Annotated in this window: 48 protein-coding genes and 4 pseudogenes (1 of these 52 only partly in view); 44 read left to right on the forward strand and 8 right to left on the reverse strand. The window is 50.8% G+C overall.

Annotation, left to right across the window (positions count from 1 at the left end; all coding sequences use genetic code 11):
* From PVOR_RS04265 to PVOR_RS04315, 12 genes and pseudogenes are all read left to right on the forward strand, one after another.
* Positions 1 to 340: the 3' portion of a DinB family protein gene (locus PVOR_RS04265; RefSeq protein ID WP_006207851.1), read on the forward strand. Its footprint begins 131 nt before the window's first position; 340 of the gene's 471 nt are visible here — the last part of the coding sequence; its start codon lies off the left edge, out of view; its stop codon occupies positions 338 to 340.
* Between the two features lie 560 nt (positions 341 to 900).
* Complete coding sequence (locus tag PVOR_RS04270) at positions 901 to 4,770, forward strand: discoidin domain-containing protein (protein ID WP_006207852.1); 3,870 nt, start codon at positions 901 to 903, stop codon at positions 4,768 to 4,770.
* Positions 4,771 to 5,332: 562 nt separating this feature from the next.
* Positions 5,333 to 5,887, forward strand: a complete 555-nt coding sequence (locus PVOR_RS04275; RefSeq protein ID WP_006207853.1) for a glycerol-3-phosphate responsive antiterminator — start codon at positions 5,333 to 5,335, stop codon at positions 5,885 to 5,887.
* Between the two features lie 299 nt (positions 5,888 to 6,186).
* Positions 6,187 to 6,606, forward strand: coding sequence for an extracellular solute-binding protein (locus PVOR_RS33145; protein WP_006207854.1), 420 nt, complete (start codon positions 6,187 to 6,189; stop codon positions 6,604 to 6,606).
* Positions 6,566 to 7,525 carry an ABC transporter substrate-binding protein gene (locus PVOR_RS04280; RefSeq protein WP_442952210.1) on the forward strand — a complete coding sequence of 320 codons (960 nt, stop codon included), beginning with the start codon at positions 6,566 to 6,568 and terminating at the stop codon, positions 7,523 to 7,525. Before PVOR_RS33145 ends, PVOR_RS04280 begins: the two co-directional genes overlap by 41 nt.
* On the forward strand, positions 7,525 to 8,481 hold the full coding sequence (locus PVOR_RS04285; protein ID WP_040680186.1) for a carbohydrate ABC transporter permease: 957 nt from the start codon (positions 7,525 to 7,527) through the stop codon (positions 8,479 to 8,481). The genes PVOR_RS04280 and PVOR_RS04285 overlap by 1 nt, the downstream gene beginning before the upstream one ends.
* Positions 8,471 to 9,331, forward strand: a complete 861-nt coding sequence (locus PVOR_RS04290; RefSeq protein ID WP_006207857.1) for a carbohydrate ABC transporter permease — start codon at positions 8,471 to 8,473, stop codon at positions 9,329 to 9,331. The genes PVOR_RS04285 and PVOR_RS04290 overlap by 11 nt, the downstream gene beginning before the upstream one ends.
* Before the next feature lie 84 nt (positions 9,332 to 9,415).
* Positions 9,416 to 10,261, forward strand: coding sequence for an HAD family hydrolase (locus PVOR_RS04295; RefSeq protein ID WP_006207858.1), 846 nt, complete (start codon positions 9,416 to 9,418; stop codon positions 10,259 to 10,261).
* Positions 10,222 to 10,941: a glycerophosphodiester phosphodiesterase gene (locus PVOR_RS04300; RefSeq protein ID WP_036643981.1), complete on the forward strand. Its 720-nt coding sequence runs from the start codon at positions 10,222 to 10,224 to the stop codon at positions 10,939 to 10,941. The genes PVOR_RS04295 and PVOR_RS04300 overlap by 40 nt, the downstream gene beginning before the upstream one ends.
* 406 nt (positions 10,942 to 11,347) lie before the next feature.
* Positions 11,348 to 12,797 (forward strand): annotated as a pseudogene (locus tag PVOR_RS04305) (MDR family MFS transporter).
* A 35-nt stretch (positions 12,798 to 12,832) separates the two neighbouring features.
* Positions 12,833 to 13,432 (forward strand): TetR/AcrR family transcriptional regulator, encoded by a 600-nt coding sequence (locus PVOR_RS04310; RefSeq protein ID WP_006207860.1) that lies wholly within the window; start codon positions 12,833 to 12,835, stop codon positions 13,430 to 13,432.
* 166 nt (positions 13,433 to 13,598) lie between these two features.
* A complete protein-coding gene (locus PVOR_RS04315) occupies positions 13,599 to 14,633 on the forward strand; it encodes a copper amine oxidase N-terminal domain-containing protein (protein WP_006207861.1) in 1,035 nt (344 codons plus the stop codon).
* A gap of 49 nt (positions 14,634 to 14,682) precedes the next feature.
* On the opposite strand, the gene PVOR_RS04320 is transcribed toward PVOR_RS04315, so the two are convergent.
* Positions 14,683 to 15,399, reverse strand: coding sequence for a DUF421 domain-containing protein (locus PVOR_RS04320; RefSeq protein ID WP_006207862.1), 717 nt, complete (start codon positions 15,397 to 15,399; stop codon positions 14,683 to 14,685).
* 216 nt (positions 15,400 to 15,615) lie between these two features.
* On the opposite strand from PVOR_RS04320, the gene PVOR_RS04325 reads away from it, so the two are divergent.
* Both PVOR_RS04325 and PVOR_RS04330 read left to right on the forward strand, forming a co-directional pair.
* Entirely contained in the window at positions 15,616 to 16,938 is a 1,323-nt protein-coding gene (locus PVOR_RS04325) for an MFS transporter (RefSeq protein ID WP_006207863.1), read from the forward strand.
* Positions 16,904 to 17,824, forward strand: a complete 921-nt coding sequence (locus PVOR_RS04330; protein ID WP_040680188.1) for a polysaccharide deacetylase family protein — start codon at positions 16,904 to 16,906, stop codon at positions 17,822 to 17,824. Before PVOR_RS04325 ends, PVOR_RS04330 begins: the two co-directional genes overlap by 35 nt.
* Before the next feature lie 115 nt (positions 17,825 to 17,939).
* On the opposite strand, the gene PVOR_RS04335 is transcribed toward PVOR_RS04330, so the two are convergent.
* Positions 17,940 to 18,659, reverse strand: coding sequence for a hypothetical protein (locus PVOR_RS04335; RefSeq protein WP_006207865.1), 720 nt, complete (start codon positions 18,657 to 18,659; stop codon positions 17,940 to 17,942).
* 158 nt (positions 18,660 to 18,817) lie between these two features.
* On the opposite strand from PVOR_RS04335, the pseudogene PVOR_RS04340 reads away from it, so the two are divergent.
* The 22 genes and pseudogenes from PVOR_RS04340 to PVOR_RS04435 all read left to right on the forward strand — a co-directional run bounded on the left by PVOR_RS04340 (position 18,818) and on the right by PVOR_RS04435 (position 45,981).
* Positions 18,818 to 19,539 (forward strand): annotated as a pseudogene (locus PVOR_RS04340) (response regulator transcription factor).
* Entirely contained in the window at positions 19,488 to 20,903 is a 1,416-nt protein-coding gene (locus PVOR_RS04345; protein ID WP_234972774.1) for a sensor histidine kinase, read from the forward strand. The pseudogene PVOR_RS04340 and the gene PVOR_RS04345 overlap by 52 nt, the downstream one beginning before the upstream one ends.
* A 252-nt stretch (positions 20,904 to 21,155) precedes the next feature.
* Positions 21,156 to 22,588, forward strand: a pseudogene (locus tag PVOR_RS04350) (aspartate ammonia-lyase).
* Between the two features lie 242 nt (positions 22,589 to 22,830).
* On the forward strand, positions 22,831 to 24,444 hold the full coding sequence (locus tag PVOR_RS04355) for an ATP-binding protein (protein WP_100086467.1): 1,614 nt from the start codon (positions 22,831 to 22,833) through the stop codon (positions 24,442 to 24,444).
* A gap of 107 nt (positions 24,445 to 24,551) precedes the next feature.
* Positions 24,552 to 26,174, forward strand: a complete 1,623-nt coding sequence (locus tag PVOR_RS04360; protein WP_006207868.1) for a Na/Pi cotransporter family protein — start codon at positions 24,552 to 24,554, stop codon at positions 26,172 to 26,174.
* A gap of 254 nt (positions 26,175 to 26,428) precedes the next feature.
* The gene (locus tag PVOR_RS04365) at positions 26,429 to 27,760 is read left to right on the forward strand and encodes a hypothetical protein (protein ID WP_006207869.1); all 1,332 of its coding nucleotides are present in this window, start codon (positions 26,429 to 26,431) and stop codon (positions 27,758 to 27,760) included.
* A 41-nt stretch (positions 27,761 to 27,801) separates the two neighbouring features.
* Positions 27,802 to 27,942 (forward strand): hypothetical protein, encoded by a 141-nt coding sequence (locus PVOR_RS30925; protein ID WP_006207870.1) that lies wholly within the window; start codon positions 27,802 to 27,804, stop codon positions 27,940 to 27,942.
* 205 nt (positions 27,943 to 28,147) lie between these two features.
* On the forward strand, positions 28,148 to 29,164 hold the full coding sequence (locus tag PVOR_RS04370) for an NAD-dependent epimerase/dehydratase family protein (RefSeq protein WP_006207871.1): 1,017 nt from the start codon (positions 28,148 to 28,150) through the stop codon (positions 29,162 to 29,164).
* Positions 29,164 to 30,246 carry a dihydrodipicolinate synthase family protein gene (locus PVOR_RS04375; RefSeq protein ID WP_006207872.1) on the forward strand — a complete coding sequence of 361 codons (1,083 nt, stop codon included), beginning with the start codon at positions 29,164 to 29,166 and terminating at the stop codon, positions 30,244 to 30,246. Before PVOR_RS04370 ends, PVOR_RS04375 begins: the two co-directional genes overlap by 1 nt.
* Before the next feature lie 39 nt (positions 30,247 to 30,285).
* Positions 30,286 to 30,969 carry an L-serine ammonia-lyase, iron-sulfur-dependent subunit beta gene (gene sdaAB, locus PVOR_RS04380; RefSeq protein ID WP_006207873.1) on the forward strand — a complete coding sequence of 228 codons (684 nt, stop codon included), beginning with the start codon at positions 30,286 to 30,288 and terminating at the stop codon, positions 30,967 to 30,969.
* Positions 30,966 to 31,895 (forward strand): L-serine ammonia-lyase, iron-sulfur-dependent, subunit alpha, encoded by a 930-nt coding sequence (gene sdaAA / locus PVOR_RS04385; protein ID WP_006207874.1) that lies wholly within the window; start codon positions 30,966 to 30,968, stop codon positions 31,893 to 31,895. The genes sdaAB and sdaAA overlap by 4 nt, the downstream gene beginning before the upstream one ends.
* 112 nt (positions 31,896 to 32,007) lie before the next feature.
* Positions 32,008 to 32,223 carry a hypothetical protein gene (locus PVOR_RS30535; protein WP_006207875.1) on the forward strand — a complete coding sequence of 72 codons (216 nt, stop codon included), beginning with the start codon at positions 32,008 to 32,010 and terminating at the stop codon, positions 32,221 to 32,223.
* A 204-nt stretch (positions 32,224 to 32,427) separates the two neighbouring features.
* Positions 32,428 to 33,408: an extracellular solute-binding protein gene (locus PVOR_RS31345; protein ID WP_006207876.1), complete on the forward strand. Its 981-nt coding sequence runs from the start codon at positions 32,428 to 32,430 to the stop codon at positions 33,406 to 33,408.
* Complete coding sequence (locus PVOR_RS31350) at positions 33,365 to 34,045, forward strand: hypothetical protein (RefSeq protein WP_006207877.1); 681 nt, start codon at positions 33,365 to 33,367, stop codon at positions 34,043 to 34,045. The genes PVOR_RS31345 and PVOR_RS31350 overlap by 44 nt, the downstream gene beginning before the upstream one ends.
* An 80-nt stretch (positions 34,046 to 34,125) precedes the next feature.
* The gene (locus PVOR_RS04400) at positions 34,126 to 35,091 is read left to right on the forward strand and encodes an ABC transporter permease (protein WP_006207878.1); all 966 of its coding nucleotides are present in this window, start codon (positions 34,126 to 34,128) and stop codon (positions 35,089 to 35,091) included.
* On the forward strand, positions 35,085 to 35,963 hold the full coding sequence (locus tag PVOR_RS04405) for a carbohydrate ABC transporter permease (RefSeq protein ID WP_006207879.1): 879 nt from the start codon (positions 35,085 to 35,087) through the stop codon (positions 35,961 to 35,963). Before PVOR_RS04400 ends, PVOR_RS04405 begins: the two co-directional genes overlap by 7 nt.
* Positions 35,964 to 36,028: 65 nt before the next feature.
* Entirely contained in the window at positions 36,029 to 38,269 is a 2,241-nt protein-coding gene (locus PVOR_RS04410) for a helix-turn-helix domain-containing protein (RefSeq protein WP_006207880.1), read from the forward strand.
* 20 nt (positions 38,270 to 38,289) lie between these two features.
* Complete coding sequence (locus PVOR_RS04415) at positions 38,290 to 39,312, forward strand: zinc-dependent alcohol dehydrogenase (protein WP_006207881.1); 1,023 nt, start codon at positions 38,290 to 38,292, stop codon at positions 39,310 to 39,312.
* Between the two features lie 340 nt (positions 39,313 to 39,652).
* Positions 39,653 to 40,876 carry a glycosyl hydrolase family 8 gene (locus tag PVOR_RS04420; protein WP_006207882.1) on the forward strand — a complete coding sequence of 408 codons (1,224 nt, stop codon included), beginning with the start codon at positions 39,653 to 39,655 and terminating at the stop codon, positions 40,874 to 40,876.
* Between the two features lie 272 nt (positions 40,877 to 41,148).
* Positions 41,149 to 43,548, forward strand: a complete 2,400-nt coding sequence (locus PVOR_RS04425) for a LamG-like jellyroll fold domain-containing protein (RefSeq protein WP_006207883.1) — start codon at positions 41,149 to 41,151, stop codon at positions 43,546 to 43,548.
* Between the two features lie 523 nt (positions 43,549 to 44,071).
* Positions 44,072 to 44,698, forward strand: coding sequence for a nitroreductase family protein (locus PVOR_RS04430; protein ID WP_006207884.1), 627 nt, complete (start codon positions 44,072 to 44,074; stop codon positions 44,696 to 44,698).
* A 170-nt stretch (positions 44,699 to 44,868) separates the two neighbouring features.
* The gene (locus tag PVOR_RS04435; protein ID WP_414153033.1) at positions 44,869 to 45,981 is read left to right on the forward strand and encodes a hypothetical protein; all 1,113 of its coding nucleotides are present in this window, start codon (positions 44,869 to 44,871) and stop codon (positions 45,979 to 45,981) included.
* Positions 45,982 to 46,067: 86 nt separating this feature from the next.
* Here PVOR_RS04435 and PVOR_RS04440 read toward each other — a convergent pair whose 3' ends face one another.
* From PVOR_RS04440 to PVOR_RS04465, 6 genes are all read right to left on the reverse strand, one after another.
* A complete protein-coding gene (locus PVOR_RS04440; RefSeq protein ID WP_006207886.1) occupies positions 46,068 to 46,502 on the reverse strand; it encodes a DUF6376 family protein in 435 nt (144 codons plus the stop codon).
* Positions 46,503 to 46,657: 155 nt separating this feature from the next.
* Positions 46,658 to 47,155 (reverse strand): hypothetical protein, encoded by a 498-nt coding sequence (locus tag PVOR_RS04445; protein ID WP_006207887.1) that lies wholly within the window; start codon positions 47,153 to 47,155, stop codon positions 46,658 to 46,660.
* A gap of 213 nt (positions 47,156 to 47,368) precedes the next feature.
* A complete protein-coding gene (locus PVOR_RS04450; protein WP_006207889.1) occupies positions 47,369 to 48,019 on the reverse strand; it encodes an amino acid ABC transporter permease in 651 nt (216 codons plus the stop codon).
* Positions 48,020 to 48,061: 42 nt separating this feature from the next.
* Positions 48,062 to 48,721: an amino acid ABC transporter permease gene (locus PVOR_RS04455; protein ID WP_006207890.1), complete on the reverse strand. Its 660-nt coding sequence runs from the start codon at positions 48,719 to 48,721 to the stop codon at positions 48,062 to 48,064.
* A 128-nt stretch (positions 48,722 to 48,849) separates the two neighbouring features.
* Positions 48,850 to 49,659 carry a glutamate ABC transporter substrate-binding protein gene (locus tag PVOR_RS04460; protein ID WP_006207891.1) on the reverse strand — a complete coding sequence of 270 codons (810 nt, stop codon included), beginning with the start codon at positions 49,657 to 49,659 and terminating at the stop codon, positions 48,850 to 48,852.
* Between the two features lie 100 nt (positions 49,660 to 49,759).
* The gene (locus PVOR_RS04465; protein WP_006207892.1) at positions 49,760 to 50,509 is read right to left on the reverse strand and encodes an amino acid ABC transporter ATP-binding protein; all 750 of its coding nucleotides are present in this window, start codon (positions 50,507 to 50,509) and stop codon (positions 49,760 to 49,762) included.
* A gap of 170 nt (positions 50,510 to 50,679) precedes the next feature.
* On the opposite strand from PVOR_RS04465, the gene PVOR_RS04470 reads away from it, so the two are divergent.
* The 8 genes and pseudogenes from PVOR_RS04470 (at position 50,680) to PVOR_RS04500 (ending at position 57,596) form a co-directional block, all read left to right on the forward strand.
* Entirely contained in the window at positions 50,680 to 51,861 is a 1,182-nt protein-coding gene (locus PVOR_RS04470; protein WP_006207893.1) for an acyltransferase, read from the forward strand.
* A gap of 196 nt (positions 51,862 to 52,057) precedes the next feature.
* Positions 52,058 to 53,698 carry a cellulase family glycosylhydrolase gene (locus PVOR_RS04475; protein ID WP_006207894.1) on the forward strand — a complete coding sequence of 547 codons (1,641 nt, stop codon included), beginning with the start codon at positions 52,058 to 52,060 and terminating at the stop codon, positions 53,696 to 53,698.
* A 28-nt stretch (positions 53,699 to 53,726) separates the two neighbouring features.
* The gene (locus tag PVOR_RS04480) at positions 53,727 to 54,191 is read left to right on the forward strand and encodes a hypothetical protein (RefSeq protein WP_006207895.1); all 465 of its coding nucleotides are present in this window, start codon (positions 53,727 to 53,729) and stop codon (positions 54,189 to 54,191) included.
* Between the two features lie 303 nt (positions 54,192 to 54,494).
* Entirely contained in the window at positions 54,495 to 54,695 is a 201-nt protein-coding gene (cspD, locus tag PVOR_RS04485; RefSeq protein ID WP_006207896.1) for a cold-shock protein CspD, read from the forward strand.
* A 96-nt stretch (positions 54,696 to 54,791) separates the two neighbouring features.
* Positions 54,792 to 55,028: a cold-shock protein gene (locus tag PVOR_RS04490; protein WP_006207897.1), complete on the forward strand. Its 237-nt coding sequence runs from the start codon at positions 54,792 to 54,794 to the stop codon at positions 55,026 to 55,028.
* Positions 55,029 to 55,218: 190 nt separating this feature from the next.
* Positions 55,219 to 55,392 carry a hypothetical protein gene (locus tag PVOR_RS30930; RefSeq protein WP_006207898.1) on the forward strand — a complete coding sequence of 58 codons (174 nt, stop codon included), beginning with the start codon at positions 55,219 to 55,221 and terminating at the stop codon, positions 55,390 to 55,392.
* Between the two features lie 303 nt (positions 55,393 to 55,695).
* Positions 55,696 to 56,692, forward strand: a pseudogene (locus PVOR_RS04495) (ABC transporter permease).
* A 22-nt stretch (positions 56,693 to 56,714) separates the two neighbouring features.
* Entirely contained in the window at positions 56,715 to 57,596 is an 882-nt protein-coding gene (locus tag PVOR_RS04500; RefSeq protein ID WP_006207899.1) for a carbohydrate ABC transporter permease, read from the forward strand.
* The last annotated feature ends 75 nt before the right edge of the window (positions 57,597 to 57,671 follow it).

Genomic DNA, 57,671 nt, shown 5'->3' on the forward strand with positions numbered 1-57,671 from the left:
ATTGCTCAAGCATATCGCCGTCATCTGCCGGGCCGATTTCCACATATCACAAGGAGCTGCGCAGGAGGAGATGAGCGCCTATTATGCAGGTGTATCGATTCATAACCTGAAGGATATACAGGCTGAATTGTTAAGCAACTATTCGTATCTGGAACAGGCGTTCAGAGAGATGACGGAAGAAGAGCTTCATCAGGAGATGACGTCCTACTGGGGCGTCACCTATTCGAGGTACGAATGGCTGCTTGAAATACTGGGTCATGTGTACCACCACCGGGGACAGCTGCATGCGATGCTGGTTCACTGTAACGGAAAGGACCCGAAGGTCCCGTTATTCGAATAGCAATGGGATGGAGGAGATCCATCCGGGCCGGATAAGGGGGCGTTCTTGTCCGGCCTTTTTTCTGACCTGACCATATTAAAACTCCTTTCCTTCCTCGCATAGAAATCCACCTAAAAAACATACGATCGCGCATCGTCAATCGATCTGGAAATCCTTTATAGTAATGACACAGCATGGAATATGTTTGCCACCCATCGTTAAGCTCCCCGCAGATTTACGCACGGCGTCATGATGTTTCTGTTTTTGCAGCAGCACCTGAACCAGCATACCCTCTCATTATGTTTATTGCATTCTTCCTTATAAACTGCCAGTGCGCGAGATTTTGCCTATGTTCGGGTGATCCTAACAGGGTTATTCGTGCTGGGGGCGTGATGGGGAGGATAGCGGCGGCGGTTGACCAACACAGGGCACATAGGAACATAGGAGTTCAAGGGAGGTGATCGGCACGAACGGAACATAGTTGTAAGCGCATACTTATTTCTTCCGGCATGCGGCCGGGAAGACGAGACTAACGTATGCAACGTACACAAGGAAAACATTTGATATCAGGAGGTTGGATCATGAAATCCAGAAGGTTGATGAATAGAATCAAACCTGCTGTCATGAGTTTACTCGTATTGATGCTGATATGGACACAGCTGATCATGGTGCCTGACCCGGGCTTTGCTGAGGGATCCCATACCGATTCGCATCCAGCCGTTCAGATTGGAGATGGGCAGCAATGGGATGGCGATCCGGCGGCGGGGGAACCCGCTATGGATCAACCGGGCGGAGGCCGGCCCGGCTCCGGTCATGAGGAGGTGCTAGGAGATGGCTCAGGCGATGAAGGCACTCCGGGCGGCGGGTCCGAAGGAGGTAAAGCACCTGCATCCGGCGAAGACGCCAAAGCGCCAGCAGCCGAGGATGCCGTAATCGCAGTGGAGCCAGGCAATCTGGCGGCTGGCAAGAATATGACGGCCAGCTCCTATAACCAGACCTATGCTGCCGGGAATGCCAATGATTCTAACCAGGCTACCTACTGGGAGAGCAGCAACAACGCCTTTCCTCAGTGGCTTCAGGTGGATCTGGGCAGCTCCTACAGTGTCAACAAAGTGATATTGAAGCTGCCTGCGAACGGGTGGGAGACGAGATCTCAGACGTTGACCGTACAAGGCAGCAGCAACGGCTCAGCGTTCAACAACCTGTCTTCTTCCGCTGCCTATACATTTAATCCGGCAGACGGCAATAAGGTTACGATCAATCTGACCGCGCAATCGGCGCGATATGTACGGCTGCTTTTCACCGCCAATACCGCATGGCCAGCCGGTCAGATTTCCGAGTTCGAAGTGTACGGCCAGGCACCGGCCGGGGATACAGAGGCACCGACTGCCCCGGGCAACCTCGCTTATACTGAGCCAGCTTCAGGCCAAATTAAGCTGACCTGGTCGGCATCAGCGGACAATGTCGGCGTAACGGGGTACGATATATACGCCAATCAGGCAGTGCGGGCAAGCGTAGCCGGCAATGTGCTGACGTATACGGATAATCAGCCTGCTGCCGCCACGGTCAGTTACTATGTGAAGGCCAAAGACGCAGCCGGTAATGTATCTGCCGCCAGCAACACGGTGACCCGCACAGGCAGCGGCGGCGGAGGCAACGGAACCAATCTGGCGCTGAACAAGCCGATCACGGCTTCCTCGAACGAGTACATTTATGCTGCTTCCAATGCCAATGATGGCAGCTTGAGCACGTATTGGGAAGGCAGTGCCAACCGTTATCCGCATACGCTGACCGTTGATTTAGGCTCCAACGCGGACATTTCGTCGGTTGTGCTGAAGCTGAATCCGGATAGCCAATGGGGAACGCGGGCGCAGACAATTCAGGTGCTGGGCCATGATCAGAACAGTAACGCCTTCACAAATCTGGTATCCGCTGCGCAGTATACCTTTAACCCGGCCACGGGCAATACGGTGACCATTCCGGTTACTGCCAAAGTGAATGCCGTGCAGTTGAGGATCACGGCCAATACGGGTTCATCGGGAGGACAGATTGCCGAGTTTCAAGTTATCGGCACGCCTGCTTCCAATCCGGACTTGACCATTACGGGAATGTCCTGGACACCGGTGAACCCGGTGGAAACCGACAGCATTGTATTAACGGCTGTAGTGAAGAACATCGGGACCCTCTCTTCCGGGGCAACAACCGTCAATTTCTACCATGGCAATACCAAGCTCGGTACTTCGAATGTGGCGGGACTCGCAGCCGGTGCTTCGGCTAACGTGACCTTGAATCTCGTTGCCAAGGAGGCGGGAACATATCAACTCACGGCCAAGGTGGATGAGAACAATGCCGTCATGGAGCAGAACGAAGCCAATAACAGCTATACGCATCCGACATCCATGGTCATCAGCCCTGTTCAAAGCTCCGACCTGGTGGCAGCGACCAGTTGGTCACCGGGCAATCCGGCTGCCGGAAACAGTGTGAATTTCACCGTTACGGTGAAGAACCAGGGTACGGCCGCGTCCGCTGGAGGTGCCCACGGCATTAAGGTGACCCTGAGCGATGCGAATACAAACAACGTCATTCAGACCTTTACAGGCACGGTGAATGGCGTCATCGCCAGCGGGGCTTCGGCTCAGCCGGTGAACGTAGGCAGTTGGACGGCGGCCAACGGCAAGTACAACGTGAAGACCGAGGTGGCCGTGGATGCCAATGAGCTGCCGGTGAAGCAAGCTAACAACATCGCAACAAGTCCGCTCTTTATCGGACGGGGGGCGAATATGCCTTATGACATGTATGAGGCCGAGGATGCCGTCGTTGGCGGCGGAGCGGCTGTGGTCGGGCCGAACCGCAACATCGGGGATATTGCCGGTGAAGCATCCGGCCGGAAGGCGGTCACACTCCATTCAACAGGCAGCTTCGTAGAGTTCACGACGAAAGCCAGCACGAATAGTCTGGTTACGCGCTTCTCGATTCCGGATGCGCCTGGCGGCGGAGGGATCGATGCCACCCTGAACGTCTATGTGGATGGTGTCTTTACCAAGACCATCAATCTCACTTCCAAATATGCATGGCTCTATGGCGATGAGGCCAATCCAAGCAACAGCCCATCTGCAGGAGCACCGCGTCACATATACGACGAGGCCAACATCATGTTTGATACCACCATCCCAAAGGGAAGCAAAATCCGCCTGCAGAAGGATGCAGCCAACACAAGCCAGTACGCCATTGATTTTATCAACCTGGAGCAGGTGACATTAATCCCGAATCCGGACCCGGCTAAATATGTCGTTCCCGCAGGTTTTACGCATCAGGACGTGCAGAATGCTTTGGATAAATTCCGCATGGATACAACGGGGAATCTGGTCGGCGTCTATCTCCCTGCCGGAACCTATCAGACATCGAATAAGTTCCAGGTTTACGGCAAACCGGTGAAAATCGTCGGTGCGGGCCCATGGTTTACCCGCTTTACCAGTCCATCGTCACAGAACAATACCGATATCGGATTTTCCATCAATGCAACGGCGAACGGCTCCACCTTCGCGAACTTTGCATACTTTGGCAATTACACCTCCCGGATCGACGGACCGGGTAAAGTGTTCGATTTCTCGAACGTTGCGAACATGACGATCGATAACATCTGGGTGGAGCACCAAGTGTGCATGTATTGGGGCGCCAATACGGATTACATGAAAATTACCAACTCCCGGATCCGCAACGTGTTTGCTGATGGGATCAACATGACCAACGGCAGCACGAACAATCTCGTGAGCAACATTGAAGCACGGGCAACAGGGGATGACAGCTTTGCTCTGTTCTCCGCGATTGATGCGGGAGGGGCAGACGAGAAGGATAACGTCTACGAGAATCTGACTTCGCTGCTGACCTGGCGTGCGGCGGGCCTTGCGGTATATGGAGGATACGGCAATACGTTTCGTAATATCTACATTGCGGATACGCTCTGTTATTCCGGCGTCACGATCAGCTCGCTGGATTTCGGATACCCGATGAACGGCTTCGGCGCATCGCCGCCGACCCAATTCGAGAATATCTCGATTGTCCGTGCGGGCGGCCATTTCTGGAACCAGCAGACCTTCCCGGCAATGTGGCTGTTCTCAGCCTCAAAGGTGTTCCAGGGCATTCGGGTAACGGACGTGGACATTATCGATCCGACTTACCACGGCATCATGTTCCAGACCAATTATGTTGGCGGGCAGCCGCAGAACCCGGTCAAGGATACGATCTTTACGAACATTACGATCTCCGGTGCGAAAAAGAGCGGCGACGCATTTGACGTGAAGTCCGGCGTAGGAATCTGGGCTAACGAAATGCCGGAGCCGAACCAAGGTCCGGCCGTGGGCAGTGTGATCTTTAATAACCTGAAGATCACCGATACCGTAACGCCGATCAAGAATAACACCTCGACGTTTACGATTCAGGTGAATCCGTAATCCCCAAGGTGTAGAGCAGTCAGAGCATTTTGCAGACCAAACGGTTAAGCGCCTGAAACAGGTGCATGGAAGCATGGTTTGGCAGGTCGTCCGATACCCTCGGGCGGCCTGTTTCCATCCTGTGCGATCTCCGTGGCACGATCTGCCCTTCTATATGCCCCATAACCAGGGACGATTGCAAACGGAGTTGACGTTCTTTTTACAAAGCGTCATGATATTTATTACATTCAGCTCACATTCTTTTAAATTCGACAAATTAATACAATATTCGCTATAGACTCTAGCTAAATCATTCCACTATGATAGATATTAAATAGCTGATAGAGCTATTCTGAAAGCGTTCTCCCCATGTTCGCTGAACCGAAAATGATCCTAAGTCTAGGAGGGAACCTACCAAACCAGGCATATAGTAAAATCTGTTATCAGCTAAATGGAAAGCGCATTCATGACGTGTGGATTGTGTGCAGCGAGCGTCGTTAACACATATTTTACACATCGTTAATACTCACATGATCCTATCGCTTTATCATAGTGAGTGTTCGGTAAAGGGGGACACGCACTTATGACAGATCAGAAGAGAAGCCGTCTTCCCGTGATCGCTTCGATTACCAAGCTTGAACAGATCGATGCGGCTGTGAGCAGCGCGGTGGAACGGGTGAACCTGATGACAGGTGACATCATGAAACTAAGGGATATCGTAAGTCGGCTGCACTCCTCAGGCAAAAAAGTGTTTGTTCATTTGGAAATGGTAAGCGGGATTGGTCGTGACAATTCGGCTGTGCAGTATTTGGCGGATTCGTATCGGATCGATGGGATCATTACCACGAAGACCAATACGGTGGCAGCAGCGCGGCAAGCAGGCATCAGCTCGATACAGCGTGTGTTTGCCATTGATACAACAGCTTTAAGAACCGCCGTGAAGATGATCGGACAAGCGCGTCCGGACGAGGTGGAGCTGATGCCGGGACTTATGCCCCGCGTGATCCGCGACCTGAAGAAGGAAATTCACTGTCCGCTAATCGTGGGAGGTTTTTTACGAAGCGAAGAAGAAATCGATGAGGCACTGGCTAACGGTGCAGATCTCGTATCTACGGGTGATGCGCGCTTTTGGAAATAAAGCGTCCTGTAGGATTAATGGATTTACTACAATTACATATTTGCTAGGGGTGGAGACGATGAGATAACCCGAGTAGCAGCTACTTTAGCTTTTATAGGAGGTGGTGGCTCTTAGGTTGCGCTCTTTTGACGTCTCTATTTTTGTGCGCTTTTTAAGGGATAGAAGGGTTGATTGGATGAGGAGCTTTCCTCATTCCTGAGGGTCCATATGCCGCCAGGGCTGGCATTGGGATGGATGAAGTGTGGATAGACAAGCCATTATTCAGAAGAAGTTGATTCGAAAGGGGCTAGAGATCATCAATGAAAAAGAAATCATGGTTGTTGACGTTACTGACCATATTTATGGTCATCACCACGGCATGCGGAGGCGGCGGTGGAAGTGAAAGTGCTGGAGGCGAGGTTTCGCTGGATGATGTGGAAGCCGCTTCAATGGATATGAAGAACGATACAACACCTGTCAAAATCCAATACTGGCATGCCCACGCGGATGCCCAGCTTGAAGGCTTGAATTACATGATTGCAGAGTTTCAGAAGAAGTATCCTCATATTACGGTAGAACCGGTGTTCCAAGGCGGTTATCCTGACCTTCACAAGAAACTGTCGGCTGCCGTAGCTGCGAATAATGTACCGGCCGTGACCAATGTGGAGGTATCGTCCCTCGCGAACTTTGCGGACAGCGGTGTATTTCGCCGACCTGGGTCCATGGATCAAGCGCGATGAAGTGAAGATGGACGATTTTGCTCAAGGGATGCTGAACGCCTATGCCTACAACGGCAAGCAATTCGGATTCCCGCTGATTGTCAGCACCAGCGTGTTTGTCTACAACAAAACGATGCTGGACGAGCTGGGCGTGGAGCCTCCTGCGAAATGGGATGAGATTGAGGATTTCAATGCAAAGGTAACAAAAAAGGAAGGCGACAAAACGACTCGCTATGCCTTCTCGGTTCCAGGCTGGGATACGTGGTACTATGACCCTTGGAACATTAACGGCGGCGGACAAATCCTGACGGAGGACCTGAGTGCTTCCGCTGTCGAGAACGAGGATTCCCTCCGCTACCTTCAGAATTTCTACAAATGGCAAAATGACGGCAGTATGCATATGGGCTTCGGTAAAGGAGCTTCCGACAATATGCGGCAAATGTTCCTGAACGGTGAAATCGCCATGGTACAGCACACTTCCGCGATGTTGAAGATGTACCGCGAGAATGCAGACTTCGAAGTCGGCGTATCCTTCATTCCTGGTGATAAAGTCCGTACCTCCAACATTGGCGGCGCAGGTATCGTCATGATGGAAGGTGCCAAGGATCTGGAGAAAGAAGCAGCATGGAAATTCATCGAGTTCATGACTTCAGCTGAGCAGAACATTAAATGGGCCGAATCCGTTGGATACCTGCCTACAAGAAAATCCGCGATCGAGTCGGAGGAAGGCGATCAATATTTCGAAAGATGGCCGCAATACCGATCGGTTTACGAGCATTTTGATGAAGTGACACCGCGTATGCAGCACCCGGCTTATCCTGAATTCAGTGAAGTGTACAAAGAAGTTGTAGGGGAAATGGTGCTGAACAAAAAAGATCCGACACCACTTATGCAGGATGCGGCCAAGAAGATCAACGATATTCTGGCTGACTATGAGTGATGCCTATGGAGACCAATAAACAAGTGACTAAGGCGGCGTCCAATCGGGCGACCGCTTCGGTCTCTAAACGGATGTCTCATACGTTAATGGAGAAGTGGAAGGACTTTTCATTCGCGGTCCCGGCGCTGCTGTTCATGGGCGTGTTCCTGTATTATCCGCTGGGCTATTCCGTCTACATCAGCTTCACGAATTGGAATATGACTCGTCCGGTGAAAAAGTTCGTAGGCGTTGATAACTATACGCGTCTTCTGGGCAGCGCGGATTTCTATCAGTCCCTGAAGGTCACGTTCCTGTACACCTTGATGGACGTTGTATTCACGCTTGTGATCGGGCTGCTGCTGGCGCTGCTCCTCAATGTGTCCTCGTCACGTCTGTTCGGCTTCATGCGCGGTGTCATCTTCATGCCATATTACGTGTCGATGGTGGTTGCAGCCATGGTATTCACCTGGATATACAACGGACAATACGGGCTTCTGAATTCCGTTGTATCCTGGTTTGGCATGGACCCTGTCCAATGGCTGACCAATCCCTCCACGGCATTACCGGCATTGGTTGCCGTTTCGGTATGGAAGGGCGTGGGCTTCGCGATGATCCTCTTTATTGCAGGCATGCGGGGGATTCCGGCGGAGTATTACGAGGCGGCTTCGATTGATGGGGCCAGCAAGCTTCGGCAGTTCCGCAATATTACACTGCCACTCTTGTCGCCGATGACCCTGTTTCTTGTCATTACCAGTTTTATTTCCTCCATGCAGGTGTTCCAGTCAATTGACGTAATGACAGACGGCGGTCCGCTCAAGGCCACAAACGCTATTGTGTACTGGATCTATACGATGGCTTTCGATGAATTCAAGACAGGAAGAGCCTCTGCGCTTGTCATGATTCTGTTCGTTATCATACTGCTGTTAACATTGGTTCAATGGGTGGTCAGCAGGAAGAAGGTGCACTATGAAGGATAATTATATGGCCGGGTCAGCCAAGAACCGCAAGACCATGATGACGCTTCGCATCATCGGAGCCGTCATGGTAACGCTTGTCATGTTCTTTCCGGTGTATTGGCTGCTGATCAGTGCGCTCAAGACGCAGTCTGAGATGCGGATGGCCGTTCCTACATTCTGGCCGGAAACCTTTGCCTGGCAGAACTTTGCCGAGGCCTTCCGGGTGATCCCTTATGCGCGGTTCTTCAGTAATACGCTGCTGATGGCGGTAGGAACGATTATTTTGCAGCTGAATGTGGCGCTGATGGCGGCATATGCTTTTGCGAAGGGGCAATTCTGGGGACGGGACGCTCTGTTCTTACTGGTTCTGGCTGCACTGATCGTGCCGGAGCAGGTCATTTTCGTTCCGGTGTACGTCATGATGTCCAAGCTGGATTGGCTGGACACCTTCTGGGCGCTCATCGTGCCTCATGGAGCTTCTGCTTACGCGATATTCCTGCTTAGGCAGGCCTTCAAATCCATCAACAATGACGTGCTGGAAGCAGCGCGCGTGGATGGAGCCGGAAGGTTCTCGATTCTGTATAAGCTGTTGTTTCGGATGGCATTGCCAACGATTGTCACCATGGGCGTCTTAATCTTCATCTCGTCCTGGAACTCGTATTTCTGGCCGCTCATCATGACCAACGACAACGATATGCGCGTGCTTACGGTAGGTATTGCCATGCTGCGGGATTCCATTGCCGGCAATGAAGCGATGTTCTTCAATGTTATTATGGCGTCCAGCGTCATGGCCATTATCCCGATCGTGCTGGTGTTTACGGTCATGCAGAAGCATATTGTAGCCGCCATGGCGAATTCGACATTTAAATAACCTCATTTTATTCGTTAAGAGATTAGGCGGAGTTGACGGAGAAAGCCTGCATCCCTTGGCACCGTTACCGAGGAGGACATATTCTTGAGAGACATTCGCCTGATCGTAAGCGATTTAGACGGTACGTTATTGTCACCCGATCATTCGTTAAGTGAACATGTAGCAGGGACTATCCGGCAATATGTGAAGGAAGGCGGCCTGTTCACGGTAGCAACGGGACGACCGTATCGGACTGCGATGCCTGTGATTCAGGAACTGGGAATCGATATCCCCGTCATTCTGAGCAATGGAGCCGTGCTCGCAGAAGGCGGGCGCGTCCTGGAACGATACTGTTTGTCCGTAAAGAACATCGCTGATATGCTGCTGGACTTCCACCTGATGGGACTGAGCGTGTTGTTATTCCGCGAGCACGAAATCCAGACCTTTGCACGCACCGAAGAGATCGAAGCCTATGAGCATAAGGAGCGCGTATCCTGCTCCGTGATATCTGCCCGATCTTCCCGCTGGACGGCGGGGGAGCTGGAGAAAGTGATATTAATCGGGAATCTGCTCGCATTCAACACGGTGTGGGACCGGTGGGAAAGCGTCCACCGCCATGCCGTTTCTCCGTTTCAGTCCGAGGCTGACTACGTGGAGCTTGTCTCGGGACAAGTTAGCAAAGGATTTATGCTGCAGCGTCTATCCCGCACGCTTGGGATCGAAGCGGGGCGGATCATGGCGATAGGCAATCAGATGAATGATCTGTCCATGCTGCAGCTGGCAGGGATTGGAGTATCGGTAGCGAACAGTCCTATAGAGCTTCAAATGGCATCCGATTACGTAAGTCAGGCATCTTATGGCGAAGGCGTGATCGAAGCCATCAATCGATTTGTACATGGAGGGAAGGGAATATGGAAGTACGGGGACTGGCCCATAGAGGATATCCGCTAAAATATCCGGAGAATACGATGCTCGGTTTTCAAAAAGCGCTGGAGCTTGGCTTCTCGCATCTGGAGCTGGATGTCCAGCTGACGAAGGACGGCGTGCCCGTTGTGATACACGACCCGACGGTAAACCGGACAACCAACGGTACAGGAGCGATCAACGCCTTCACGCTAGAGGAAATACGCAAGCTGGACGCAGGCCAGGGAGAGGTCATTCCAACGCTGGAGGAGGCGCTGCGTTTTGCCAAGGATCGGATGATCGTGGACATTGAGCTGAAGCAGATGGGCGATACCTATCCGGGGCTGGAGGAGAAGGTCATCAACGTGATCAAGGAAACGGGTATGGAGAAGCAGGTCTTCCTGACCTCCTTCGATCATTATTCCGTTGAACGGGCGCGTGCGCTTGATCCGGACATTGAGCTGGGCCTGGTTATATATGGGGCGACCCCTTCCGTTTTTCCGTATCTGGAAGCGATCGGGGCCCGGTATGTATCCGTAAAATACGTTTATGTGACCCCGAAGTTCATGGAGGAAGCACGCAAGCGGAACATCCAGCTCATTGTCTGGACACCGGATGATGAAGCAGCTCTGGAGACGCTTGCCCAATATCCGGAATTGTTGATCGTGACGAACAATTTGGAGGGCTGGGCCAAGGTATACCAAGAGAAGATTGCCCAGAACGCGTGAAACTCAAAAGAGGCAACGGCAGTTGGAGTGACGGATAACAGGCACTCGCATCATTCGAGTTCAGTACATCAGTGTAATTCTATCCTTCCGATGATGTCCGGCTTGCGGGTTGATGGAGATCGGCATGAACATAGAATGAAAAGGATCTGTCCCGGCATTTCATAATGGGGCAGATCCTTTTTCTAGTTATTTCGATAACCCATAAGGGTCTTGAAAATCCTAACTCTTGAGCGTCCTAATTACTGATGTGTATTCGCATAATCCCAGGAATTCCAGCATGGCTGCAATTCCTGAAAATTCAATGAAAATTTTCAGTTGACCTACGGACAATTGTCCGTTAGAATTTAAAAAGCATAATCGGACAATTGTCCGCAGACATCATTTTAAGGAGGATAAGGTCTTGGATATGGGAGTGGGGCCAAGTACGGCCAAGATTGATTTAAGCAAGTTAAAGAGAGGGCCGATTGTAGCCGCACTGATTATTGGCGCGTTCGTTTCCATCTTGAATGAGACGCTGCTCAACATCGCTTTCCCAAGCTTGATGGAGCAGTTTAGTATTGGGGAGTCCACGGTTCAGTGGCTGTCCACTTCGTATATGCTGGTTGTCGGTATTCTGGTGCCGGTAACCGCGCTGCTTCAAATGTGGTTTACCACCAGGCAGATGTTTATCGGTGCTATGACGCTGTTCTTAATCGGTACCGTGATCAGCGGTATTTCGCCGACCTTTGGCGTGCTGTTGTCCGGACGGATTTTGCAGGCAATAGGAACGGGTCTGCTGATCCCGATTCTGATGAATACGATCCTCAGCATTTATCCGCCTGAGAATCGCGGCGGAGCGATGGGAATGATCGGTTTGGTCATGATGACGGCTCCGGCGATCGGACCTTCGCTGTCCGGTTTGATTGTGGATGCTCTTAGCTGGCGCTGGTTGTTTTTCCTCATCATTCCGCTGGCGGCATTTTCGATTGTTTTTGCATTTATATATACTAAAAAACGTTACAGAGCTCACCAAGCCGAAGGTGGATTTTATCTCCATTATTCTGTCATCCGTCGGATTCGGGGGAATTGTGTACGGCTTCAGCAGTGCCGGTGAAGGCGGCTGGTCTGATCCGAAGGTCACATGGTTCATTGCCGCCGGTGCGGTCAGCTTGCTGCTATTTGTATGGCGTCAGCTGAAGATGGACCAGCCGATGCTGGATATGCGCACGTTTAAGTTTCCGATGTTCTCGCTCGTCACGGTGCTGATGCTGGTGCTGATGATGAGTATGTTCTCCACCATGATCATGCTGCCGTTGTTCCTGCAGAATGCACTTGGTTTGACCGCACTGGCGGCAGGACTTGTCATGATGCCGGGGGGTATCGTCAACGGTCTGATGGCCCCGATATCAGGCAAGCTGTTTGACAAATTCGGTCCGAGAGTTCTCATTATTCCTGGACTGGTGCTGTTGTCCCTCTCGATTTTCCTGTTCTCGAGAGTGGATTCTTCCTGGACCGGTGGTTATGTTATCTTCCTTCATGTTATGATGATGGTTGGCATATCTATGGTCATGATGCCGGCCCAGACAACAGCACTAAACCAGCTGCCGCGCTTGCTGTACCCGCATGGAACAGCGATTATGAGCACACTGCAGCAGGTTGCCGGAGCTATTGGCATGGCGCTCTTTATCAGTATCATGTCATCAGGAGCTAAAAATTATGTCGAGACGACCGGGGATATGAATCCGGTGGAAAGTATGATTGCAGGCCTTCAAAGCGCCTTTATAATCGGATTTGTTCTTGCAATAGTGGCCTTGGTGCTGGGCTTCTTCGTCAAACGAACAACTTCACCCGTAGAAGAAGAACAGTCTGCCGCATAAGATTCCCGTTTGTTCAAAGAGAAAGGGATATATGAATGGCAAAAGAGAATGACGAATTAGGTCAGAGAATTTTGGATACGGCTCAGGCCTTGTTTGACCAATACGGCGTCGAGGACGTGTCGATGCATCAGGTGGCTAAAACCGCCGGAATCGGTCAAGGCACCTTGTACCGCCGCTATCCAAGCAAGAGTAAAATTTGCTTTACGCTCATGGAGGCGAAGATTGACCGGTTCATGGAGGAATTGGACCTTTACCTGCGCAATAGCGCGGATGTGCCCGCTGCGGCCCGTTTGAGGACCGTCATGACGAAGGTTATTCTTCACTTCAATGAGGATCTGGAATGGCTGCGGGTGATGCTGAGTTCCGATCGGCTGGAAGACACCAAGAACATTTTGTGTGAGCATCCACCTTTCATGTATTTGCGACTGCAGATCAAGGGCCTTCTGGACCAAGCGGCGGAGCAAGGAACGCTGATGCCGGTTGATTCACAATTTACATCCGTCATGCTTGCCTCGCTGCCTCGGGCGGACATTATTCTGTATCTCCGGGATATGGGATATAGTGCGGAGCAGATTGCGGAGGAATATTGCAGAAGTTTTGTTGACCCGTTGTTTGTATGTCGATCAACGAAATAGACCGGCATGCAAGAGGCCGTTTCGGAAGACTGTATAGTCTTCCGGACGGCTTTTTTTGTATGTTCTCGGTAGGGTTTCTTTTTCGTTTCAATGCAACATTTGGCAAAAAACGCCCGTCAGTATAGTTGTACATGATAATGAAAGACACCTAGAAAGGATGATCAACATGAACAAACAATGGAAGAAGCAAGCGGTGACACTGATGGTTGCAGCCATGGCGGTTTCCGGTAGTGCAGCGGTTTATGCGGCACCCCAGGCTGGAGGAAGCCAGGAACAGAAGCCGGTTGTGATATCGGCTGCCATGGATTATGGAGTGCTGGTCAACGGCAAGGATGTGACGGGCGCTGGATTTATGAATACAGACGCGAAGCTGGTCATGATTCCGCTGCGGAGCGTGTCCGAGGCACTCGGATTTGAGCTGGACTGGAATCAGGAGGATCGCTCTGCAGAGCTGACGAAACCGGGCTCACCGATCTGGACCCTCGTGCAAACAGGCAAGGATCAGTACGCGGTAAACAAAATGTACAAGTCCCTCGGCGCTGCGCCGGTGAATGTGAAGGGCACGCTCTATGTTCCGGCTAACTTCTTCAGCGAGGTACTCCGGGCTAGCGTCGCGGTCGATGGTATGAAGGTGAGTATCACTTCCGGGGAAGATGATGTGAAGAAGGAAACCACCAGCGGCAAAATCACGGAAGTCATTCAAAATGAAAATCGCAAGGCCGTTCATATTAACGGCACGGGAACGGAAGGCATCATTCTGAATGTGGACGAGAGCACCATCATCCGCGACGCGGAAGGCAAGAAGATCGAGCTCAAGGATCTTGCGAAAGGGATGGAGATTGAAGCCGTTCACAGCATGGCGATGACCATGAGCCTGCCGCCGCAGACCTACGCTTATGAAATCAGTGTGAAGTCGGACAAGGAAGAGAAGGAACAACTCGCTACCGCTGGTGCGATTACTGATATCAATGCAGAGGGCGGCAACCTGCGTGTAACGATCAAGGGTCAAGGATTGACGGAGCAATCACCAAGTGAAGTGATCCTAAGTCTGACGCCTGAAACGATTATCGAGCATAAAGATGGCAAAGCTATGAAAGCTAGTGATTTGACTGCCGATGCGGAGATCATTGGTTATTACAGCCCTGTGATGACCAAGAGCCTGCCGCCGATTGGCCATGCGATCAAAATCGTTCTTCAATAAGAGGGGAATACAAGAAGAAGCCTGGCGGCTGCGCCGGGCTTTTTTCTCGTTAATGATACAGCGGGGGAACCGGAATTTCCTTATCATAGACGGTGATGTTTAAAGACATCTGTTCATCAAGAGAAGCGAAGAACACCTGATCAAGCAGGATCTCCCGCTCGCTGAGCTGGTTCTCCAGCCATTTTCCTGTAAGGTTTAGCTTTTGGAGGGTTATGGTTTGAACTCGCCCTTCCTTAATAATGGCGTAGGACAGGCCGGAATCCTGCCGCTTTAATTTTAAGTCCTCTAGCGTAACGGTCATCTTCCCCATTTTCTTCAGAACGGATAAGGTCCCATTCGGCTCCAGCACGGCCATATCCACAGTGTTGATATCAAAAATCTGATCCTCACGCAGCATCTGCAAAATATTATCGATGGGATAACGGGCTTTTTTCAGATTCTTATGAAGGAATTGCCCATCCTTAATCACGATAATGGGTTCGAATGTCATCCATTTCCCGATGAGGCGGCTCTTAATGAGCAGGACGGAGCCGATCTTTTGCAGGACACCGATGGCAACAATGGCGAAGATCGTAGGAATATGCTCGATATGGGGGTCTGCAATATCTGCCCCGATTACGGAACCGAGGGACAGAATGATGATGTAATCAAAGACGGGCAGCTCGGCAACGGATCGACGGCCCATAAACAGGGTAACGGCTAAGAGCAGCGGATAGATGGTATAAATTCTGCCGAGCACTACCAGAAGATCTTTGATGAGTTCCATGGCACAGATCCTTTCCGAGTGGTTTTAACGGCCTTACACAGAAGGGTTGGCTATTGCCAAGAAAACTATGTATTATCAGCCAAATTTACGGCAGGGGGAGACGCTGCCCTGCACGGTTCGACAAGATCTCATGGCCTCCCTTGCATGAGCAGGTATAATCGTTCTTTGCGCCGAATACTGTACAACAAATCGTCCTTAACGGATGGAGGGAAACGGATGAAGCGCAGTTGGAGGAATTCACCGTATTCATATTCGCTCGGCATGTTTGCCATGATGGTTCCGAGTCAGGCGTTCAGCTCCTTTTATATCTTTTTTTACGTGGACACACTGGGACTTGGCATTGGGCTGGCATCCCTCGCGCGGACGGTATTTCTGATCTGGGATGCTGTCAACAATCCGCTCATGGGATATTGGTCGGATCGTACGAAGACCAGGCTTGGGCGGCGCAGGCCGTGGGTATTCGGTGCGATTCCACTGTTCATGCTGACCTTCGTGCTCGTATTCTCGCCACCGGAAGGATTGTCTCAGAACGGACTGTTTATGTGGTTTTTGGTTGCGCTTATTCTGTATGAAGCTGTAGCCACCGTGTTATGGGTTAATTATGGAGCATTGTTTCCCGAGCTGTTCCGCGGGGACCGGATACGGGCAAAGGCTTCAGCTATACAGCAGGGCTACCAGGTAGTGGCTTTGCTGATAGGCACTGCGCTTACTCCGATCATCTATGATGCCCTGGGTTTTTCCAATATGGCAATTCTGTATGCGCTGTTGTTTGGTGTATTCATGCTCCTCTGTATGATGAGCGTTCGGGAGCAGGAGGTGTACAGCACAAACGAGCCGCTCAAGCTGGTTCAGGCGTTTCGTGAAACCTTGCGCAACAAAAAGTTCTGGGTATTTAACATCTCCAACTCGTTCGCCCAGACGGTGAATGGTCTGATAAGCTCAACGATCCCCTTCTATGCCAAATATGTGCTGAAGATTCCGGTTGACCAAGTATCGATTCTGCTGGCGGCTGTGTTTGTATCGGTCATCCCGCTGGTGTTCGTCTGGTATTGGATGATCCGCAGGATGGATGGTGTGAAGGCCTGGCGACTCTCGCTCGGGGTGTACGGTATATCCGTTATTCCACTCTGGTTCGGATACGATTTGCTCAGCGGCATTTTGGCCGGCATCGGCGTGGGCTTCGGTCTGGCAGGATTTCTGGTAACACCGGCTATGGTTAGCGGGAACATCATCGATGAGGATGCGGAGCGGACGGGTCTAAGGCGAGAGGGAATCTATACGGCTGTCAGCGGGTTCATTACGCGTTCCAGCGGATTGATTTCCGCACTGGCGTTCTTTGTGGTCGGCATGATTTTCGGATATGAGAGCGGTGACAACCCGGGAAGCGATCCGGAATCAACCTTCAGGTACTTGATCAGTGTCGTTCCGTTGTGCTTGCTGATCATCTCCTTCCTGTTATCCTTCCTGACCAGAATCGAATTCTCAAAAACCATAGGAGGCGAACATGACCATGGAGCGAAGGCTGATCATCAATTGTGACGATTTCGGGCAGAGCAAAGCTATGAACCAGGCGATTCAGCATCTGCTGGAGGAGAACAAGGCTTCCTCTGCCACCATCATGACGGTGGCCCCCGGGTTTGAAGAGGCTGCTTCCTGGACGGCTCGTCGGCGCCAGCCCAATGTCGGACTGCACCTGACCATGACAAGCGAATTCGAGGCGCTGCGATGGAGCAGCTTGACCGGTCATCCATCCCTGCATGACCAGAGCGGTCAACAATACGCGACGGTTCAGGAGTTTGAACAGAAGGCGGAGACAGGGGCCGTGCTGAAAGAGCTGGACGCGCAGTATGAGCGGGCGAGCAAGGCTGGCATTCCTGTGAGCCATGTTGATAATCACATGGGCAGTCTGTATGGGATGGAGACGGGGCGCAGTCTTATTCCGCAGATGCTGTGGAAGACTTCGCGCTGGCGGCTTCCTGCACGTTTATTCCGTTACATTCATCCGGAGGATCCCCTGCTTAGCTCTTTATCGAATATCGAGCGTCCGGTCGCGCTTGCCTCCAGTCTTGCCGATATGCTGGGGGTGCCGATTCCGGATTATTTGCTCTCGCATCCGTTCCCTGTTGTCGAAGGGGAGACCTATGACAGCTTCAAGCAATCGCTGATCGATAAGCTGTACAGACTGCCTGAAGGGGTTAGCGAAACCTATGTCCACCCGGGAGCCGAGGATGCATGGATGCTGGCGAATATTCCGAATTGGGAGAAGCGGGTGTGGGAGTATCGGCTTCTGTTCGATGACGATTTTGCATACGGACTGCGGGATGCGAAGGTGATCTTAACGGATTACCGCTATGTGGAGGAGAACTTAAAGCGTCCGCGTATACGTTCAGCCGTAAAACTCATGAAGGCCATGGCGCAAAAATAAACAGAGCCTGCACGAACAACCCTTGCCGCGGCACCGGCAAGGGTTGTTTTGTTAAGTATATCGGGCGTTTGCCGCCTGTGTGTTGTAAGTTCCGATTGTACTTAACCGTTGTATGTTATTTCGCTTCAGCTTCCAGCTTGGTGATCTGTTCCTTGTACTGGTTCAGCAGTTTTGTCAGCGCTTCTTGAATGGCGGCGGAATCCTTGGAATCCGCAGCTTTGAAGAGGTCTACTCTTGCATGAATGAAAGCCAGATCCTCATCGCTGATTTTCACTGCCTTTGTACCTTCTACACCGGCTGGTACAAAGCTAGATGGAGCCTCGCCGCCCCCTGCTTTTACAGCTTCCGTTCTTTGAATGGTCACACCTTCAGGAGGCATCCCAACGTCATTGACCCCGGTTGCTGTGAATTCCTTGATCTCACCGCTGTCAATTAACTCCTGGATATCCTTGGCCGGTGTAGCCTTGAACGAAATTGTAGCTTCCACGGGGTCCTTTACTTCACCCGGCTTCGAGTCATCGTTAACCCGAACCGTGGCGGCGGCTGTTGTCGCCGCGAACTGAAATGTTCCCTCAGCACCAGCAAGCTTGCCGTATTTCTCAAGGGTTTCTTTCCAATCCTGAACCGTTTCCGGGGCGTATTTCTCTGCCAATTCCAGCGGGTTCGGCAGGGTATGGACAGCTGCAATCTCAATAGTCTCAGCAGGCGCGCTTTTCCCTGTTTGACTTGAAACGTCGCCTGGTGTATCAGCACCTGAGGCATGGACTGGAAGAGCTGCTGTTCCACCAAGCAGGGCTGCGGATAGTGCGAGTTTGCCAAATAATCTGTGTTTCATGGTTTAACACTCCTTATCGGGTTGGTTTGTCTTACAGTACCCAGTGTACGGGTCAGCATTGGCAGAACATTGGTGTATTTGTGGAAAAATAATGGCATTCCCCATTCGCCGCACGCCGCTTGGTATACTGAGAGGAGATGAATTCGGAGGTACTATATATGAATCAAAATTATCTCATCGCCGTGATCGACGATGATCAGCATATACGAAATTTGGTGGAGGCTTATTTGCGCAAGGAGGGTTACCGGACCGTTGGGCTTGGAACAGCAGAGGAAGGCTGGGAGATGTGGACAACGAACCCGCCAGATATGTGGGTGCTGGATATTATGCTGCCCGGCATGGACGGTTTCGAATTGTGCAGGCGGATACGCGCGGAAGCTGAGGTCCCCATCATTATGATCTCGGCCAAGGATAGTGAAGTCGATAAAATACTGGGGCTTGAGCTGGGCAGCGATGACTATATGGTCAAGCCGTTCAGCCCCCGTGAGCTGATCGCCCGAATCAAACGGCAGCTCAACCGATGGTATAAATTCAATCATGTAGAGGGTAATGCCAGGGATTGCGGTCAGCGTCCCCGGAGCTTAGCAACGGCCGTCTGCAGTTGATGCTGGAAGAGAGACGTGTGTTCTGGAACGGGGGAGAAGTGGAGATGACCAACAAAGAATTCGAGATGCTGAAAGTATTTGTAGAGCATCCCAATCGTGCGTTTACAAGAGATGAACTGCTGACCTCCGTGTGGGGCGACGACTATTTCGGAAGCGACCGGGCGGTGGATCATCTCATTAAACGTCTTCGCAAGAAGGTGGAGCAGCTGCCGATTGAGGCGATATGGGGACATGGATACCGAATGAGAGCGGATGGGGAGGAATCATCGATATGAAGCTGGTGCATCAGATCAATCTTGCTTTTGCGTTATCGTTAATACTTGTGCTTTCCGTTACAGCCGTTGTCATTCATTACGTGCTGCTGGATCACTTTATCGGAACGCAGCGCAAGGACATGCAGTCCATTGGCGCCGAGCTCTCGGCCAAGCTGGAGACGGCTGCCGCCCAGAGTCTTCCGATCGATAGTACGCCGATAGCCGTTACAGGTTATACGGCTGGCCGGATGGCGAATGTGGAAGTTATTATTCAGGATACTCAAGGAAATGTAGTGATTCCACGGGAAACGGTCACAGCCTATCCGTATGACGCTGCACCGATAAGACCGGTGGAATTCTCGACGGTATCCTTTCAAGCCGCTATGAACAACGATGCGTATCTCACGGAGGTCACGACGGTGCCTCAGGGAACATTAACGCTGCTTACCCCCCTCAGCAAGATCAAGGCGATTGAGCAGGCGCTGCTTGGCCGTTTAATGCTGGTCTTTGGCGTAGGGGCTGTGATGATGTTTATCTTAAGCTTATTCATTACCAAACGGCTGATTAAGCCGCTCATGCTGCTTCGGGAAGAATTGAAGAAGGTGAAGCAGCGCCAGTTCTCCGAAGTAGAGCGTGTTACGGCAAGCGGAGAGATCGGCGTTGTTGCAGACTCTCTGTACGAAATGGCAGGTGAGCTCGAGCGGTACAACCATGTCCAGAAGCAATTTTTCCAGAACGCTTCGCACGAGTTGAAGTCGCCCCTTATGTCCATCTCCGGATATGCGGAAGGAATTCGGGACGGGGTGTTTGAAGGGGAGGACATCCGCAAAGGGCTGGAGATCATTATGAGCGAGAGCGGCCGGATGAGAAATATCGTGACCGAGATGACACTTCTGGCTAAGCTGGACAGCGAGGATGACATATTCAAGGCTACAGCCGTCAACCTGAGGGAGCTTGTGGAGGAAACCATTGAGAGAATCAATCCGGTCTTGGTGAAAAAAGGGCTGTTTGTGCATCCTTCTTATGGGGAGAACGAATCGTTAATTGTGTGCGCTGACCGTGACAAGCTGCTGCAAGCGCTGCTTAACATTGTTTCGAATGGGGCCAGACATGCAAGCAAGCATATTTACATTCAAGCCGGCATCCAAAAAGGCCAGGTGGTGCTTACCGTTTCCGATGACGGAGAGGGCATATCCGATGAGCTGCTTCCGTTCCTGTTCCACCGGTTTGTTAAAGGGAAGAACGGCGAATCCGGCCTGGGGCTGGCGATTGCCCGTGCCATCGTGGAGCGCTGCGGCGGGCTGATTACGGCAGGCAATCGTAAAGAAGGAGGGGCGGTGATCTCGCTTGGTTTTCCGCCGTATCGAACGACCTCCCTTGTGTAGTCTGTGTACGCTTCGTATGGATGTCCATCAACCGAACAAGAGGTATGATGGGTAAGAGAGGCGATTTCTGGGTATTTCTACTTAGAGAAAGCCTCTTTTTTTGCGCACTCACACATATTATTCAATGTTCTCTAACAAAACGCGTAAGCTATAGAGGATTTCCAGTGGGAAGGCAGAATTCTGTATATATCCGGGCAAGCTGGATGATAACAGGTGAAAAGCACGATACAAAATAATCAAAAGGCGATGGTGATGTTGTCCATGGATATGCAGTTTCGGGTTGAAAAGGATTTTCTGGGGGAAAAACAGCTTCCTGTGGAAGCCTATTACGGCATTAATACTGTCAGGGCGGTAGAGAACTTTCCGATCAGCGGGGTACCGATTCACGCCGAGCTTATCTCTGCTCTCGGAGAAGTAAAAAAAGCAGCGGCCCTGGCCAACATGGAGCTTGGCTTGCTTCCCAAAAAGATAGGAAGCGCCATTATCGAGGCGTCAGATGAGATTATTGCGGGCAATCTTCGCTCCGAATTCATTGTCGATTCCATTCAGGGCGGGGCGGGCACTTCGATCAATATGAATATGAATGAGGTGTTGGCGAACCGCGCATTGGAACTCTTGGGGAAACAGAAGGCCGAGTACTTCTACTGCAATCCTAATAATCATGTCAATATGTCACAGTCTACGAATGATGCGATTCCGACAGCCATTCGCATTGCGTCCTACCGCTTGACTCAGGATTTGCTGGGGGTGTTCCGCACACTGGTTGCCGGGATTCAGGACAAGGCCAAGGAATTTGACGATGTCATCAAGATGGGGCGCACGCATCTGCAGGATGCGGTACCGATCCGCCTTGGACAAGAATTCGGGGCTTATGCCAATGTGCTGACACGTGACATCAACCGGATCGACCGGGCGGCACAAGGCTTGTTAGTTGTGAATATGGGTGCCACGGCTGTGGGAACGGGGCTGAATGCTACGCCGGACTATATGCACAGCGTCGTTCAGCATTTGATTGAGCAGACGGGCTTCTCCCTGAAGCAAGCCGAGGATCTGGTGGATGCTACCCAGAACACGGATGCGTACATGGAATTGTCGGCTGCGCTTAAAGTATGTGCCGTTAATTTCTCGAAAATGTGCAACGATATCCGGTTAATGGCTTCCGGGCCGAGAGCGGGCTTGAACGAGCTGAACGTGCCTCCAAGACAGCCGGGCTCGTCGATTATGCCGGGCAAGGTCAATCCGGTTATGGCCGAGGTCATGAACCAGGTTTCGTTCCCAGGTGATCGGCAACGACCACACGATCAGCCGTGGCATGCGAGGCCGGACAATTCGAGCTGAACGTTATGGTTCCGGTCGCGGCCAACAACTTGATGCATTCCCTCAAAATCCTGAAGAACGGGATGGATGTATTCTACAAGAACCTGATAGTCGACCTTCAAGCGAACAAGGAACGCTGCAAGTATTTCGTGGATAACAGCTACGGCATTATTACGGCATTGAATCCGCATCTGGGCTACGATGTGGCATCCAGGCTGGTGAAGGAAGCACAGAAGACGGGCCAAGGCATCAAGGAGATTATTCTGGAGCAGGGGCTTTTGACAGAGGATCAGATCCGGGTCATCCTGGACCCGTATCATATGACTTCCCCTGGCATTGCCGGTGAAGAGTTCCTCTTGAACCAATAAGGATCATGTGACCTATACAATAACAAGGAGCCGATCAAGATTCATATCTTGGTCGGCTCCTTATATTTTCGTGGTTGAAGACAGACATACGGGACTGCCTGTTCAGCAAGTCCTGATAGTGCTAAGATGAAGGCTTGGATGGGTGTGATTTTCTTGGGTTTACTGCCAGGCTCCATTTGCCGATAAAAGTGATAGAATAGACGGAAATGACATTAAAGTGGCAGTATGATAAAAAGGGGTATGTGATTTTGGACAAACCATTTGGTGAAATAACCGATCAGGAGATCATTCGGCAGGCAAAACAGCAGTGTATAGACAAGGGGATGAACCCGGAGCTTGTTCCAACACATACTCATCGGTTGAATGATGAAGCATTGGCCGTCAGGCGTGCAAAATATAGTGAATACATCGAAGTGATACAAGCATTCGTAAATAAGTTTCTTTCTTCCGGATCCGGGAACCCCGTCTTGATTACGATTACGGATAATGAAGGATTCATTCTTGATTTTGCCGGGGACCCGACCATCATTGAAACGGCCCGGTATTTGGGTATCGTCGAGGGCAGCGGCTATTGCGCGGAAGATGGCCCAAGCTCGATCGATCTGTGCCTTAACTACAAACGGCCGTTTACGTTAATTGGAGAGGATCATTTTCATCAGATTCTTCACGGCATGGCCTGTTATTCGGCACCCTTTCATGGCGAGAGCGGCAAGGAGATTATAGGGACCATCTCTTTGATGACAAACAAGGAATTTGTTCACCCGCATCTTCATGCCTTGCTATGCACCATGGCCGATTCCCTGGAGCGGGAGATGGTTACCCGCAAACAGAATACACAGCTGCAGACCTTGAACCAGGTGCTCCTCGGCACGAACCATTACGGTGTCATTATTACGGATGCCCAGGGTCAGATTCTGGAGATGAACGAACACTGTCTGAGTCTGTTGTGCCCAGATCGGAGTGACCGGGACCGGTCGAACTATGTGAGCCGCTCGGTGTTCGGAATCAAGCCGATTGGCGAGTATTATGAGCGGGTGATACAGAGGCAGGAAGTCTGCATCGGAGAGGAGCTCTCGCTCGAAATATCCGGGAATGTGAACCACTATATCCTCGACGTCCAGCCGGCGTATGACCGGAAGGGGCAGATCATGCGGGTGGTGGGTTCCCTTCGGGATATTACGGAGATGAAGCGAACCGAGGAAGTGCTGCGCAACACGGAAAAGCTGGTGTTTGCCGGTCAGGTTGCCGTAAGTATTGCCCATGAAGTGCGCAATCCGCTTACAACCGTGAAGGGAATGCTGCAGTTGGCCAATAAGGATGCCCGGCTCCGCCATTATGACTTGATCATGTCCGAGCTGGAGCGCGCTAATCTGATGGTCGGGGAGTTCATGATTCTGGGCAAACCTCAGGCTGCGGTATTGAAGCAGGAGGATTGCGGCGAAATCCTGGAAGAGGTGCTCCATCTGTTTGCGATTCAGGCGGAACTCAGCGGGATTGAGATGACCCAATGTTTTGTGCAGAATGCAGTGATTCTGTGTGACCGGAACCAGATTAAGCAGGTCTTTCTTAATATTCTGAAAAATGCGATGGAAGCCCTGCCTTATGGCGGCAATATTCATATTCGTCTGGATGTGCAGGAGGGTTATCAGCGCGTGATCTTTACAGATAACGGCTCCGGCATGACGGAGGAAGTGCTTCAGCGGATCGGGGAGCCGTTTCATACAACCAAGCCGGACGGCAACGGCCTTGGCATTATGATTGTCCATCGGATCATGGAGAGCCATCATGGCCGAATTGTCATTCGGAGCGAGGAAGAGCGGGGTACCTCGGTCGAAATAGGTCTGCCCCTCCCGTAATATGTCGATACTTAGATAGGTATATCTTATCTGGAAATTGTGCTAAATTATTAGAGGGTTTTTTATAACCTTACTACGTGTGTAACATCAGAAGGAGGATTTATCTCTTGGATTGGCAAGACATCCTATTTAAGTTTGTAGGCGGCTTGGGTATTTTTCTATTCGGCATCAAATATATGTCGGACGGGCTGCAGAAGTCGGCAGGAGACAAGATGCGCGGGTTGCTGGAGAAATATACATCCAACCCGGTGCTGGGCGTGCTGGTTGGGGTCGGGGTTACGATTCTTATCCAATCCTCATCGGGAACAACCGTTATGGCCATCGGGTTGGTTAATGCAGGATTGATGACGCTTAAGCAGGCAATCGGCGTGATCATGGGAGCCAATATCGGAACAACCATGACTGCTTTTATCGTCGGAATCAAGATTGAAGAATATGCTTTGCCTATTATTGCAGTAGGTGCGTTCTTTTTATTTTTCTTTAACAAGAAGAAATTTCAATATATTGGCCAAGTCGTTTTTGGTTTCGGGACCCTTTTCCTGGGGTTGTCGACCATGGGCAGCGGCGTGAAGCCGCTTAGCGAGCTTCCTGCGTTTACGGACTTTATGATCCAATTGCAGGACCAGCCTTTATTGGCTCTTATTGTAGGTACTGTATTCACGATGATTGTCCAAAGCTCCAGCGCAACCATCGGTATATTACAAACGATTGCTGATGAAGGCATGATCAGTCTGAAGGGATCGCTGCCGATCCTGTTTGGCGATAATATCGGCACAACGATCACAGCGGTGCTGGCTTCCATCGGGGCCACGGTTGCAGCGAAGCGCACAGCGCTGGTACACGTTATTTTTAACGTCATTGGAGCCATTATCTTTATGATTCTGCTGGTGCCCGTGCACTCCCTGGTCCTGTGGCTTGGCGAAGGCGTCAATATCCGGATGCAGATTGCATACGCACACGGAATCTTTAATACAACCAATGCCTTGATCTTCCTGCCATTAATTCCGGCTCTGGCATGGCTGGTAACCAAGGTTATTCCGGGTAAAATGCAGGAGATTGAATTCAAGGCGATTTATCTGGATGAACGCTTGCTGGCGACGCCGGCGGTTGCGTTCGGACAAGCCCAGCATGAGATTTTACGCATGGGGCAGTATGCCCGTGAGACGCTTAATGATGCGTCAACCTTCTTTTTCAGCAGGGAATCCCGAGTGGGGGAGCTTGCCTTGCAGAAGGAAGAGCTCATTAACGAACTGAATCGGAAAATTACCGATTATATGGTGAAAATCCAGCAGCAGAACGGCCTGCCCGAGGGTGAATCGGAGAAAGCCTCCGGCTGGTTCCAACTTGTGAATGATATTGAGCGGATTGGCGATCATGCGGAAAACATCGTAGAGCTGTCTGAATTCAGCATTAATAAAAAGGTTGAATTCTCGGAAGAAGCCGGGCGTGAATTGAAAGAGATGCTCACCCTTGCCGACAAGGCGGTGGAACGGGCACTTGCCGCACTGGAGCATAATGATGTGACTGCGGCGCAGGAGGTACTGGATTATGAGCGGGAACTGGATGAGATGGAGGTCAAATTCCGCAAGAGTCACATTCAGCGTCTGAACCAGAATCTGTGCACAGGCAACTCCGGAGCGGTATATCTGGATATTCTGAGCAACCTGGAGCGTGTCGGGGACCACAGCAAGAACATTGCTCAATTTGTCATGCACGAAGAACAAACTTAATATAGGTTGATTCCATAAAAGCAGCGCTGATCATGTTGGTCCACTTGAAACTTGGGGGACAAGCATGGCAGCGCTGTTTGTTGTTTCCTTATCGTGTTCGCCTGACTGAATCACCAGATTGGTGCAGGGGTGAGTTTACGAATGGGGGGCTGTATTCACTTGCCAAATTTCCGATTGCGGGTATGATTTAGGTATCCGTGCCTGCCTGCCCCATGCGGCTTCTCGGAAATGGGAATGATGGGAGTGAAGGAATCATGACAGAGCGTAACCGTACCCCTGTCCAGCAAATCCGTATCGGCATTATTGGAACCCAGACGATCGTTGACAAGATTTTGAAGGTCATTGAAACCTTTCCTTCCTTTGACCCTGTGCCGCTTGTATTTCAGGATGAGGCTGAAGCACCTGCCCTGGCTGAACGAATCGGAAGCGAGGTCGAGGTAATGTTCCTCTCGGATCCGTTGTCACAGCGTAAGGTGAAGGATCTCGGCCAAGTCGAAATTCCGGTTCATTATGTACCCGTTACGGACGCGGGGTTGTATAAAGCCCTGTTTTATGCCGGACAGAGGGGAAGGCTTGCAGGAGGAATATCGGTGGATACGTTAACAGAGGCGATGGTGGTTCGGACCATGAAGGATCTGGGCATTCCTGCTGTACAGGCTGTCATATACGATGGGCCTGCCTATGCCCCGAAGCAGAGCCTGATTGCCTTTCACCGGTCTCAATATGAATCCGGCACGAGTTTTGTTGCGTTTACCGGGGTTGAGTCTGTAGCCGATGAGCTGACACAGCTCGGGATACCGAATGAATGGCTGCTGCCTTCCGATCAGGATATTGTGGTATCGCTGGAACGGGCTTTGTTGTCTACGGCCTCCCGCCGGAGTCGGGAGGGCCAGATTGTGGTCGGCATGATCAATATAGATGATTTCGGCGCCCAGGCACTGCGAAGGAATAATGAGCATGAAGTCCAGAAGCTGAAGCTGGACATCCACCGAATGGTGCTGGATTATGTGGAGTCGCTTGATGGTTATCTGACCCATCTGGGCGGGGATGAGTATTTGTTTTTTACAACGCGGGGCATCTTCGAACGGGAAACCGGTGGCTACAAAACCATTCCCCTGGCCAAAGACGTGAACAAAACCTACGGCATTTCGCTCAGCATCGGCATGGGCTTCGGCCAATCGGCCAGTCTGGCGGGGACTAACGCACGCATCGCGATGCGCAAAGCGAAGGAGGTGGGCGGCAACGCCTGCTTCATCGTACGGGAAGATGGAACGCTGATTGGACCGCTGGAGATGGCCGATCCGGTGCAGGAGGTGTTGTCTTTTACCGATGCGGAGCTGATCAAGCGGGCAGAGGACGCAGGCATGACCAGCGCCTATTTAAGCAAACTGCTGAACCAGCGCGCACGCTCGGGTAAATACGAATACAAGGTCCATGAGCTTGCCCATCTGCTGGACATTACCGTTCGGAGTGCACACCGGCTGCTCCAGCTGTGGACGGACAATGATCTGGTCAAAATCGCGGGGATCGAGAAGGTGCCGCGGGGGAGACCCAGACAAATCTTCCGGTTCACCTTTCTGGAATAAGCTATCATAAATGCGCTATAATGGTAGATGAGGTGATGGTTTTGAAGAGTACGAGAACGAAAGCTAAGTTTTCCCGCTTTGAGAAAATCTTTATCTTTACGCTGCTGGGACTGGCAGCATCCTTCATTATTGCCTTCTTTGTACTTCGATATATTGTGCTGAACATTTCGTTTGCTCCCTGAGCTCAGGGAGCTTTTTTTCATGCATGGATAAGGGGTTCTGTACTTGTTGCGAAGAACCTAACGATAAAACCTCTCCCGAGAAGGAGACAACCGGAGATCATCTCGCATCAACCAATCTTATTTAAAGACGATTAAAAGATTTGTCTTTATATTGAGTAGGGCCGTATGATGAAGGGGAATCACATATCGGAGGAGGAGATTGTTGATGTTAACCGTTGCGGAATTAGAAGCAAAGCTGGCTGCGCCATCAGAGCAGCTTGTTACCGATCTGGCGTCTTTGGAGGGCGATATCCTTGTGCTGGGCGTCGGCGGAAAAATGGGCCCAAGCCTTGCGAGACTTGCGGCTAATGCCGTTCGTGAAGGCGGTGGCAGCAAGCGGATCATCGGGGTGTCCCGGTTTAGCAATGCCGAAGCCAGACGCGAATTGGAAGAGGCGGGCGTAGCGACCATTTCATGCGATCTGCTGAACGATGATGAGCTCCAGCAGCTGCCAGAAGCTGCCAATGTGGTCTACATGGCAGGGAATAAATTCGGCACAACGGGCCGTGAATATTTTACCTGGGCGATGAATGCCTATTTGCCGGGCCGGGTGGCCGAGAAATTCAAGACATCCCGCATGGTGGTGTTCTCATCGGGAAATGTGTATCCGTTCTCAGCGGTGAGCAGTGGCGGAGTCAACGAATCCGTGGCACCGGAGCCGGTCGGAGAGTACGCGCAGTCCTGCCTGGGAAGAGAGCGCGTCTTTGAGTACTTCTCTCACAAGAATGGAACTCCGATGGCGGTGTACCGTTTGAATTATGCGATTGATATGCGCTATGGCGTTCTTCATGAATTGGCCAAAACGATCCATGAGGATCGTCCGATTCACCTTGCGATGGGGCATGCGAATATGATATGGCAGGGGGATGCCAACGAAATGGCGCTCCGCTCACTCCTGCATTGCAGCACGCCGCCCGAAATCATTAACATTACCGGACCGGAGACGATGTCGATCCGCTGGGCGGCGCAGGAACTGGCCACACGAATGGGCAAGGAAGTGAGCTTTACGGGTACCGAGTCCGAGACGGCGCTCCTGAACAATGCTTCGAAATCTCACCAGCTGTTCGGTTATCCGAGGGTGTCTTTACTGCAGATGCTGGACTGGACCGCTGAATGGGTATTATCCGGCGGCGAAAGCTGGAATAAGCCGACTCACTTCCAAGAGAGAAAGGGGAAATTCTAATGAGCGGACAGGTCCCTACAGCCCAGCAGCTGGCGCCCGAGAAGCTGAAGGCCCTTCATGAAGGACTCGTTATTCCGGCGCACCCGCTTGCCTTGGATGAGAACCGGAGGCTGGATGAACGTCGCCAGCGGGCATTAACCCGCTATTATGCCGCCTCCGGTGCAGGAGGTGTTGCGGTTGGTGTTCATTCCACTCAATTCGAGATTCGAGACAAAGGCATCGATCTGTATGAACCGGTGCTGCGTCTTGCAGCAGAGGAAATTCGCAAGGCTGCGCCTGCTCGACCCTTTATCATGGTGGCCGGAGTCTGTGGTCCGACGGAACAGGCGGTGGAGGAGACGGAGGTTGCTCGCAGGCTTGGTTATGATGCGGTTCTTCTCAGTATGGGCGGCTTAAACGGCTGGAGCGAGGAGGACATTCTGGAGCGCACGGAGAGAATTGCGAGCATCATGCCGGTGATCGGATTCTATCTTCAGCCATCGGTTGGCGGCAATATCTTCTCGTTCGACTTCTGGCGAGCATTCGCTGAAATTCCGAATATCGTTGCTATCAAAATGGCTCCCTTCAACCGCTACCAGACGATTGACGTCGTTCGTGCCGTCTGTTATTCAAGCCGCAGCGAGGATATTGCGCTATATACGGGGAACGATGACAACATCGTTAACGATCTGCTGACAACGTATCGGTTCCGGGTGAACGGAACGATGGTCACCAAGCCGATTGTCGGCGGCCTGCTTGGTCACTGGGCGGTTTGGACGAATAAAGCGGTGAAGCTGCTGGAAGAGATCAAGGAAGCCCGCGGACAGGACCACCTTGCCAAGGAATGGCTGACCCGTAATGCCGAGGTCACGGATTCCAATGCAGCCTTCTTCGATCCTGCACATCAGTTTGCAGGCTGCATTCCAGGCATTCATGAGGTGCTCCGCAGACAGGGGCTGCTGCGAGGCACATGGTGCCTGAATCCGCATGAAACGCTGTCTTCGGGCCAATCCGCGGAGATTGACAGAGTTTACCGGGACTATCCGCATTTGAACGATGATGAATTTATTCAAGAGCACTTGGAAAGATGGCTCGCGGACTGATACAATGAGGGCAGAATAGTCGAAAGTGGGGAATCGCGCATGCGGTTTAAAGATGTATTTTCTATTATTGGGCCCAGTATGGTAGGGCCGTCCAGCTCTCATACCGCAGGGGCCGTGCGGATCGGCAGAGCTGCGCGGCGCATATTTGGAGCGTTCCCCGATCAGGCGGAAATTGTATTTTACGGTTCTTTTGCTGAAACCTACCGCGGTCACGGCACCGATCTGGCTGTCGTGGGCGGATTGCTCGATTTTGCCACGGACGATATGCGCATCCGGAATTCCATTGAACTTGCCGAAGCGGCAGGCATCGAACTCAAGTTCAGGACCGCACAGAATGTGGCCTTTCATCCGAATACCGTGGAGTTAAGACTGAAAGACGGGGAGCATACCGATATCATTGCAGGCGCTTCCATTGGCGGAGGCAGTGTGGAGATGCTGCGCGTGAATGGTTTTGACGTCAAGTTTACGATGAATTATCCGGTGCTGCTCGTCTTCCATGATGATACGCCGGGCATGGTCGCCCATATTACCAGACTCCTGGATGGCGGCGGCGTGAACATTGCCTATATGGATGTGGATCGTAAGGGAAGGGGCGGCGATGCCATGACGGTAGTCGAGTCGGATGAGGCGGTTCCTGTTGAGCTGATGAAGCATATTGAAGGACTGCCGAGTGTGCATCGCGTCGTAGTTGCGGATTTGACCGCAGAGGAGGTACAGTCATGAAATTCTCTACACTGGAGCAGATTATCGCATGCTGCCGGGAGGATCAGGTTACGATAGGCCAGCTCATGCTGAAGGAGCAGATCAAGGAGACCGGCAAGAGCGAGGAAGAGACATTCAAGCAGATGGCCGACTACTATGGCATCATGAAGGAAGCGGTCCACCGGGGAATTCATGAACCGGTCCCTTCCAAAAGCGGGCTGACCGGCGGGGATGCGGTTCGTGTTCATCAGTATATGAGCAGCGGCGTACCCGCGCTGGGCACCGATGCTTGTACGGCACTGGCTTATGCCTTGTCTGTATCGGAAGTGAATGCTTCAATGGGACGCATCGTGGCTACACCGACTGCGGGGTCATGCGGCATTATTCCCGGAGTGTTTGTCAGTACCCAGGAGCGGTTCGGCTGGGATGACGAGCACCTGGTTATGGGGCTGTTCAGTGCAGGCGCGATCGGATATGTGATTGCCAACAATTCCTTTATTTCCGGTGCTGAGGGCGGTTGTCAGGCGGAAGTCGGCTCGGCCATCGGCATGGCAGCAGGAGCATTGACAGAACTGCGGGGCGGCACGCCTGAGCAGGCCGTTCATGCTGTAGGCCTCGCACTGAAGAATTCCCTCGGGCTTATCTGTGACCCGGTCGGCGGTTTGGTGGAGATCCCCTGCATCGTGCGCAACGGCTTCGGTGCCGTGACGGCACTGGCAGCTTCAGACATGGCGCTTGCCGGCGTACGCAGTGTCATTCCATCCGATGAAGTGATTGGCGTGATGCTGGAAGTGGGCACGGCCATGCCGTCCAAGCATAGGGAAACGGCGAAGGGCGGACTTGCACAGACACCGACGAAGGAAAAAAATCCTGAAGGACCTGTACGGCAAGGAAGGCAAGAAACTGAGGGAAAAGGGTGCCAAAGCAAAAAAAGATCTACCGGCTGAGTGAACTTACATCCTCTGTGACCCGCTGCAATAGAACTCCCTAAGTGTTCTGCCCCGTAAATGTACGATGAAGAAGAGAAGAAATTTAACATGCTCCGTGAGGGATTTCGTTATGAAATCCCTCTATTTTTTTATCTATTTCTACCGCTTTAGCATTTTCCACATGTTAATAAAGCTTGATGCTGTGCGGGTTTTCAGCGCTCGGACCTCAAAAAGCGGAAAAAAACAGCATCTCGCAGAAATACACTGCTTTACGAATGATGGAAGCGTTTTTATGATGTGGATGGGTGGAAAAAGACATGCCGGCGAATCGGCAGCAGCTGCCTGAACCATTTTAGAATATTCCCTGTTTGGGATAGGGAGTTCACAACTTGAGGAGGAGTGATAGGGAGTATCTTGCATTGAACATGTTGTCAGCAGAATACAGCAGGCGAGAAAAGACGAGAAGAATGACGGGGGTAGAATAGCGATTGCGCACAGGTTCAGTCAGTGGAATTCAATGACAAAGAATAGATTTAGAGGAGGCAAGCACATGACAAAAAAATGGCTATGCATGGTACTTGTGTTCACATTCATCGTTTCGATGCTGGCAGCATGCAGCGGAGGAGACAAAGGGGCCGCTCCGAAAGCGGGCGAAGAAACGGCACCGTCTCCTTCGGTACCGGCAAATCCTGACCAATACGGGGATACCGGCGGGCTTGCGCTTCCGCTCGTGGATAAACCAACCACGATTACGTGGATGGTTGCGAGCGAGAAGACCAATTTGAATGATTCCCTCATTGCCAAAGAAATAGAGAAACGGACGGGAATCAAGGTGAACTTTCAAGCATATTCACCGGCAACCTTCGCTGATAAATTGAGAGTGACGGTGGCCTCCGGCAAGCTCCCGGACGTATTCCACGGGCTTACGCCATCGGAACTTAAGAAGATCGGTCAGCAAAATGCGGTCGTGGCTATCAATGAATACATCGATATGCTGCCAAACTTCAAGAAATTGTATGTCGAGGAGAATCCGTGGGTCATATCGTCCTTCGGCGATCAAGAGGGCAATATTTACACCTGGCCGATTGCCAACATCAACCGCGACGTCAATCACGGTTTTCTGTACCGCAAGGATGTATTTGATGAAATTGGGATAAAAGAATGGAGCACGACGGAAGAATTCTATGAAGCTTTGAAAAAGCTGAAAGAAGCCCATCCGGACTCCTATCCCTACGCTTCGAAAACCAAAGAGTTCATTTTCCGTGATTGGTCTTACGGATGGGGGCTTGGAGGCAAAGATTATCCTACTTATTATGACGAGGCATCCAAGCAGTGGAAGTATGCCTCCATCCAGCCGGAACATAAAGAGATGATTGATTTCATGAAGAAGCTGTACAACGAAGGGTTGATGGACCCTGAATTTCTGACGGATACGGATGAGTCCTGGACAGCCAAGATGACATCCGGCAACAAGTCCTTCGTAACCTTTGTACTGGATCGGCCGACTCGACCTGTTCTACAACCAGATTAAGGATCAGAACCCGAATTATAATCTCCGTTACGGCACGCCGGTTGGACCGACAGGCAACGGGGCTACGCTGCCCAAGATCGACAACAGTTTCAGTATTGCTGTAGCCAACAACGATAACAAGGAAGCAGCGCTCAAGCTTCTTGATTATTTAACAAGCCCGTCGGGTGCGACCCTTGTCACGATGGGGGTTGAAGGAGAGACATTCAAGATCGAAGGCGATAAGGCGGTTTATCCGGAGCTTACCGATGTACCGCTCGTGGACATTAAAGTGCTGGAGGACCGTTATGGATTGTGGCTGCAGGGGATGTATGTAAACTCCGACAAACGCAGTGTGTATTACAACTTTACGGAGAAGGAGCAGGAAGCGCAGGATAAGCGCCTGAATGCAGGCAACTTTGAGCCGTACGATCCCATCCTGAACTTTACGGATGAGGAAACATCGAAGATTGCCGAGCTTCATACCGCGCTCAACAAATCGGCGAATGAGTTCAATTCCAAATACATTCTGAACAAGAATTATGGAGATGCCGAGTGGCAGCAATGGCAGGCAGCGGCCGAGAAGCAAGGGGCTTCCCAATTGGTTGAAATTTTCAACAACGCACAGAAGCGATTTGATGAGGCAAATGCATCCAAGTAATGAAGACAGAATAAAGCTGCTCGTAGGCAGCATCCGTTCTTATACCGATGCTGCCCCTTCAGCTTTAAGGAGGTTACCCCATGGCCAGTGCAGGCACCAAAACGAGTAATGCCCGGCCCCGTGCCGGATTTGCCAAGCGAACGACTGCAGCTTTTCAGCGTATCAAACGCGATAGACAGCTTCTGATATTGCTGATTCCCTGCCTGCTCTTTTACCTCATTTTCCGATATGGGCCGCTATACGGCATGATCATTGCCTTCAAGGACTACAGCGTGTTCACCGGCATATTGGAGAGTGATTGGGTGGGACTGAAGCATTTCGAGAAATTTTTCGGCAGCGCTGATTTTTGGATGCTGTTCAAGAACACCCTGCTGCTTGGCGTATACAATCTGATCTTCGGATTTCCGTTCCCGATCATTTTGGCAATTCTCCTGAACGAGGTGAGGATCAAATGGTTTAAGAAGTCGGTTCAGACGCTAAGCTACCTTCCCTCTTTCCTGTCCGTGGTCATTATCAGCAGCATGATTATCGATTTTCTCTCGCCCAATCAAGGCATCCTGAATCAGCTTCTGGCCTCCCTCGGGTTTGAGAAGAAATATTTCCTTATCGATCCGAATTGGTTCCGGACCATCTATGTGTCCTCGGATATTTGGGCTAACGTCGGGTACGAAGCGATTATCTATATGGCTGCCATCGCCGGGATCAGTCCTTCCTTGTACGAAGCAGCCAAAGTCGATGGTGCGAAGAGGCGCCATATGATATTCAGGATTACGATACCGGCCATAATGCCTACCATCATTATCATGTTCATTCTGAAGACCGGATCGATGCTCCGCATCGGCTATGAGAAGGTGCTGCTGCTCTACAACCCGATGACCTATGAGGTGGCGGACGTATTCTCCACCTATGTGTATCGCAAAGGACTTCTGGAAGCGAATTACAGCTATGCGACTGCCGTTGGGCTGTTCGAGGCGCTGGTGGCTATGATCCTGCTCCTGTCGTCCAACTATTTAAGCAAGAGATTGGGAGGGAGCGGACTATGGTAAGCAAGCGGTTCAGACTCAGAAACATCTCCCTGTTTCATGTGATCAATACACTGATTCTGCTCAGTTTGGCCGTCGTGACGGTGTATCCGGTCATTTACATTACGGCGGTTTCACTCAGTTCAACCTCGGAGGTTGTGCAAGGCCATGTTACGTTGTTTCCCAGAGGGTTCAATCTGGAGGCGTACGCCCAGGTTCTTACGGATAATCGGGTTCCGCGGGCTTATCTGAACACGTTGATGTACACAGCGCTCGGAACGGCAATCAATCTGTTGCTGACAGCCATAGCAGCCTATCCGCTGGCGCGCAGGGATATGTTCGGCCGCAATTTCTTTTTGATGGCCATCATTCTGACCATGTTTCTGAATCCGGGAATTATCCCTAATTATCTCATTGTGTCGGAACTAGGGCTGATTGACAGCGTATGGGCACTTGTACTTCCGAATGCGATTTGGACCTTTGAGCTTCTGATCTTAAAAAGCTTTTATGAAAATATGTCCGAATCGCTGCGTGAAGCGGCCGTTGTGGATGGAGCGTCTGAATACCGTATCCTGTTCCAGATCGTGATTCCTCTCTCAAAGCCTGCACTGGCATCCATCGGGTTGTTTTATTTCATGGGGCATTGGAACAGCTTCTTTATCCCCATGATTTATCTGAATGATGCCAACATGTATCCGCTGCAGGTGGTGCTCCGGGACATGCTGATATTCAGTGAAGGCGGCAATAATGCAAGCCTGGTCGATTCCTCGGCATTGGCGCCGCAGGCCATGAAGAACGCTACGATTGTGTTGTCCATGATTCCGGTGCTGCTCATCTATCCGTTTGCCCAGAAGTATTTTGCGAAAGGGGTTATGCTGGGTTCGGAGAAGGGATGACAGGAAGGGACAAGGACCGCGCTTGTTGAATATGAAGGAATGACATCCAAGAGAGGTGATTCCGAATGAATCGATTGATCGCGAGCAGGGGGCTGCTTCAGATTTTTTTCGCTTTGCAGCTCGTCATCGGCATCATGTTCATATTCAATTACATTGTGTACAAAAATTCCATCAACGGAATTTATGACAAGGTGAGCGAGAACAACCGGATGGTGATCAAAAATATAATTCAGTCGTTCGACACCCACTTCTCCTCTGTAAACAATCTGATTTTTAACATTCACTCGCTTCCTTCGGACCGGGTGAAGCTGGATAACGGCTCGATGGACATGGAGAAGGTTATCTCGCTTCGGGACAGCATCGCAAGTTTTGCTTCGAACATGGATATCGTGGAGGATGTGATCGTTTCGTTTGACGATCATGATCTGGCGATTACGAGCCGCGGGACCAGCAATTTGGATGCCTTGTTCGACAGAAGGTACAAGTCCCAGAAGTTCAACTCCATGTTCTGGAAGACCTTCACCCGGTCGGAGCATGAGCTTACGGTCTTTCCCGCTGAGGTTTACGCGGATATGGCCAGCGGATTCGGAAGAAATCTGATGATCGCTGTCGACAGCAACAAGGTCAGGATGTCGAATAAGAACCTCATGGTTCTGATTAATGTGAACAAGCTGCTCAAGGGGATCGATCTGCATTCGATGATGCCAGGCGCCTCGCTTATCGTGATGGATGCGGACAAGAACGTCATTCTGAGCACGGAGGAGAATCTGGATCTGGTGGATATCCTGAACGATGTCTACTTCAATCCTTCCCAGGAGGCTTCCCTGACTCACGGCAACTATGAATACAACTTCTACAAATCGGACTATAACGGCTTCATCTATATAAACAAGCTGCCTTATAAGTTTCAGAATATCGATTCCGTCACAAACGCCAACCGGTGGATCATGTACGGCGCGATTGTGCTGGCCGCAATTCTCTCCTTGCTGCTGAGTATTTACCTGTACCGGCCGGTGAAGAACATTGTGCACCTGCTCGGGGGCAGTTCGCTTAAAGGAAATGATTTTGTGAAAATTCAAAGCGGTATCATCAAGGTGCAGCGGGAGAATGAATCCCTGAAGAAGCAGATGGACCTGGTGGATGAAGATATTCGCCGCAGCGTATTCCTGCAGACGCTGGATGGTCATCACCATTCACGTGAGCAGGAAATGCAGATGCAGAAGCACTATACGCACTTTTTTCAGTGCCGTCATTTTATGATGGCGGCTGTGTATTTGCAGGCGTCGGGTAAGGAGGCAGTCAAGGCGGACTTTGTCTTGGAGGAGCTGACGGCTCAGATTCGCAGCAGCCTGCAGGAGCGTTATGGGCATGCGGTGGTTTATCATGTGGAACAGCTGAAATTTCTCGCGTTAATCGGCTTGGACCAGCCCTCGGGGCGCAGGCAGCTGGTACGGGGGTTCGAAGAATACATCGATATGTTCAACCGGGAGTTTGCCGATTCGTTTAAGGCATGGGGATGTGTCAGCAGGACCTATGAATCCAAGATTAGCAATTGCCGTGAAGCCTATCGGAACATTCAGGACGGCCTGCTGTACCGCAACGTGAATGCGGACACGGATATGGTGGATACCGAGCAGATCCGCTATGTGCCGGATCTTTATTATCCCCTCCAGCAGATTGAGAAATTGAGCAATTGCATGCTCAGCGGCAAGGTGGATGAAGGATTGCAGATTGTGAACGACATATTTCAGCACAATGTGAATCTTCAGATCCATCATCATCAGATGGTTCACGTCACGAAGAGCATGTTCTTTCTTGTCATGAAGCAGGCGGATTCGCCGTCTGCCGACCGCCATGAGCTGTTCCGGCTGGAGAGTGATTTCATCAGGAAGGTCGATCAGGCATTTACCTGTGAAGAACTTCAGAAGGCGCTGATCGAGGTGATGCGCGTGGTGGCAAATACGCGGAACCATGACCCGCGAAGCAAGCTGAATCCCGCATTCATCTCTCAATATATCGAACTTCATTATATGGAGAATTTGTATTTGGATCATATGGCTGAAGTGCTGGATACCAGTTCGAAATACTTTTCGAATTATTTCAAGAAAACATTTGGCGTGAACTACGTGGAGTATTTGAACAAGGTCCGATTATCGCATGCGCGGGAGTATCTTCGGAACACGGACTTAAGCATTGCCGAAATCGGAGAGAAGACGGGGTATTCGAACTCATCCACGTTTACAACGACCTTTAAGAAATATAGCGGCGTCTCGCCGAGCGAATATCGAAAAGCATCAGGAAAATAAAGCGAAGTGGGAGGGTTCGTATGAAAGCTGTGGCTACCATTCTTGGAGAAGTTATCGTGGATCAAATCGACAAGCCGGACGGATTGCCGGCAGGTCATGTGCTTGTTCGTACCGAATATTCGGCGGTCAGCCCGGGTACGGAAATGATTTTTATTCGAAGAGCATCGGATCAAAAAGTCATCATGGGTTACAGCGCTGTCGGGATTATCGAGGCATTGGGCGCTGGCGTGGAGGGGCTTGCCATCGGGCAAAGGGTGGCCTGTTATGGGGCGCCTTACGTGCGTCATGCCCAGTGGCTTGCAGTGCCTTCCAACCTGACGGCTGCTGTCCCGGATGGGGTGGATCCGAAGGAGGCTGCCTTTGCCGGGCTTGGGGCGATTGCCATCCATGCCCTGCGAGTAGCGGATCTGCATTTCGGCGAATCGGCAGTAATTGTCGGTCTTGGCATACTCGGGCAGATGATTGCCCAGATTGCCCACGCGTCAGCCTGCCCCGTTGCGGGGCTTGATCTGAACCCGGAACGGGTGAAGGAGATGAAGCGGTATATTCCCTATGCGTATGACAGTCAGGAGCTGCTTGAGGAGCGGATTCAGCTTATGACCGGCGGACATGGAGTTGACAGCGTGATTCTGTGTGCGAACGGACCTGGGGAGGAGCTCATGAACGCCTCGATGGGATGGATACGGGATAAGGGCAAAATCGTCATGGTCGGTGATTTATCCATGAGTTATTCCAGGGAAGCGATGTTTGGCAAGGAGGCACAGGTGCTCATATCACGCGCAGGAGGTCCCGGCCGGTATGAAACGGATTATGAACTCCGCAATACGGATTATCCGATTGGTTTCGTGCGCTGGACGGAAGGGCGCAACATCGCCGAATATATTCGTCTCCTTGCCGAAGGGAGAATAACGGTTAAACCGCTGATCTCGCATGTAATCCCCGTGGATGAAGCGGGCAAGGCTTATGAGCGGTATGGTCCGGGATCTGCAACACTGGGAACGATTTTTAAATATGATGATGATCCAGTGGGTGCAGAAGCATAATGCGGAACCGCCGATATCGGGGTGGAATGGATATAGCTGTCTCTTCAAGCCGTGTTTTCACTGCGGGAGGACAGCTTTTTTTGCTTGTCCGGAATAAGGGGAATACACAAACTATCAATTTACAATAATATACAGTTATATTATAATAATAGTAGATATGGATATGAACTCTTTTTATATGAAAGAAGGTATATATCCGTTTTTATTGGTAGCGCATACATATAATCAGTCTCCTCGTTTCCATCGATAATTGGGAAGGGTGGTGGTCGAATCCGAAACCGGTTTACCAGGTTGCCATGGTAATAGATTTCCTATTCGAAAATCAAAGGAGCGAAATTTGATGAAGCTATTCCGAAAATCAATTATTCGTAAATCTGTGGTATTGCTCTGTGCCGTGGTTATGGTTCTGCCAGCCGGATTGTCTATGGCGGCCAACAAGCCGTTTCCTCAGCATACAACCTATACGAGCGGCTCCATTAAGCCTAATCATGTGACACAGACTGTGATGGACAATGCGGTTCAGAGCAAGTGGAACAGCTGGAAGGGCTCGTTCTTGAAACCGGCTGCTTCAGGACAATATTATGTGAAATACAATTCCGCAGGGGAGACGGTGTCCGAGGCTCATGGCTACGGCATGTTATTCACCGTTCTCATGGCGGGGTATGACAGTAATGCACAGACGTATTTTGATGGACTTTATCGTTATTATAAAGCGCACCCTAGTGATAACAATCCGTATTTAATGGCATGGAAACAGAACAGCAGCTTCCAGAATATCGAGGGAGCCAATTCGGCAACGGACGGCGACATGGACATTGCTTATGCCCTTCTGCTTGCGGACAAGCAGTGGGGAAGCAGCGGCTCGATCAATTACCTGCAAGCGGCCAAAAATATCATTAACGCGATTATGAGCAACGACGTGAACCAGTCGCAATGGACGCTGCGGCTTGGCGATTGGGCTACGAGCGGTAACTACAACACCGCCACCCGCCCATCGGATTTCATGCTGAATCATATGAAGGCATTCCGGTCGGCCACAGGCGATGCTCGCTGGGATAACGTCATTAACAAGACCTATACCATCATCAATTCGATCTACAACGGTTACAGCTCGAATACCGGCTTGCTGCCGGATTTCGTTGTCATGTCAGGCAGCAATTATCAGCCTGCTGCAGCGGGATTCCTGGAGGGAGCAAACGATGGGAAATATTATTACAATTCATCCCGAACCCCTTGGCGGATAACAACCGATTACCTGATGACAGGCGATTCACGCGCACTGAATCAATTGAACAAAATGAACACCTTCATTAAATCAGCTACGAGCAGCAATCCGGCTAATGTTAAGGCAGGATATAATCTGAACGGCACCGCGCTGGTGACCTATAACAGCGGAGCCTTCTATGCACCGTTCGGCGTGAGCGCCATGACTTCATCCAGTCATCAGAGCTGGTTGAACTCTGTGTGGAGTTACACAACGAACGCATCTGCAGAGGGATATTATGAGGAGAGCATCAAGCTGTTCTCCATGATTGTGATGTCGGGTAACTGGTGGAGCTACTGAGTGATTCCCTGATTTAATTTCATTGAAATATAAAATAAAACCCTGATCCGTAATAGATCAGGGTTTTTTAGGTCTTTCCTCCCATTATTATATTTGTTAATAAAAATAATGAGATTTAGGATTGATATTCCATAACAGGCAATGTTAATATCTTATCAAATATAAAACGTTTTATATTATTATGAATCAAATGAGCAAAGATTCAAAAATCACAGCTTCTTGGTTTTTATTTGTGAAAGGGTTTACAAAAAATGAAGTGAAGGGAGAATCGCATGCACCAGAACATGCTGCGTAAGACGGCTGCTGCAAGCTTGGTTGCAGCCTTATTGATTGGGGGGTTAACCTCTATGGGTCAGGGGGCAGTGGTGAGCAGTCCGGATGTGTACGCTGAGGCGGGAGCAAGCAAGAAGGCAGATAAGACGCCTGTGGAAGCGTCCGTTCATGATCCGTCCGTCATCAAGACCGGGGATACATATTATGTGTTCGGTTCCCATCTGGCTGCGGCCAAATCGAAGGATCTGCTGAACTGGGATATGGTTGCATCGGGAGTCGCGAACGGCAACCCGTTGATCCCGAATGTAACGGAGGAACTGAAGGAGACACTCGCCTGGGCGCAGAGCGATACCTTGTGGGCAGCGGATGTGATTCAACTGGCTGACGGCAAATTCTATATGTATTACAACGCCTGTAAAGGAGATTCCCCGCGATCCGCTATGGGGGTCGCGGTTGCAGACCAGATCGAGGGACCTTATAAGGACACGGGCATTATTCTGAAATCCGGCATGTGGGATGAGATCAGTGAGGATGGAACCGTCTATGATGCCACCAAGCACCCGAACGTGGTAGATCCGGATGTATTCTTTGATAAGAACGGCAAGCTGTGGATGGTATACGGCTCATACTCCGGCGGCATTTTCATTATGGAGATGGATGCCAAGACAGGCAAGCCGCTGCCTGGACAGGGATATGGCAAGAAGCTGCTCGGCGGCAATCACAGCCGGATTGAAGGGCCGTACATGCTCTACAACCCGGAGACGGACTATTATTATCTGTATCTTTCGTACGGCGGCTTGGATGCGGCTGGAGGTTACAATATGCGGGTCGTTCGTTCAAAAAGTCCGGATGGTCCCTTCTACGATGCAGAAGGCAACGATATGAGAGAGGTGAAGGCGGATCCTGCGCTTCCGCTTTTTGATGACCGGTCGATTGAACCGTACGGCGTGAAGCTGATGGGAAACTATTTGTTTCAACGCTTGATTGGTGATCCGGGAACGGGAATCGGAACGGGAGCCGTATCCCCAGGACATAACTCCGTTTATTATGATGAGCGGAGCGGAAGAACATTTCTTATTTTTCACAGCCGATTCCCGCTGCGGGGAGAAGAGCATGAGATTCGGGTGCATGAACTGTACATGAATGAGGAGGGTTGGCCTGTAGCGGCACCATACCGATACGCGGGCGAGGAAGCGAAGCATAACCATAAGATTACGCCGAATGATGCGGCTGGAGAATACAAGCTGATTCATCACGGCAAAGATATCTCAGCTGCGATGAAAGAATCCGTATCCATTGAGCTTCATAAGAACGGCAAAGTCACGGGTGGAGCAGCGGGTACATGGAAGATCAGCGGAAAACGGGATGTGCAGCTTACGCTGGATGGAGTGGGTTATACAGGGGTGCTCGCCGAGCAGTGGGACCCTGATGCGAAGCGGCAGGTGATGACCTTTACGGCTCTTTCAGCGGATGGAGCGGCCGTGTGGGGCGCGCGTCAGCTTGACCGGAGTGATAAGGAGACGGTGAATGCAGTGAAGAAGGATCTGTCCATAGGGGACGTGAGCGGTATTTTTTACGATCTGACCCTGCCTTCCCAGGCTTCGGGTGGAACGGTCATTGGCTGGAGTTCCTCTCATCCGGAAGTTATAACCGCAAGCGGTAAGGTGAAGCGCCCTGCTGCGGGGACAGGGGATGCCAAGGTTACATTGACCGCTCAAATTACAAAGGGCAAATCAAAGGCTTCCAGAGCCTTTGAAGTGAACGTCTTGCAGCAGCCGGCAGGTCCGCTGCTGCTGAACTACCCATTCAGTGAGAATAAGGGCAATGCGGTGTTAGACAGCTCAGCTAATGGATTTCATGGCAAGGTGGTTGGAGGCGTCCAGTGGAACGAGCAGAGCCGGCAAGGCAGCGGGATGGAGTTCAACGGCACGGATGGCTATATTGAGCTGCCAAATCAGGTGACCGATACCGAGGACTTTACTTTTGCGGCCTGGGTATATTGGAAGGGAGGAGCTCCGTGGCAGAGAGTGCTGGATGCAGGGAACGGACTGGCCCGGCATATGTTCCTGACGCCATCCCAGCACTCCGGTGTGCTGCAATTTACGCTGCATGGAAGTGGTGGAGATCAGAGCCTCTTGTCTGCCGTACCATTGCCGACCAATGAATGGACTCATGTTGCAGTCACTTTGCAAGGAGATACAGGCAAGCTGTACGTGAATGGTCAAGTCGTTGCGTCAGGAGACTATATGAAGCTGAATCCGAACGAGCTGCTGGCAACGGAAGTTTATTTGGGCAGAAGCCGGTTTGCGGCCGATCCTTATTTTAACGGCAGTCTGGATGAGGTACGGATCTATAACAAGGCCCTGACCGTAGAGGAGATCAAAAAGCTGGCGGAATAGGGGGCGATGATCCTTATCCAAGGGGTATCTCCTTTTTTACAAGTTGATGGCGTGCAGACAATGTCTGCACGCTTTTTTTGACTTGAATTTACGGGTGATGAAGTGCTGCCAGGCATTAGGAAACAGACTTCCATGGTTGCCAAACAGCGGATGGGGTAGCCGGTATGAGTAGTTAAATAATGGTTGACAGATAGGGGATAATCATATATCTTTAAATCAAGATAAATAACTATATAAAAGTTAGTGGATTGAAAGTGGTAAGTTTTGGCGAATGCCTCATAGTTAACCTTGTAAATGGTTTAATTAACGCAACTAAAGAGCAAGGGCAAGTGTGATGTACATAACTTCAATATAAACGATAAAGGTAGAAAATAATAAGAATGGGAACTGGCGATCAGATGAAACCCATGCATATGAAGACCGAACTTGCACCGGGCTGCAGCGAATAGTTATGAATTCGAACTGTATTTGATGGATGCTGTATTTTTTATAATTAATAGGATGAATTAGGAGTTGTATAGATATGAGTGATCTGACATCGTTGATTAAGAGCCGGAGGTCGGCTAATCTGTTTATTGAAGGAATCGAAATTCCGGACAAGGATTTGAATGAAATATTTAATGAGGTTAAATACGCTCCTTCGGCGTTTAATTTACAGCACACGCATTATGTTGTGGTGAAGGATCCCGATATCAAGCACCAAATTTACGAAGCGGCCCACAAACAGTACAAGATCCACACCGCCTCTGCCGTCATCGTTGTGTTTGGAAACAAGCTCGCCTATGAGGACATCGGAAGAATGAATGAGGGTTTCTTGAACCTCGGAGTGATCGATAAACTGGAGTTTGATATGACGGTTGAATCGGTGACGGATTTCTATGAAGCGGGCGGAGACTCTTTTATGAGGGAAGAGGCCATTCGTAATGCAAGCCTGTCCTCGATGCTGCTGATGATGGTAGCCAAGGACAAGGGCTGGGATACCTGCCCGATGATCGGATTTGATCCTGAAGTTTTGCGGAAGACATTAAATGTTCCGAATTCCTACGTACCTGCGATGTTGATTGCCATCGGCAAGGAGGATACCAGAAAGCCCCGCCCCCGCGGCTATCGCAAGCCGGTATTGGAATTTGTAAGCTATAATCAGTTTTAAGTTATCCAGGGTACGCGTAAGAGCTCTCACTCAAGGTCTCAAGATCTGAGGCGGGAGCTTTTTTGCTTATAACAATAAACATTCCCTTGCGGAATGACGATGATGAATATAAAGAGATAGATGGCAGTACAAATCCTAAATACAGTGGGGTCATTATCTATATATAGGGGGTGAATGAATTGAATATCGGCAAGCTGTATAAGCAGTATGGACTGACTCTTGCTTTGGCTGTACTGACGATCCTGTTAACAGTTGCTTGCAGCAAGGAGGAGCCATCATCTGTGCAGCCAACGTCCGCTGCCTCCATACCGAATGCCGGGAAATCCGTCAGAGAAGAATCGGAGACGTCAGCATCGGCTAAGGAATCGGTGCGTACGGCATTCCGGCAAGAAGAACAAGTCGATCGCCAGGCGGAGCAAGGGTCCGAGCCAAAAGGGGATACCAACAGGAATCCGATTGAGGCGGTTCTCCGAATGTACGAGGCGCTTCAGGCTGACGATTCCGAATCGTATTTCCAGCATGCCGACATTCCGAGTGTCCGGATTTCCCCGGCCAAGCTGAAGGTATTAATCGAAGAGGCCGGCAAACGGGAAGTGCGGCCGGAACGCTTCATGGTTTTCGATAAAGAGATGCTGGATCAGGCAAGCCGCCAGCTGCTTGCGATTACGTACGGCAGTCAGGCCGAGATTGTGCTGGAGGAGCTCAGTCAGGGGGACCACAACCTGTGGTTCGTGACGGCGTTCACGGATGGGCTTAAAGTGGTAGAGCAATCCACGATTTACCCGGGAGCTTACGAGCTTGGCAGAGAGGCGGCGATGGAGGAGCTCATTGCTGTGGAAATTCGTCATACCGCGGAAGACAGGGCATTTCTGGCAGCGAAAGCGAAGATGCCTGTCTTGACCCCGGTGCAGACGGTTTCTTTGCTGTATCAGGCGGCTCAAGCCGAGGATCAGGAGACCTTTTACGCCATATCGGGGGGTGCCGAAGGTTATTTCTCCGGTCATTATGTCCAGGACATGGTGGAGTTTACGGAATGGATGAAGTCTTTTGAGAGCGTACAGCATGTCCGGATCGAACCTGTTTCGAAGGAGAACATTGCCGAAAATTATAGAGTGGAATTCGATAAGCGTTTTGGTTCAGCCTGGCAATTCATTGTGGCTTGGGGTTCGGAGGGTGAAGCAAGTTATCAGGGAACATACTGGATCATGGCTCCCGGCGGGGACGAAAGCCGGTATGTGGTGAGGCAGGCGCTTACAGCCAATTTGGAATCATTTTTCAGATGATGGACTAACTACCTACATAATCGAGTACAGCACAGGAACCCCTGCTCATGAAGAGCAGGGGTTCCATGTCTTAATGTAAGGCACCATCACGGCTGAAGATTTTGGAGTTTATCCATGGTTTCGTTTATTTTATTGATGGTCTGAGCGATGTTGGAGTTCTGGAAATCGGTGACCCCGTTCTGGATTTGATCCATGTAGCCGTTAATGTCCGTCAGCAAAGTGTCGTTTAATGCGACAAGCTGTTCATGGATCGTCTTCGCAAAGGCAGGAGCTTCAATCCCGTTAAACTCCGAGATTCGGGTTTTCATCGCTTCAAGTTCCTTGGTTAGCGTTTCCTGAGCGTCTGCATTTGTTGCAGCCTGTTGTGCGAGCTCCGGAATGGACTCGGCGAACTGGGCAGCCTCATTCATAAAAGTGGTTGCTTCTTGAGTGTAATCCAGCGAATTGTTCACATTGTCCACCAATGAACAGCCGGAGAGGACACCCAGAACAAGTGAAATTAACAATAATCTTTTGATCATCTCTCATCCTCCTGTATAAACAGCAAGTTCTTATAGGTTGTATACGGATGACTCAGACAATGGTTGTATTTTTTTATAAGGATGAGGCTGGGGGTTCCCTGGTAAAAAAGGCGGACAGCTGGATTTCCGAGGAATGGGTTAGCGAGAGAAGGGGGTTAGATTTTGCCCAGCAGATCGCGGATCCATTCCATGAAAACTTGAAGAAGACCGTCAGGCCTTGGATTACCGGATGATTGGACGAGCTTCTCCGGCAGAATGCCTTCACCCAAAGCCGTAACGTCAACGGATGAGGAAAGACCGGTATTTCCGCATAGACGGGGTGTGAGTCTCTTCTCGCTCTTGTCCACGAATACGATATATTCTTTGCCCGGCTCGAAGGATTCCCAGCCATTGGAATACAGCTTGACGGTGGAGGAGGTATGCTCTCCTTTCCACCATTCGGATACCTGAAACTCATAATGGGTTTTGGACATGTCGGCTTCGGGGTTAGATGAGGTCAAGGTGCCCCTAAATACCGCGTCTGATATTTTCAACTCCTCGGTAACCTCTCTAGGCTCGGCACAAGATAGCGCAGAAACCTCGGTGTTATCGATGCCAAGCCATAATCCGACAACGAGGGACAGACTGACCGCAATGAGGATGCCCTTTTTCATTTTGGAGTGCTCCTTTTTTTGGGAGATGGATACATATGTAGACGTGTCCGATAGGGGCATTGTTGCAGCCTTATGAAAATGATAAGGGAGTGTAACTGTTTCACGCATAAGCCAAATACTCCGCAAGCCGGCCGGCCTGCGGAGCTGGAGTTTATTCCCAAAAATCGGTTGGTGGTCAATAACGATAGTATGACCCAAGAACTGAAATCAGGGTTAAATTTGCCTGGCTTCCAGCTGTTTGGCGATGATGGACAGAAGATAATTCAGCGTGAAGTACAATAGCGATGCAAAGACAAGGGCCGGTATAACGTAGGAATAGCTGGAGCCGCTTAGAATCTGCACGTTACGCATCAGCTCAGGCAGCGAGATGATGACAGCGAGCGAAGTATCCTTAATGAGCGAAATGAACTGGCTGACCATGGGCGGGGACATTCGGCGCAGTGCCAGCGGGAGAATCACATGCCTCAATGTCTGCATATAAGAGAGACCCGAGGCCCGTGCCGCCTCGATCTGGCCTTTATCTACCGATACAAGACCGCTGCGGACAATCTCCGCTATCATGGCCCCTTCGAAAATGCTCAGCCCGACCACAGCCGCCCAAAAGGTTGGAATGCGAATCCCTGTCTGCGGCAGCACCATGCCGATGAAGAAAATGATCAGCAGCAGCGGCAGGTTGCGGATTATATCCACGAAAAAGGCCGTTGTCCGTGATAGGAAGGGGGTTCGCGTATACCTTACAGTCCCGAGTACGGTTCCAATAATGAAGCTGAATATAATCGATAAGCCGGCAACCTGCACCGTGATCCAAAAGCCTTGAAGGAGATATCGCAGATTCGGCCAGGAGTACGCACCGATAAAATCCATCTCATGCCACCTCCTGTTTAATAGGCGAACTTCGTGTTAACGTCAATTGCTTCTCGCAAATCGGCGCTCCATGTAGTGGACGGCCAGACTGAGCGGAACGGTCAGGAGAAGATAGAACAGGGCTACAAACGTGTAGACAGGTATGCCCTTAAAGGTGCTTAGATTAATAAGATCGGCATAATACATCAGATCGAGTCCTGCGATAACGCCCAAAACAGAGGAGTTCTTAACTAAATTAATCAATTGATTGCCGATAGCCGGGAGTACGATTTTGACCGCCTGGGGAAGAATGATGTAGCGCATGTTCTGGACATAACTCAGCCCGGAGGACCGTGCGGCCTCGGTCTGTCCTGACGGTACCGCCTGAATGCCTGCCCGAATGGCTTCGGCGATGAAGGCCGCTGTATACACCATCAATCCGAGCGTCCCTGAGGTGAACGGATCAACCGGCACACCCAGAGCAGGGAGACCCAGGAAAAAGAAAAATACAACCACCAGGAGCGGAATGTTGCGGATAAACTCCACATAGATGGCACCGATGGCCTTTAGTATGCGGAATGGGGCAATGCGCAGAATGGCAATGAGTGTGCCCAGCACCAAGCTGCCAATCAGCCCGAACAGGCTGGCCAGAATAGTCTGACCCAGGCCTGCCATGAATTGATCCCAATGCTCAACCAGAATGTTAAAATCCCACAAGGTCAAAATGCCTCACCTCCAATTGGGGATTAAAATTGATGGGCCGGTCGGAAGAGAAGGTCCCCTCCCTAAGGAAGATCCCTTATCATTAGAAGCAAGTCTTCTGGAACCGACCCGGCCATTACATGTGACAGTTATTCCGGTTTAACGCCCATCCACTGTTCGTACAGCTTGTCGTAATCGCCGCTGTCCTTCATTTCCTTCAACAGCTCGTTAACGGTTTTCACAAACTCGGGATTCCCTTTCTTGATTGCCATGCCGTATGGCTCATCCGTAAAGTTGCCGCCGACCAGTTCAAAGCTGGGGTCCTGCTGCTGCATGCCGAGCAAAATCGAATTGTCGGTGGTCAGGGCATCACCCTGCCCTGCTTTGAGAGCGGTAAAGGCATCCTGGTAATTCTCGAATTCCAGGATTACGGCGTCAGGGGCTTTCTCACGGATGTTCTGCGCGGAGGTGGAGCCCTTCACGGTGAGTACCTTCGTATCCTTGTTCAGGCTTTCGAGTCCTGTAATGGGGCTGCCCTTTTTCACCAGCAAGGATTGGCCAGCTTCAAAATACACATCGCTGAAATCCACCTGTTCCTTGCGTTCCTCCGTAATGGTCATGGTGGCGATAATGATATCGATGTCCCCGTTCTTGAGCATATCGATCCGCGTTTTGGAGGTAACCTCCTTCAGCTCGACTTTGGTTTCATCACCAAGAATCTTCTTGGCAAGCGCTTTGGCGATGTCGATATCAAAACCCTCCACATTGCCGGTGGCCGGGTCCTGAAGTCCAAACAGCTTCGTATCATATTTCACGCCCGCCACCAGTTTGCCCCGTTTCTTGATGGCATCCAGGGTGTCTGTATTGCCGGAGCCTCCGCATCCTGATGCGATCAGCATCATAATTAGCGACAGAATCGCCGCGCTCCATCGGAACTTCCTTGTAAACCTGTTCTTCATACTTCAGATCCCCCTCAAAGATATAATTTCTCACAGCCGGTTCTACTGAAAGCGGTTATGCTAGCCGTAAACGTAGCAGAGTTTCATCCATGGTCGGCGGTTAGTGGTGCAGCAGACGACTCAGGAATGCCCGGGCTCTTTCTTCCCGCGGTTGACTGAAGAATTCGGAGGAAGCGGCATCCTCAATGATGCGCCCTTCATCCATAAAGACGACCCGGTCTGCGGCTTCACGGGCGAAGCCCATCTCATGCGTAACCACGGCCATGGTCATGCCTTGGTGAGCGAGCGAACGCATGACATCCAGCACTTCGCCTATCATTTCCGGGTCGAGTGCGGATGTTGGTTCATCAAACAGCATGATTTTCGGGTTCATCGTCAATCCGCGGGCAATGGCAACCCGCTGCTGCTGGCCGCCTGAGAGCTGGGAGGGATAGCTGTCCGCTTTGTCCGCAATCCCGACCCGCTGCAGGTACGTCATCGCTTTTTCCGTGGCTTCCGCTTTGGTCATTCCCAGCACCTTCATGGGTGCAAGGATGATGTTGTCGATTACCTTCCTGTGCGGATACAGATTGAAATGCTGGAACACCATGCCGATATCCCGTCTGAATTTATTAATGTCGATCTTTCGGTCATGAAGCTTGACTCCATTCACAACAAGCTCGCCATCGCTTATGCCTTCGAGCCGGTTGATGCAGCGCAGCAGCGTGCTTTTTCCGGAGCCGGATGGCCCCACGATGACAACGACTTCCCCCTGGGAAATGGTCAGGTCGATTTCTTTCAGAACATGGAAGGTTCCGAAAAATTTGTTGACTCGGCTGAATTCGATCAGTAGAAATCCCCTCCTATTCACTTTAAAATGACGCTGCAGGCATGTAAGCTTTTGTCCTGTCTTGGTGCCAGGCCCTTTTTACACTGGTATGGCAAAGGGAGCTTGTTCCATGCCACTTTTAGGAAAATTTAGTATCCAAGCGGTGGGGAGTGAGATATAATAGGGTGCGTCATTAGGATGAAGGAGGCAACATGGATAAACGTGCAAAATTGACCGAAATCGACCTGGTTCGGGGCTTTGCGATGATGGGTGTGCTGATGGTGCATGCAACTTCATTCGCCACAGTTCAGATGCGCGGGGACGATTTTTTTGGCTTATATAACTTCCTGAACATTTTTTCGAAGGTCGGAACGACAACATTTATTTTCCTGAGCAGCTTTGTGCTGTTCTATAACTATTACCATCGTCCGTTCAAGGGCAGCGATCTTGCGCGGTTCTTCAAGAACCGGCTGATGTATATTCTGGTCCCGTATCTGCTGTTCTCGATTCTGTTCTTTACCGTGGCCTGGTATCATCGCGGGGGCGAGTCGAATCTAGCAGCGATGCTGGAGAGCTTCTGCCCCAAGCTGTTGACGGGAAAATCTTACACGCACTTATATTTCATCTTCATTAACATTCAGTTCTATGTGCTGTTCCCGCTGGTGCTGATGCTGCTGAAGCGGTTCCGCGGCTTCGCGGCGTCGAGCGTGCTGGTGGGCATCGTACTGCAATGGCTGTTCTATCTCGGCAATGATGCCTGGTGGGACGTGACCAACCGCAACAGCTGGTCGCTGTCATTTTTGTCGTATTATTTTCTCGGGGCATGGATTGGCATCTATTATGACCGGGTAAAAGATTGGCTGACTTCAGCACAGGGGACCGCAACGCCAACGCTGCGCAAGCTGGGCTGGGTCGCGCTTTGGGCAGTGTGGCTGGGCGCCGCGCTGGTGCATATAGGTCTTAGATACAATCAGCGGCTGCTGGGCATGGAATATCACCCGCTGCTCTACGATGCGTTCTGGAATGCACACACATTAACGACCGCGCTGGTTATGCTCCAAGTAGCGCTGAGCTTCGGGAATAAGCGTGCGTGGTGGCTGAACGGATTCAGGCGGATCGGGGTATACTCCTTCGGTATTTATCTGGTTCATCCTTTGGTTTTGCTGATCTACCGGGATTTCCCTCCCCATACAGAGAACTCCTGGCTGCTGCTGGCGTGGTATGCAGGGGGGCTGGTCAGTGCGCTGGCCGTTTCGTACATGGTGGTATACAGCATCAGCCGCCTTGGCCGCTGGACATGGATCTTCTTTGGCAAGCTGCCGGGAAACCTGCGGCCGGGACGAGCTACGGGGTCACCGGTTCAGGCGCCGCCTCTTACAGAGACATCATCGTAGAAATCTGTGGATTTAATAAGGTGCTTTCCTCTGCAGGGGGAGAGCGCCCTTTTTCTTTTGGCTACAGGTGGCGATATTTCAGAATGACTCCCTGATTTTCGGAATGAGGTTAAGCTGTCCGAATGTCATGTTATATTTTGTTTTAAACACAGGTCAACCACATTCGTTACATACATGAAAGCGAGGGAATGGCAATATGAGTGGTAGCAGAAATCAAATAGTAAGCGGTTTCATTAAGGCGGATGGCAAACGAATTATTAATGGGGATGGTCAGGAGATTTTGCTGCAGGGCGTCGGACTGGGAAGCTGGCTGTTGCCGGAAGGATATATGTGGAAGCTGCCGGAGCAGGGAGACCGTCCGCGGCGCATCGAAGGCATGGTCAAAGATCTGATCGGAGAGGAGAAGGCATCGGCGTTCTGGGAAACCTATTATGAACGGTATATCGCCGAAGCTGATATTCGGCAAATGGCCCATGAGGGCTACAACTCGATTCGGGTGCCAATCAATGCCAGGTTCATTATGGAGGAGGGGCAGCAGCCGCCTTTTGCATATCACGAAGGTCATTTGAAGATGATCGACCGGGTCATCGATTGGTGCAGGACGTATTCGCTGTATGTTATTCTGGATTTGCACGGCGCACCTGGCGGACAGACGGGTGCGAATATAGACGATTCCGAGCGGGATTTACCGGAGCTGTTCACCGACCCGCTGAACGCAACGCGTACGGTGGCGCTGTGGCGAATGCTGGCCGAGCGCTATAAAGACGAATGGATCGTTGCCGGTTACGACCTGCTCAATGAGCCGCTGCCGGATTGGTTCAGCGAGTACAATGACCGGGTGATGCCGCTGTACAAGGAGATCACCGCAGCGATACGCGAAGTGGACAAGCGGCATATGATTATTTTGGAAGGAGTGCACTGGTCTACGGACTGGAGTATTTTCGACGATAAATTTGATGACAACCTCATGCTGCAATTCCATAAGTACTGGAATAATCCCGATACGGAGAGCATTCAGAAGTATCTTGATCTGCGCGAGGAATGGAATGTGCCGATCTTCATGGGGGAGGGCGGCGAGAACAACCCGCAGTGGTACACGGGGGCATTTCGGATGTTCGAGGACCATAATATATCCTGGAACTTCTGGACTTGGAAGAAGATGAACACTCAAAACTCGCCGTTCTCGATCAGAATGCCGGAGGGCTGGGATCAACTGACGGGTTATCTGGAAGGTGGAGCGAAGCCATCTCCTGCCGAAGCGGAGGCTATTCTGGGCCAATACCTGGATCATCTTCCGCTGGAAGCATGTGATGCCTATCCGAACGTGTCCCGGTCCCTGCTGCGCCAGCTGCCCATACAGATCCCGGCAGAGTTTTACGGATATCGTGGTGAGGGCCTCTCTTACCATGTTGGAGCAAAGGCCAGGCAGGATATCGGCTTTCGGGTTCGTGACGGTGTTCCGATGCGGATGATTACAGGCAAGATGGAAAAACCAAGTTATGCACCGGAAGGCGGCAAGCCATGGGTAGAGGATAACTTGGTATGCGTGCAGCTCCAGGAGGGGGATTGGCTCGCTTATGATGCGCTAAGCGCATCAGCAGGCGTCTTCGATCTGGACATTCGGGCGCAGCTTCCGACGGGTTCCGTAGACATCATGCTTCAGGTAGGGGAGCGGGAGCCTGAGGTTATCTCGTTATCGGAGTCCGGTGAATGGCAGTGGCAAATATATAAGCTGACTGAGGCTATGCCGGTCGAGGAAGGACCGGTCGATGTGGTGATGATGGTGAACAAAGGCGTAATCGAGCTGGATTGGCTGGAGTTCTCGGAATCCCGTTGATTTTAGATGGTAAAGGGGAGATGCGGCTGTGACAGAGCAGGCTGGTATATCAGAAGGGCTGTACCAATGGCTGGACGGCTCCGATCTGGAATCGAAGCAGGGCACGGCAATGATGCTGCTTAGTGTAACGGAAGATCTGTGGCCGCATACGGCGATGATAAGCGTAGGAGAGATTGTCGCTCTGGACCGGAGCAGGCTTAGACTTGCGCTCTGGCCGGGGACGGTGACAACCGGGAACCTTCTGCGCTCAGGTCAGGCAACCCTGGTGGCTATTCATGATGGAGCAGCCCACTATGTTCGGCTGCGGCTTCAGGCACTTCCCGATCTGCCGGATGCCCGGCACCCTCGGCAGCGTTTTGCCGCCGAAGTGGTGGCTGTACGCGAGGATATCGCGAAATATGCCGACATTCTCTCGGCGGTGAAGATCCAGCTGCACGACCCGGATGAAGTGCTGGGGCGGTGGAAGGAAACGATTGAGGAACTGCTCAAGTAAACGTTTCCTTGTGAAATACAGGCTCTATATATGGCTCCCGGCATATGCCGGGAGTTGTATATGCCTCGCTGTGGTTAATCGGAATGATGCCGAATAAGGCAGCTTATAATTTTACGCAGAATCTTTTGGTTTGGTATTTGCTATCGGCGGCCAGATGTGTTAAGATATGAATATCGAAATCGACCTGAATTCACATATTGTAGAGGGTTGTCATTTCTGGTAACCTTGTGCAATATGTGAATTTTTTTATTCCGTCTGCGAAGAAAAAAGGTCATGTAAATATATATCAAGGAGGATTCCCCCATGCAAACAGGAACTGTTAAATGGTTTAATGCTGAAAAGGGCTTTGGTTTCATCGAAGTTGAAGGCGGTAACGATGTATTCGTTCACTTCAGCGCGATCCAAGGCGACGGCTTCAAAACGCTTGACGAAGGCCAACGCGTTGAATTCAACATTGTTGAAGGAAACCGTGGACCACAAGCTGAGAACGTTGTTAAATTGTAATTACAATTGAAAACTGCCCTTAATGTGAGACATTAAGGGCAGTTTTCTTTTATACGGCGTTTCTGTTTTCTAAGACGAAAATAAGGAGGAGCGTTCATGTATTCGCGTAAAAACTCGATGGAGAGTATTCCTGAAGAAATAACGGAAGTTTGGGCATGCACAAAGGAAGACTGCAAAGGGTGGATGCGGGACGATTTTGCGTTCGACACGGAACCGGTATGCCATTTGTGTCATTCCCCTATGGTCAAGGAATCGAGAAGTCTGCCGCAGCTTGTTAATACCAATAAACAACAGAAATCTCTGGCTAAGGGGATTCAGATCGAACGCAAATAGCAGCTAATACCTAGAGAAAGCGCTGGGCAAATACGAATTCTTCTTGAAGCTACCTTCGGATTTTATGGTAAATCCGTCTATTTCTGTTTCATTGGAAGGAGAATGGTTAGTAATATGTGTACCCTTAACATTCTGAGCTCAGAGTGATTTCGCAGCATAGGGGTCGCAAAATTCAAAGGAGTGAAATGTATTGAACACGCAAACCGAGGTACTGAAGCGAAACATCGACAACATGATCATTCAGGAGAACCAAGGCGGCTTGAACGATCAGGAGAAATTCATCATGCAGAAGCTGATGCGTGAGAAGTATCAACAGGAACACGAGAGTAAACAGGAACAGCGTGAGGAAAACAAAGAGGATTAACTGGGAAACCGTTTGATATACGTTGGAAAAAGCGGATAATGCTGCTGACGTGATCGGTTAGATCACGGATAGCAGGATTCATTTGCAGGATTGAGGCATGAATGACAGCTCTTGAAGCTGCTGTTCATGCCTTTTTTTGTGTTATGGGGAGGACAAGGGCTCTCATCGAGGGAGTTTACCCGAAAAATGAGCCCCTTGAAACGAAATCTGAAACCTTACATGCAGGGAAAGTACGATCTACAATAGAAACATAGAGAATGTAAGGGTTTTCAATCTGATAGGATCAACTTGGAGGTCATAACCATGCAAAATCAACTTCATGCCGACGTTTCCGAAACCGGTGTCGGTCCATCGAGGGAACCTTCTGCGCAGGATCAGAAGAAACTTGATAGAAAAAGATGGCTCCGAAAGCTCTACGGTCAACGGCATCTTCAAATTATGGCACTGCTCGGCATTGTGTGGATGATCATCTTTAACTACATTCCCATGTACGGTGTCATCATCGCATTTAAAGAATTCAACATTGTGAAGTCCATTGGCGAGGCCCCATGGGTTGGGCTGGAGCATTTTTAAGGAGTTTTTCTCGGACGAGGACTTTACGAACGTCATGCGGAACACACTCGGCATCAGCTTGCTGAAGCTGTTCATCGGTTTTCCGCTTCCGATTATCTTTGCGCTTTTCCTGAATGAGATTCGGTCTGTTCGCTACAAGAGAACAATCCAGACGATCTCTTATCTGCCTCACTTCTTGTCATGGGTTATACTCGGCGGCATTCTGATGACCTGGCTTGCCGACATCGGAATTATCAACAATATCTTGCTGGCTCTGAATATCATTGATGCGCCGATCACGTATCTGGCCGAACCGAAATATTTCTGGGGGATCATCATCACCTCGGATATATGGAAGGAGCTTGGTTGGTCTGCGATTATTTATCTGGCAGCCATCGCCAGCATTTCTCCTGAAATGTACGAGGCATCCACGATTGACGGTGCAGGACGGTTCCAGAAGATGTGGTACATTACGCTTCCAAGTATCAAATCGACCATCTCCATTCTTTTCATTCTGGCGGTCGGTGGTGTGCTCAATTCCAACTTCGATCAGATTTTGGTGCTGCGGAACTCGCTTAATGAAAGCGCGAGTAACGTAATCGATATTTTCGTGTACCACACCGGGATGCAGAACGGACGTTACTCCTACGCGCAAGCAGTCGCACTGTTCAAGTCCGTCATTGCTATTATCCTGCTGCTGATCGCGAACCAGGTTACCAAAAAGCTGAACGACACATCACTATTCTAACGGGAAGGGAGACGGGAATTCCATGCTTAAACGCAGAACCAAAGGCGAAGCCTTCTTCGATATATTCAACAACTTCGGCATGTTGATTGTATGCTTTTTGACGATATACCCGATCTGGTACGTGCTGGTGAATGCCTTCAACGACGGGCAGGATGCCATGCGCGGAGGTATCTACTGGTGGCCGCGGGTATTCAGCTTCGAGAATTTCAGCGCGGTGTTTCAGAGCTCCGGCATCATGACCGCCATGGGAATTACCGTGGCCAAAACCGTGATCGGCGTGTTGATCCACGTCCTCTTCACGGCAATGGTTGCGTATGCTTTCTCCCGCAAAGGCCTGATTGGCGGCAAGTTGTATATTCTGATGGGAACGGTGACCATGTTCTTTGGCGGGGGCCTCATTCCCACCTATCTGCTGATCAAGGACTTAAACATGCTGGACAGCTTCCTGGTATACATCATTCCGGCAATGTTCAGTTTCTTCGATCTGATCATCTTCATGACCTTCTTCCGGGAAATCCCGGATGGCCTGGAGGAGGCAGCAAAAATCGACGGAGCCAACGACTGGTCGATCTTCCTCCGGGTGGTGCTGCCAGTGTCTATGCCGGTTATCGCGACGATCGCGCTTTTTCATGGGGTGTTCCAGTGGAACGATTATTTCACCGGGGTTATCTACATTAACAATACGGATTTGCAGCCGATCCAGACGTATTTGTATAAGGTTGTGGCTCAATCCAGCTCCAACCAGATGATGGCCCAGGTTCCGGGCGGTGTTGCCAAGACGGTCACATCGCAATCAATCAAAATGGCGACCATGGTGGTGACCACTGCGCCTATTGTATTCGTATATCCGTTCCTGCAGCGGTACTTCGTCAAAGGGATGATGATTGGTTCCATTAAGGGATAAGTCGGTGTTAAGCTTTCCTCTCCCATCTTCCGGAGAAATCCGGGAGGAGAGAGATATACAGGCGGTAGCTTCTCT

The sequence above is a fragment of the Paenibacillus vortex V453 genome (genome assembly GCF_000193415.1).
GTDB lineage: Bacteria > Bacillota > Bacilli > Paenibacillales > Paenibacillaceae > Paenibacillus_AQ > Paenibacillus_AQ glucanolyticus.

Excerpts from the sequence above, each read along its gene's own strand:
- PVOR_RS04270 (WP_006207852.1), top strand. The coding sequence starts at position 901 with ATGAAATCCAGAAGGTTGATGAATAGAATCAAACCTGCTGTCATGAGT.
- PVOR_RS04275 (WP_006207853.1), top strand. The coding sequence starts at position 5,333 with ATGACAGATCAGAAGAGAAGCCGTCTTCCCGTGATCGCTTCGATTACC.
- PVOR_RS33145 (WP_006207854.1), top strand. The coding sequence starts at position 6,187 with ATGAAAAAGAAATCATGGTTGTTGACGTTACTGACCATATTTATGGTC.
- PVOR_RS04285 (WP_040680186.1), top strand. The coding sequence starts at position 7,525 with ATGCCTATGGAGACCAATAAACAAGTGACTAAGGCGGCGTCCAATCGG.
- PVOR_RS04290 (WP_006207857.1), top strand. The coding sequence starts at position 8,471 with ATGAAGGATAATTATATGGCCGGGTCAGCCAAGAACCGCAAGACCATG.
- PVOR_RS04300 (WP_036643981.1), top strand. The coding sequence starts at position 10,222 with ATGGAAGTACGGGGACTGGCCCATAGAGGATATCCGCTAAAATATCCG.
- PVOR_RS04310 (WP_006207860.1), top strand. The coding sequence starts at position 12,833 with ATGGCAAAAGAGAATGACGAATTAGGTCAGAGAATTTTGGATACGGCT.
- PVOR_RS04315 (WP_006207861.1), top strand. The coding sequence starts at position 13,599 with ATGAACAAACAATGGAAGAAGCAAGCGGTGACACTGATGGTTGCAGCC.
- PVOR_RS04320 (WP_006207862.1), bottom strand. The coding sequence starts at position 15,399 with ATGGAACTCATCAAAGATCTTCTGGTAGTGCTCGGCAGAATTTATACC.
- PVOR_RS04325 (WP_006207863.1), top strand. The coding sequence starts at position 15,616 with ATGAAGCGCAGTTGGAGGAATTCACCGTATTCATATTCGCTCGGCATG.
- PVOR_RS04330 (WP_040680188.1), top strand. The coding sequence starts at position 16,904 with ATGACCATGGAGCGAAGGCTGATCATCAATTGTGACGATTTCGGGCAG.
- PVOR_RS04335 (WP_006207865.1), bottom strand. The coding sequence starts at position 18,659 with ATGAAACACAGATTATTTGGCAAACTCGCACTATCCGCAGCCCTGCTT.
- PVOR_RS04345 (WP_234972774.1), top strand. The coding sequence starts at position 19,488 with ATGGGGACATGGATACCGAATGAGAGCGGATGGGGAGGAATCATCGAT.
- PVOR_RS04365 (WP_006207869.1), top strand. The coding sequence starts at position 26,429 with ATGACAGAGCGTAACCGTACCCCTGTCCAGCAAATCCGTATCGGCATT.
- PVOR_RS04370 (WP_006207871.1), top strand. The coding sequence starts at position 28,148 with ATGTTAACCGTTGCGGAATTAGAAGCAAAGCTGGCTGCGCCATCAGAG.
- PVOR_RS04375 (WP_006207872.1), top strand. The coding sequence starts at position 29,164 with ATGAGCGGACAGGTCCCTACAGCCCAGCAGCTGGCGCCCGAGAAGCTG.
- sdaAB (WP_006207873.1), top strand. The coding sequence starts at position 30,286 with ATGCGGTTTAAAGATGTATTTTCTATTATTGGGCCCAGTATGGTAGGG.
- sdaAA (WP_006207874.1), top strand. The coding sequence starts at position 30,966 with ATGAAATTCTCTACACTGGAGCAGATTATCGCATGCTGCCGGGAGGAT.
- PVOR_RS30535 (WP_006207875.1), top strand. The coding sequence starts at position 32,008 with ATGAAATCCCTCTATTTTTTTATCTATTTCTACCGCTTTAGCATTTTC.
- PVOR_RS31345 (WP_006207876.1), top strand. The coding sequence starts at position 32,428 with ATGACAAAAAAATGGCTATGCATGGTACTTGTGTTCACATTCATCGTT.
- PVOR_RS04400 (WP_006207878.1), top strand. The coding sequence starts at position 34,126 with ATGGCCAGTGCAGGCACCAAAACGAGTAATGCCCGGCCCCGTGCCGGA.
- PVOR_RS04405 (WP_006207879.1), top strand. The coding sequence starts at position 35,085 with ATGGTAAGCAAGCGGTTCAGACTCAGAAACATCTCCCTGTTTCATGTG.
- PVOR_RS04410 (WP_006207880.1), top strand. The coding sequence starts at position 36,029 with ATGAATCGATTGATCGCGAGCAGGGGGCTGCTTCAGATTTTTTTCGCT.
- PVOR_RS04415 (WP_006207881.1), top strand. The coding sequence starts at position 38,290 with ATGAAAGCTGTGGCTACCATTCTTGGAGAAGTTATCGTGGATCAAATC.
- PVOR_RS04420 (WP_006207882.1), top strand. The coding sequence starts at position 39,653 with ATGAAGCTATTCCGAAAATCAATTATTCGTAAATCTGTGGTATTGCTC.
- PVOR_RS04425 (WP_006207883.1), top strand. The coding sequence starts at position 41,149 with ATGCACCAGAACATGCTGCGTAAGACGGCTGCTGCAAGCTTGGTTGCA.
- PVOR_RS04430 (WP_006207884.1), top strand. The coding sequence starts at position 44,072 with ATGAGTGATCTGACATCGTTGATTAAGAGCCGGAGGTCGGCTAATCTG.
- PVOR_RS04440 (WP_006207886.1), bottom strand. The coding sequence starts at position 46,502 with ATGATCAAAAGATTATTGTTAATTTCACTTGTTCTGGGTGTCCTCTCC.
- PVOR_RS04445 (WP_006207887.1), bottom strand. The coding sequence starts at position 47,155 with ATGAAAAAGGGCATCCTCATTGCGGTCAGTCTGTCCCTCGTTGTCGGA.
- PVOR_RS04450 (WP_006207889.1), bottom strand. The coding sequence starts at position 48,019 with ATGGATTTTATCGGTGCGTACTCCTGGCCGAATCTGCGATATCTCCTT.
- PVOR_RS04460 (WP_006207891.1), bottom strand. The coding sequence starts at position 49,659 with ATGAAGAACAGGTTTACAAGGAAGTTCCGATGGAGCGCGGCGATTCTG.
- PVOR_RS04470 (WP_006207893.1), top strand. The coding sequence starts at position 50,680 with ATGGATAAACGTGCAAAATTGACCGAAATCGACCTGGTTCGGGGCTTT.
- PVOR_RS04475 (WP_006207894.1), top strand. The coding sequence starts at position 52,058 with ATGAGTGGTAGCAGAAATCAAATAGTAAGCGGTTTCATTAAGGCGGAT.
- cspD (WP_006207896.1), top strand. The coding sequence starts at position 54,495 with ATGCAAACAGGAACTGTTAAATGGTTTAATGCTGAAAAGGGCTTTGGT.
- PVOR_RS04490 (WP_006207897.1), top strand. The coding sequence starts at position 54,792 with ATGTATTCGCGTAAAAACTCGATGGAGAGTATTCCTGAAGAAATAACG.
- PVOR_RS04500 (WP_006207899.1), top strand. The coding sequence starts at position 56,715 with ATGCTTAAACGCAGAACCAAAGGCGAAGCCTTCTTCGATATATTCAAC.